Source organism: Thiomonas sp. DCM-2, from assembly GCF_056820905.1.
Genome location: NZ_CM165962.1, coordinates 3,017,713 through 3,073,690, shown reverse-complemented (window position 1 = coordinate 3,073,690; position 55,978 = coordinate 3,017,713). Strand labels below are relative to the sequence as shown.

The 55,978-nt window shown below is 65.4% G+C and carries 54 protein-coding genes (2 of these 54 running past the window's edge); 37 read left to right on the top strand and 17 right to left on the bottom strand.

All coding sequences use genetic code 11. The features are described from left to right. From AC1ZQA_RS14950 to AC1ZQA_RS14920, 7 genes are all read left to right on the top strand, one after another. Positions 1-868, top strand: the 3' portion of a protein-coding gene (locus tag AC1ZQA_RS14950; RefSeq protein ID WP_482677631.1) for a rod shape-determining protein. It extends 176 nt beyond the left edge of the window; 868 of the gene's 1,044 nt are visible here — the last part of the coding sequence; the start codon falls outside the window, past its left edge; the stop codon is at positions 866-868. 78 nt (positions 869-946) lie between these two features. Then, a complete protein-coding gene (gene mreC, locus AC1ZQA_RS14945; protein WP_482677630.1) occupies positions 947-1,897 on the top strand; it encodes a rod shape-determining protein MreC in 951 nt (316 codons plus the stop codon). 54 nt (positions 1,898-1,951) lie between these two features. Beyond that, a complete protein-coding gene (gene mreD, locus AC1ZQA_RS14940) occupies positions 1,952-2,488 on the top strand; it encodes a rod shape-determining protein MreD (RefSeq protein ID WP_482679343.1) in 537 nt (178 codons plus the stop codon). A 62-nt stretch (positions 2,489-2,550) separates the two neighbouring features. Then, a complete protein-coding gene (gene mrdA / locus AC1ZQA_RS14935; protein ID WP_482677629.1) occupies positions 2,551-4,749 on the top strand; it encodes a penicillin-binding protein 2 in 2,199 nt (732 codons plus the stop codon). Then, the gene (gene rodA / locus AC1ZQA_RS14930; RefSeq protein WP_482677628.1) at positions 4,746-5,864 is read left to right on the top strand and encodes a rod shape-determining protein RodA; all 1,119 of its coding nucleotides are present in this window, start codon (positions 4,746-4,748) and stop codon (positions 5,862-5,864) included. The genes mrdA and rodA overlap by 4 nt, the downstream gene beginning before the upstream one ends. Before the next feature lie 128 nt (positions 5,865-5,992). Beyond that, positions 5,993-6,988, top strand: coding sequence for a sulfurtransferase (locus tag AC1ZQA_RS14925; RefSeq protein WP_482677627.1), 996 nt, complete (start codon positions 5,993-5,995; stop codon positions 6,986-6,988). A gap of 114 nt (positions 6,989-7,102) precedes the next feature. Continuing rightward, the gene (locus AC1ZQA_RS14920; RefSeq protein ID WP_482677626.1) at positions 7,103-7,618 is read left to right on the top strand and encodes a DsrE family protein; all 516 of its coding nucleotides are present in this window, start codon (positions 7,103-7,105) and stop codon (positions 7,616-7,618) included. 4 nt (positions 7,619-7,622) lie between these two features. Here the strand turns inward: AC1ZQA_RS14920 and AC1ZQA_RS14915 are convergent, their stop codons facing one another. Continuing rightward, the gene (locus AC1ZQA_RS14915) at positions 7,623-8,987 is read right to left on the bottom strand and encodes an aspartate aminotransferase family protein (protein ID WP_482677625.1); all 1,365 of its coding nucleotides are present in this window, start codon (positions 8,985-8,987) and stop codon (positions 7,623-7,625) included. 211 nt (positions 8,988-9,198) lie between these two features. Between AC1ZQA_RS14915 and speB the strand changes: the two genes are divergently transcribed. The 7 genes from speB (at position 9,199) to AC1ZQA_RS14880 (ending at position 16,406) form a co-directional block, all read left to right on the top strand. Continuing rightward, complete coding sequence (gene speB / locus AC1ZQA_RS14910; protein ID WP_482677624.1) at positions 9,199-10,152, top strand: agmatinase; 954 nt, start codon at positions 9,199-9,201, stop codon at positions 10,150-10,152. A 17-nt stretch (positions 10,153-10,169) separates the two neighbouring features. After that, on the top strand, positions 10,170-11,483 hold the full coding sequence (locus AC1ZQA_RS14905; RefSeq protein ID WP_482679342.1) for an NAD(P)/FAD-dependent oxidoreductase: 1,314 nt from the start codon (positions 10,170-10,172) through the stop codon (positions 11,481-11,483). A 244-nt stretch (positions 11,484-11,727) separates the two neighbouring features. Beyond that, a complete protein-coding gene (locus AC1ZQA_RS14900; RefSeq protein WP_482677623.1) occupies positions 11,728-12,990 on the top strand; it encodes an ABC transporter substrate-binding protein in 1,263 nt (420 codons plus the stop codon). Between the two features lie 78 nt (positions 12,991-13,068). Then, positions 13,069-13,938, top strand: a complete 870-nt coding sequence (locus AC1ZQA_RS14895) for a branched-chain amino acid ABC transporter permease (RefSeq protein ID WP_482677622.1) — start codon at positions 13,069-13,071, stop codon at positions 13,936-13,938. Between the two features lie 38 nt (positions 13,939-13,976). Beyond that, positions 13,977-14,930, top strand: coding sequence for a branched-chain amino acid ABC transporter permease (locus AC1ZQA_RS14890; protein WP_482677621.1), 954 nt, complete (start codon positions 13,977-13,979; stop codon positions 14,928-14,930). Beyond that, positions 14,927-15,676 carry an ABC transporter ATP-binding protein gene (locus tag AC1ZQA_RS14885; protein ID WP_482677620.1) on the top strand — a complete coding sequence of 250 codons (750 nt, stop codon included), beginning with the start codon at positions 14,927-14,929 and terminating at the stop codon, positions 15,674-15,676. Before AC1ZQA_RS14890 ends, AC1ZQA_RS14885 begins: the two co-directional genes overlap by 4 nt. A 19-nt stretch (positions 15,677-15,695) precedes the next feature. Beyond that, a complete protein-coding gene (locus AC1ZQA_RS14880; RefSeq protein WP_482677619.1) occupies positions 15,696-16,406 on the top strand; it encodes an ABC transporter ATP-binding protein in 711 nt (236 codons plus the stop codon). Positions 16,407-16,414: 8 nt separating this feature from the next. On the opposite strand, the gene pdxR is transcribed toward AC1ZQA_RS14880, so the two are convergent. Then, on the bottom strand, positions 16,415-17,935 hold the full coding sequence (gene pdxR, locus AC1ZQA_RS14875) for a MocR-like pyridoxine biosynthesis transcription factor PdxR (RefSeq protein WP_482677618.1): 1,521 nt from the start codon (positions 17,933-17,935) through the stop codon (positions 16,415-16,417). Between the two features lie 296 nt (positions 17,936-18,231). Here pdxR and AC1ZQA_RS14870 point away from each other — a divergent pair, with 296 nt between their 5' ends. The 10 genes from AC1ZQA_RS14870 to gabT all read left to right on the top strand — a co-directional run bounded on the left by AC1ZQA_RS14870 (position 18,232) and on the right by gabT (position 30,800). Next, complete coding sequence (locus AC1ZQA_RS14870; protein ID WP_482677617.1) at positions 18,232-19,032, top strand: gamma-glutamyl-gamma-aminobutyrate hydrolase family protein; 801 nt, start codon at positions 18,232-18,234, stop codon at positions 19,030-19,032. 81 nt (positions 19,033-19,113) lie between these two features. Beyond that, the gene (locus AC1ZQA_RS14865) at positions 19,114-20,493 is read left to right on the top strand and encodes a glutamine synthetase family protein (protein ID WP_482677616.1); all 1,380 of its coding nucleotides are present in this window, start codon (positions 19,114-19,116) and stop codon (positions 20,491-20,493) included. A 46-nt stretch (positions 20,494-20,539) separates the two neighbouring features. Next, the gene (locus AC1ZQA_RS14860) at positions 20,540-21,940 is read left to right on the top strand and encodes an aspartate aminotransferase family protein (protein ID WP_482677615.1); all 1,401 of its coding nucleotides are present in this window, start codon (positions 20,540-20,542) and stop codon (positions 21,938-21,940) included. A 108-nt stretch (positions 21,941-22,048) separates the two neighbouring features. After that, a complete protein-coding gene (locus AC1ZQA_RS14855; protein WP_482677614.1) occupies positions 22,049-23,182 on the top strand; it encodes an extracellular solute-binding protein in 1,134 nt (377 codons plus the stop codon). A 105-nt stretch (positions 23,183-23,287) separates the two neighbouring features. Further along, complete coding sequence (locus tag AC1ZQA_RS14850; RefSeq protein ID WP_482677613.1) at positions 23,288-24,388, top strand: ABC transporter ATP-binding protein; 1,101 nt, start codon at positions 23,288-23,290, stop codon at positions 24,386-24,388. 35 nt (positions 24,389-24,423) lie between these two features. Then, positions 24,424-25,353, top strand: a complete 930-nt coding sequence (locus AC1ZQA_RS14845) for an ABC transporter permease subunit (RefSeq protein ID WP_482677612.1) — start codon at positions 24,424-24,426, stop codon at positions 25,351-25,353. Beyond that, positions 25,350-26,240 (top strand): ABC transporter permease, encoded by an 891-nt coding sequence (locus tag AC1ZQA_RS14840; RefSeq protein ID WP_482677611.1) that lies wholly within the window; start codon positions 25,350-25,352, stop codon positions 26,238-26,240. The genes AC1ZQA_RS14845 and AC1ZQA_RS14840 overlap by 4 nt, the downstream gene beginning before the upstream one ends. A gap of 75 nt (positions 26,241-26,315) precedes the next feature. Continuing rightward, positions 26,316-27,806: a DUF3138 family protein gene (locus tag AC1ZQA_RS14835; protein WP_482677610.1), complete on the top strand. Its 1,491-nt coding sequence runs from the start codon at positions 26,316-26,318 to the stop codon at positions 27,804-27,806. Positions 27,807-27,873: 67 nt separating this feature from the next. Then, complete coding sequence (locus tag AC1ZQA_RS14830; protein ID WP_482677609.1) at positions 27,874-29,388, top strand: aldehyde dehydrogenase; 1,515 nt, start codon at positions 27,874-27,876, stop codon at positions 29,386-29,388. A gap of 119 nt (positions 29,389-29,507) precedes the next feature. Then, positions 29,508-30,800: a 4-aminobutyrate--2-oxoglutarate transaminase gene (gabT, locus tag AC1ZQA_RS14825; protein WP_482677608.1), complete on the top strand. Its 1,293-nt coding sequence runs from the start codon at positions 29,508-29,510 to the stop codon at positions 30,798-30,800. Positions 30,801-30,812: 12 nt separating this feature from the next. Here gabT and AC1ZQA_RS14820 read toward each other — a convergent pair whose 3' ends face one another. Genes AC1ZQA_RS14820 through AC1ZQA_RS14795 form a run of 6 tightly spaced genes read right to left on the bottom strand, consistent with a single transcriptional unit; the run spans position 30,813 to position 35,780 of the window. Beyond that, on the bottom strand, positions 30,813-31,667 hold the full coding sequence (locus AC1ZQA_RS14820) for an SDR family oxidoreductase (protein ID WP_482677607.1): 855 nt from the start codon (positions 31,665-31,667) through the stop codon (positions 30,813-30,815). Then, a complete protein-coding gene (lptC, locus tag AC1ZQA_RS14815) occupies positions 31,664-32,284 on the bottom strand; it encodes an LPS export ABC transporter periplasmic protein LptC (RefSeq protein ID WP_482677606.1) in 621 nt (206 codons plus the stop codon). Before lptC ends, AC1ZQA_RS14820 begins: the two co-directional genes overlap by 4 nt. Before the next feature lie 13 nt (positions 32,285-32,297). After that, positions 32,298-32,954: a KdsC family phosphatase gene (locus AC1ZQA_RS14810; protein WP_482677605.1), complete on the bottom strand. Its 657-nt coding sequence runs from the start codon at positions 32,952-32,954 to the stop codon at positions 32,298-32,300. Positions 32,955-32,972: 18 nt separating this feature from the next. Continuing rightward, complete coding sequence (locus AC1ZQA_RS14805; protein WP_482677604.1) at positions 32,973-33,971, bottom strand: KpsF/GutQ family sugar-phosphate isomerase; 999 nt, start codon at positions 33,969-33,971, stop codon at positions 32,973-32,975. Between the two features lie 41 nt (positions 33,972-34,012). Then, complete coding sequence (locus tag AC1ZQA_RS14800) at positions 34,013-34,648, bottom strand: response regulator (RefSeq protein ID WP_482677603.1); 636 nt, start codon at positions 34,646-34,648, stop codon at positions 34,013-34,015. Beyond that, positions 34,641-35,780 (bottom strand): PAS domain-containing sensor histidine kinase, encoded by a 1,140-nt coding sequence (locus AC1ZQA_RS14795; RefSeq protein WP_482677602.1) that lies wholly within the window; start codon positions 35,778-35,780, stop codon positions 34,641-34,643. Before AC1ZQA_RS14795 ends, AC1ZQA_RS14800 begins: the two co-directional genes overlap by 8 nt. A 1,076-nt stretch (positions 35,781-36,856) precedes the next feature. Between AC1ZQA_RS14795 and AC1ZQA_RS14790 the strand changes: the two genes are divergently transcribed. From AC1ZQA_RS14790 to AC1ZQA_RS14780, 3 genes are all read left to right on the top strand, one after another. Further along, the gene (locus AC1ZQA_RS14790; protein WP_482677601.1) at positions 36,857-38,077 is read left to right on the top strand and encodes a hypothetical protein; all 1,221 of its coding nucleotides are present in this window, start codon (positions 36,857-36,859) and stop codon (positions 38,075-38,077) included. A 203-nt stretch (positions 38,078-38,280) separates the two neighbouring features. Beyond that, positions 38,281-39,411: an acyltransferase family protein gene (locus AC1ZQA_RS14785; protein WP_482677600.1), complete on the top strand. Its 1,131-nt coding sequence runs from the start codon at positions 38,281-38,283 to the stop codon at positions 39,409-39,411. 77 nt (positions 39,412-39,488) lie between these two features. After that, positions 39,489-41,000, top strand: coding sequence for a hypothetical protein (locus AC1ZQA_RS14780; RefSeq protein ID WP_482677599.1), 1,512 nt, complete (start codon positions 39,489-39,491; stop codon positions 40,998-41,000). Positions 41,001-41,031: 31 nt separating this feature from the next. Here the strand turns inward: AC1ZQA_RS14780 and metW are convergent, their stop codons facing one another. The 7 genes from metW to AC1ZQA_RS14745 all read right to left on the bottom strand — a co-directional run bounded on the left by metW (position 41,032) and on the right by AC1ZQA_RS14745 (position 47,923). Then, entirely contained in the window at positions 41,032-41,610 is a 579-nt protein-coding gene (metW, locus tag AC1ZQA_RS14775; protein WP_482677598.1) for a methionine biosynthesis protein MetW, read from the bottom strand. After that, positions 41,607-42,749, bottom strand: a complete 1,143-nt coding sequence (gene metX / locus AC1ZQA_RS14770) for a homoserine O-succinyltransferase MetX (RefSeq protein WP_482677597.1) — start codon at positions 42,747-42,749, stop codon at positions 41,607-41,609. The genes metW and metX overlap by 4 nt, the downstream gene beginning before the upstream one ends. A 147-nt stretch (positions 42,750-42,896) precedes the next feature. Continuing rightward, entirely contained in the window at positions 42,897-43,664 is a 768-nt protein-coding gene (locus AC1ZQA_RS14765) for an ABC transporter ATP-binding protein (RefSeq protein WP_482677596.1), read from the bottom strand. A gap of 10 nt (positions 43,665-43,674) precedes the next feature. Continuing rightward, the gene (locus AC1ZQA_RS14760; RefSeq protein ID WP_482677595.1) at positions 43,675-44,661 is read right to left on the bottom strand and encodes a FecCD family ABC transporter permease; all 987 of its coding nucleotides are present in this window, start codon (positions 44,659-44,661) and stop codon (positions 43,675-43,677) included. Beyond that, positions 44,658-45,686: an LLM class flavin-dependent oxidoreductase gene (locus AC1ZQA_RS14755; RefSeq protein ID WP_482677594.1), complete on the bottom strand. Its 1,029-nt coding sequence runs from the start codon at positions 45,684-45,686 to the stop codon at positions 44,658-44,660. Before AC1ZQA_RS14755 ends, AC1ZQA_RS14760 begins: the two co-directional genes overlap by 4 nt. A 106-nt stretch (positions 45,687-45,792) precedes the next feature. Next, positions 45,793-46,743 carry an IS110 family RNA-guided transposase gene (locus tag AC1ZQA_RS14750; protein WP_482679341.1) on the bottom strand — a complete coding sequence of 317 codons (951 nt, stop codon included), beginning with the start codon at positions 46,741-46,743 and terminating at the stop codon, positions 45,793-45,795. 190 nt (positions 46,744-46,933) lie between these two features. Beyond that, positions 46,934-47,923, bottom strand: coding sequence for a TonB-dependent receptor plug domain-containing protein (locus tag AC1ZQA_RS14745; protein WP_482677593.1), 990 nt, complete (start codon positions 47,921-47,923; stop codon positions 46,934-46,936). Between the two features lie 79 nt (positions 47,924-48,002). Here AC1ZQA_RS14745 and AC1ZQA_RS14740 point away from each other — a divergent pair, with 79 nt between their 5' ends. Further along, positions 48,003-48,908: a hypothetical protein gene (locus AC1ZQA_RS14740; RefSeq protein WP_482677592.1), complete on the top strand. Its 906-nt coding sequence runs from the start codon at positions 48,003-48,005 to the stop codon at positions 48,906-48,908. A gap of 21 nt (positions 48,909-48,929) precedes the next feature. Here AC1ZQA_RS14740 and AC1ZQA_RS14735 read toward each other — a convergent pair whose 3' ends face one another. Then, on the bottom strand, positions 48,930-49,055 hold the full coding sequence (locus AC1ZQA_RS14735; RefSeq protein WP_482677591.1) for a hypothetical protein: 126 nt from the start codon (positions 49,053-49,055) through the stop codon (positions 48,930-48,932). Between the two features lie 3 nt (positions 49,056-49,058). Beyond that, positions 49,059-49,442 carry a DUF302 domain-containing protein gene (locus AC1ZQA_RS14730; RefSeq protein ID WP_482677590.1) on the bottom strand — a complete coding sequence of 128 codons (384 nt, stop codon included), beginning with the start codon at positions 49,440-49,442 and terminating at the stop codon, positions 49,059-49,061. 259 nt (positions 49,443-49,701) lie between these two features. Here AC1ZQA_RS14730 and AC1ZQA_RS14725 point away from each other — a divergent pair, with 259 nt between their 5' ends. From AC1ZQA_RS14725 to modD, 9 genes are all read left to right on the top strand, one after another. Next, entirely contained in the window at positions 49,702-50,124 is a 423-nt protein-coding gene (locus AC1ZQA_RS14725; protein WP_482677589.1) for a TOBE domain-containing protein, read from the top strand. Between the two features lie 104 nt (positions 50,125-50,228). After that, entirely contained in the window at positions 50,229-50,372 is a 144-nt protein-coding gene (locus AC1ZQA_RS14720; RefSeq protein WP_482677588.1) for a hypothetical protein, read from the top strand. A 39-nt stretch (positions 50,373-50,411) separates the two neighbouring features. Then, a complete protein-coding gene (gene modA / locus AC1ZQA_RS14715; protein ID WP_482677587.1) occupies positions 50,412-51,182 on the top strand; it encodes a molybdate ABC transporter substrate-binding protein in 771 nt (256 codons plus the stop codon). 9 nt (positions 51,183-51,191) lie between these two features. Then, positions 51,192-51,869: a molybdate ABC transporter permease subunit gene (gene modB / locus AC1ZQA_RS14710; RefSeq protein ID WP_482679340.1), complete on the top strand. Its 678-nt coding sequence runs from the start codon at positions 51,192-51,194 to the stop codon at positions 51,867-51,869. 2 nt (positions 51,870-51,871) lie between these two features. Continuing rightward, entirely contained in the window at positions 51,872-52,957 is a 1,086-nt protein-coding gene (gene modC, locus AC1ZQA_RS14705; protein ID WP_482677586.1) for a molybdenum ABC transporter ATP-binding protein, read from the top strand. A gap of 19 nt (positions 52,958-52,976) precedes the next feature. Further along, on the top strand, positions 52,977-53,813 hold the full coding sequence (locus tag AC1ZQA_RS14700) for a TSUP family transporter (protein ID WP_482677585.1): 837 nt from the start codon (positions 52,977-52,979) through the stop codon (positions 53,811-53,813). Positions 53,814-53,831: 18 nt separating this feature from the next. Further along, on the top strand, positions 53,832-54,617 hold the full coding sequence (modA, locus tag AC1ZQA_RS14695) for a molybdate ABC transporter substrate-binding protein (protein ID WP_482677584.1): 786 nt from the start codon (positions 53,832-53,834) through the stop codon (positions 54,615-54,617). A gap of 10 nt (positions 54,618-54,627) precedes the next feature. After that, positions 54,628-55,323 carry a molybdate ABC transporter permease subunit gene (locus AC1ZQA_RS14690; RefSeq protein ID WP_482677583.1) on the top strand — a complete coding sequence of 232 codons (696 nt, stop codon included), beginning with the start codon at positions 54,628-54,630 and terminating at the stop codon, positions 55,321-55,323. After that, positions 55,301-55,978 carry the 5' portion of a ModD protein gene (gene modD, locus AC1ZQA_RS14685; protein ID WP_482677582.1) on the top strand. It continues 165 nt past the right edge of the window, so 678 of the gene's 843 nt are visible here — the first part of the coding sequence; its start codon is at positions 55,301-55,303; its stop codon lies beyond the right edge, outside the window. Before AC1ZQA_RS14690 ends, modD begins: the two co-directional genes overlap by 23 nt.

Below are 55,978 nucleotides of genomic sequence, written 5' to 3'. Positions count from 1 at the left end.
AGCCAAGCAGATGCTGGGCAAGGTGCCCGGCAACATCGAAGCCATCCGCCCGATGAAGGACGGCGTGATCGCCGACTTCACCGTCACCGAGCAGATGCTCAAGCAGTTCATCAAGATGGCGCATGACACCCGGATGTTCCGGCCCAGTCCGCGCATCATCATCTGCGTGCCCTGCGGCAGCACGCAGGTCGAGCGCCGCGCCATCCGCGAGTCGGCGCTGGGCGCGGGCGCCAGCGAGGTCTATCTGATCGAGGAGCCCATGGCTGCGGCCATCGGCGCCGGGCTGCCGGTGTCGGAAGCCACCGGGTCGATGATCGTGGACATCGGCGGCGGCACCACTGAAGTGGGCGTCATTTCGCTGGGCGGCACCGTCTACAAGGGCAGCGTGCGCGTGGGGGGCGACAAGTTCGACGAGGCCATCATCAACTACATCCGCCGCAACTACGGCATGCTGATCGGCGAGCCCACGGCCGAGGCCATCAAGAAGCAGATCGGCTCGGCCTTCCCCGGCAGCGAGGTCAAGGAAATGGAAGTCAAGGGCCGCAACCTCAGCGAAGGCGTGCCGCGCAGCTTCACCATTTCCAGCAACGAAATTCTCGAAGCGCTGACCGATCCGCTCAACCAGATCGTCTCGGCTGTGAAAAACGCGCTGGAGCAGACCCCGCCCGAACTCGGCGCCGACATTGCCGAGCGCGGCATGATGCTTACCGGCGGCGGCGCGCTGCTGCGCGATCTCGACCGCCTGCTGGCCGAGGAAACCGGCCTGCCCGTACTGGTGGCCGAAGAGCCGCTGACCTGTGTGGCCCGTGGCAGCGGCATGGCGCTGGAGCGCATGGACCGGCTGGGCACCATTTTCACTTCCGAATAATCAGCCTGTCCGCGCGGGGCTGGCCGTTCGGGCTGGGCTCCGGTTCGGGCATTCGGCCCAGCGTGTCATCTCCTTCCCATGGCCTACGGCACTCTTGAGCGCTCTCCTCCGCCGTTTTTCCGGCAGGGGCCGTCTGCGCTGACGCGGCTGCTGCTGTTCTCCGCGCTGGCCGTGCTGCTGATGGCGCTGGACGCGCGCTTCAAGGTGACTCCGCTGCTGCGGCAGGGCTTGTCGGTGGCGGTCTATCCCCTGCAGCGCTTGGCGCAGGCGCCGGTGGACTGGTCGCAGCAGCTTGGCCGCTATCTCGAATCGCCGGTGCAGTCGCAGCAGGAGATCGTCCGCCTGAAGCGGGCCAATGTGGCGCTGTCGCTGCAGGCCCAGATGGAGGCGCAGTTGCGGCTGGAGAACAACCGCCTGCGCACCCTGCTCCACCTGCAGCAAAGCATGCCGCCCACCTCGGTGGCGGCACAGATCAGCGCGCAGGCCAGCGATCCGTTCAATCGCACCGTGGTCATCGACCGCGGCAGTCTGCAGGGAGTCGCGCTGGGGTCGCCGGTGATCGACGAAACCGGGCTGCTCGGGCAGGTCACGCGCGACTATCCCTGGAGTGCCGAGGTCACCCTCATCACCGATCGTGACGCCGTGGTGCCGGTGCAGAACCAGCGCACCGGCGAGCGCGGCGTGCTGTATGGCGAGCCCGGACTCGGCCAGGGCGGGCTGGAACTGCGCTGGATGCCGGCCGCTGCGGATGTGCGCGTGGGCGACCTGCTGGTGACCAGCGGGGTGGACGGCATCTACACCCCTGGGTTGCGCGTGGCGCGGGTCACCGCCGTGGTGCGCCAGCGCGACACGGCGTTTGCCCGGGTGATGTGCGCGCCGCTGGCCGATGTGGAAGGCGGTCGGCATGTGCTGGTGCTCAAGCCGCTCACACCGCTGGTGCCCGCGCCGCCTGCCGATGCGGGCAAGGCGAAGTCGGCTGCGCAAAAGGTGCGTGCCGCGTCGGCTCCGGCAGATGGTCGTGTGCGCTGAAGTCGGGTTGCCGTGAACCTTCTGCCGCGCCGCCGCCGTCCAGCCATTGCGCCCATGCCCACGGCGCGCGCGCCTGCCGGGGGCGCGCGCGAAGTGCTGCTGCTGCCGGTCAAGCCCTGGTTCATCGCGCTCACCCTGCTGCTCGCGCTGTTGTTCGATTTTCTGCCGCTGGGACGTCTGGCCTGGATGCCGGACGCTGTGGCGCTCACCCTGGTGTTCTGGAATGTGCATCAACCGCGCCGCGTGGGCATGGCCGTGGCCTTTGTGCTGGGCTTGATGGTGGATGTGCAGCAGGGCGCGGTGCTGGGCCAGCATGCACTGATCTACACCGTGCTGAGCTATTTCGCCATCAGCCTGCACCGGCGCCTGCTGTGGTTCCCGGCGCTGCAGCAGGCGCTGCATGTGCTGCCGCTGTTCATTGCCGCGCAGGTGATGCTGCTGCTGGTGGGCATGTGGTCGGGCGGCAGCTTTCCCGGCTGGACGTTCTTTCTGGCGCCGCTGTTGCAGGCTGCATTGTGGGCGCCGCTGTCCTGGCTGCTGCTGGCGCCGCAACGGCGCGCGCCCGACTCTGACCGCAACCGCCCGCTGTGATGGTGCTGTTGCTGAACCTTGCGGGTGCCGCCCGCTCAGAACATGCCTGAGTTGCCCTTGCGATGAACGAACTGCGCAATATCGAACGCGAGCTGTTCCGTTTTCGCCGCCGCCTCATTCTGGCTGCTGGCGTGGTGGTGCTGAGCTTCGCGTTGCTGATCGGGCGCTGGCTGTGGCTGCAGGTGGTGCGGCACCGGCAGTTCTCCACGCAGGCGCAGGACAACCGCATCGCGCTGGTGCCCATTCCGCCGCAGCGCGGGTTGATTCTCGACCGCAATGGCATCATCCTGGCGAGCAATTACGCCGCGTACACCCTGGAGATCACGGCGTCGAAGGTCAAGGGCACGCTGCAGCAGACCATCGACGCGCTCAAGGCCATCGTGCCGATCACGCCATTCGACGAGCGGCGGTTCAACAATCTGCTGGCGCAGTCGCGGCGCTTCGAGTCGCTGCCCATCCTCAACAAGCTCACCGACGATCAGGTGGCGCGCTTCGTGGCGCAGCGCTTTCGCTTTCCCGGCGTGAATGTGCGGGCGCGGCTGTTCCGCAGCTATCCGCTCGGTGCGCTGGGCTGCCATCTGCTGGGCTATATCGGTCGCATCAACCAGGCCGAGCAGCAGCGCATCGACGACAGCGACGACGCCAGCAACTACCTCGGCACCGACCACATCGGCAAGCTCGGCGTGGAGCAGGCCTATGAGAAGGAGCTGCATGGCGTCACCGGCTATGAGGAGGTGGAGGTCAACGCCACGGGCCGTCCGGTGCGCAAGATCAAGACCGTGCCGGCCACGCCGGGGCAGAACCTGGTGCTGGGCGTGGACATCCGGCTGCAGAAGCTCATCGAAGACCTGTATGGCAAGCGGCGCGGCGCCTGCGTGGCCATCGACCCGCGCAATGGCGAGGTGCTGACCTTCGTGTCGATGCCCACCTTCGACCCCAATCTGTTCGTCGATGGCATCGACCAGGCGAACTGGGACGCGCTGAACACCTCGCCCGACCGTCCGCTGCTCAACCGCGTGCTGCGCGGCACCTTTCCGCCGGGCTCCACCTACAAGCCGTATCTGGCCATGGGCGCGCTGACCGACGGCATCCGCACGGCGCAGTGGAGTTTCCGCGATCCCGGGTTTTTCATGTTTGCCGGGCACCGCTTTCGCGACGATGTGCCGGGTGGGCATGGCGTCGTGGACATGCACAAGGCCATTGCAGTGTCGTGCGACGTGTACTTCTACATGGTGGCCCACGACTGGGGCGTGGACGGCATGGCCAACTACACCACCAAATACAGCTTCGGTCAGGCCACCGGCATCGACCTGAAAGGCGAGGCCAAGGGCGTGCTGCCGTCCAAGGCCTGGAAGCGCAAGGCATTTCGCAGCCCGGCGCAGAAAGTCTGGTATCCCGGCGACACCATCAGCCTGGGCATCGGCCAGGGCTACAACACCTTCACCCCGCTGCAGATGGCCACCGCGCTGTCCACGCTGGCCAATCAGGGCACGCGCTATGCCCCGCGCGTGGTTCGCGCAATCGAGGACATGGAGTCGCGCCGCTTCACCCCGGTGCAGGCGCCGGTGGCCGAGCGCATCGACATGAATCCGGCCTACTGGCAGGTGGTACATGGCGGCATGATGGCGGTCAACCAGCCCGGCGGCACCGGCGCGGACGCGTTCAAGGGCGCGCCCTACACCAGCGCGGGCAAGACCGGCACCGCGCAGGTATTCACTGTGGGCCAGAACCAGACCTACGACGTCAAGGACGTGGCGCACCATCTGCGCGATCATGCGCTGTACGTGGTGTACGCCCCGGCCGAAAACCCGGTCATTGCGCTGGCGATGATCGTGGAGAACGCCGGTTTTGGTGGTGCGGCAGCCGCGCCGATTGCGCGCAAGGCCCTCGACTATCACCTGCTCGGGCTCTACCCCACCGACGAGGAGATCGAAAAAATCAGCGGCACCCGGCCGCAGCCGGTGCAGTTCGTCTATGCCGGAGAGCGCGAGGGCGTGCCGCCCATTCCGGGAGCCAAGCCGCCGCCTGCGCCCGCGGCATCCGCGCCACAAGGCGCAGCCTCTGCAGCGGCGGCCGCCGCCCCTGGTCCCTCCGCCCCTGCGGCATCGACCCCGGCGAAAGCCAGTCCCACCGCCTTCGACGCCGATGCGCTGGGCAATGCCCTGCGCGTGGCCTGCACTGCCGGACTGCGCGCGCCGCTGTTCACCCGCTTTGGCGCGCGGCCCGATGTGACCGACGAATCGGAAGGAGTCCGGCTATGAGTGCAACCTTCGGACGTCCACCGCTGTGGCAGCGCCTGCGACCCTACATCAGCGGTTTCGACGCGCCGCTGCTGGCCGGTCTGCTCTGGCTGGTGGCCATCGGCTGCATCGTGCTGTTTTCCGCGCTGCAGGACGCGCATGTGCCGTTTGGCGATCATCTGCGCAATCTGGCCATCGGCTTTCTGGTGCTGTTTGTCACCGCGCAGGTGCCGCCGCAGCGGCTGATGCAGCTCGCCGTGCCGGTCTATACCTTCGGCATGGCGCTGCTCATCGCCACCGCAGCGTTCGGCCTGGTGCGCAAGGGCGCGCGGCGCTGGCTCGATCTGGGCGTGACCGTGGTGCAGCCCTCCGAGGTGATGAAAATTGCGGTGCCGCTGATGCTGGCGTGGTATTTCCAGAAGCGCGAAGGCCAGATCCGGGTGAAGGATTTCGCCATTGCCGCAGCCATTCTGCTGCTGCCGGTGGGCCTCATCGCCAAGCAACCCGACCTGGGCACCGCGTTGCTGGTGCTGTTCACCGGCGCCTTTGTCATCTTTTTTGCCGGGCTGTCGTGGCGGGTCATCGCCCTGCTGCTGGCGCTGGCGGCGGCGGGCGCCCCGGTCCTGTGGCATTTCATGCACGACTACCAGCGCCAGCGGCTGATGATGCTGCTCGACCCGCAGAGCGACCCGCTGGGCAAGGGCTTCAACATCATCCAGAGCATGATCGCCATCGGCTCGGGCGGGGTATTCGGCCAGGGCTACCTGCACGGCACGCAGGCGCATCTGAATTTCGTGCCCGAGTCGCACACCGACTTCGTGTTCTCGGTGCTGGCCGAGGAATGGGGGCTGGCCGGCAATCTGGTGTTGCTGGCGGCCTACACCTTCTTCATTCTGCGCGGGCTGATGATCGCCTCCAACGCGCCGACCCTGTTCTCCCGCCTGCTCGCCGCGTCCATCACCCTGATCTTTTTCATCTATGCCTTTGTCAACATGGGCATGGTGTCGGGCATCCTGCCCGTGGTGGGCGTGCCGCTGCCCTTCGTCAGCTACGGCGGCACCGCGCTGATCACCCTGATGCTGGGTGCGGGCATGCTGTTTTCGATCGCCAAGTCCAAGCGGCTGGTGCAGAGCTGACCGCCTGCGCAGAATTCCGCGCAGGTTCATCCATAAATTCGATATCCGTCAACCAAACAAATCCCTGTTTTTGTTGAGGGCCTTCGCGTCATAATCGCCCACCCGAATATCAAAACAGGAGGAGTTCGATGACAAAGCAAGACAGGGGTTCGATCAAGGGCTGGCTGGGGGCGCTGCTGTTCGCGCTTGCGGCGGGTGTGAGTGCGGCGCAGGCGGCGGTGCTGCCTGGCCCGCTAGTCACGCCGCCGTGGCTGCACGACCATGCCAAGGAGGTGCAGATTGTCGACATCCGCGACAGCCTGAATTCGCTGACCAATGATCCCAAGTTCAGCACGGTCAAGGGACAAAAGGTGCTCGAGGAAGTGGGCGGGCACATCACGGACGCGCTGTCGGTCAACTTCTGGGGCTTGCGCCAGAAGCATGTGATCAATGGCAAGACGATCGACTTCCTGCTGCCGACGGCCAAGGAATTCGAGGAGAGCATGCAGGCGGTGCAGTTGCAGCCGGGCAAGCCCATCGTCATCGTGCCCACGGGGGACGATGCCACCTCGCTGCAGGAGGCGGCGTTCTTCGCCTGGGAGCTGCAGGTTTTTGGCGTTCCGCCCGAGCAAATCGCGATTCTCAACGGCGGCATGCATGCCTGGATTTCCGCCGGGTATGACGTGGACACCGATGCCATCGCGCCGATGAGTTCGAGCAAGTGGAAAGCCAAGGAACCCAACCCGGCGCTGCTGGCCACGACCGCCGACGTGCAGGCGGCGCAACGCGGGCACAGGCTGCTGCTCGATGCCCGCCCGCTGGCGCAGTTCGCCGGGCTGGAACGCACGCCGGTGATTCCGGTCGGTGGCCGTCTTGCCGGCAGCACCGCGCTGCCGGCCGAACTGCTCTACCGCAATGCGGACGACGGCTCCTGGCGCTTTCTGTCGGCGCATGTGTATCGCAAGGTCTTGGCTGGCGCGGGCGTGCACCGGATTGCTCCTGGCATTGTGTACTGCAACACCGGACAGTACGCGGCGGGCACCTGGTTCGTGATCGATCGCATCATGGGCGAAAAAGGCCTGCGCGAATATCCGGGCGGCCTGAACGAATGGGTGCAGCGCGGCCTGCCCATCGTCAACTTCTGACCGTCCGCCTGGCTGCACATTGACCGGCGCGTGGAGCGCAAGCCTGCGTGCCGGTCGATCCATCCTGCAGCATGCCGCGATAAAAGAGAACCACCCAAAACCGAGGAGACAACCATGCATTCCCAAACCCGTCATGTCCTTTTATTCCGTCTGCCCGGCATGGCTCTGGCCGTGCTGCTCGGCCTGCTGGGCAGCGGCCTGGCGCAGGCCGCCAACCCGTCGATGCTGGGCGACTTCAACTTCGACAAGCCGACCTTCATTCATGACCTGCCGTTTGTCGAACACAAGGTGGTGCTGCAGGTCAGCGAGAACAATCTCGAGCGCTGGCAACTGGTGCTCAACAACGCGCAGAACCTGCTCGACTACTTCGGTCAGGAAAAGGTGCGCGTGGTGGTCGTGGCCTACGGCCCCGGGCTGCTCATGCTGCTGAAGGACAGCCCCGTGGCGCAGCGCATTTCTTCCGAGAATGCCGAGGGCGTGGAATTCGACGCCTGCCACAACACCATGGAGGGGATGGCCAAGAAGCTCGGCCATCTGCCGGTGCTCGTGCCCTCGGCCGTGGTCGTTCCCGCCGGCGTGGTGCGCATCATGCAACTGGAAAAAGCCGGCTTCGCCTACATCAAGCCCTGAAGGCTCACGCCGCGCGCAATGCGGCCAGCGCGGCGTCGAAAGCCTGGATCAGCGTGTCGGCGTCCGCTGCCGCATGCGCCGGGCTGGCCAGCAGCATGTTGTGAAACGGCGTGAGCAGCACGCCGCGGTTGAGCAGGGCCAGTTGCAGCGCGGGCTCCAGCGCGTCATCGAACGCGGCGCGGGCTTCGGTGCCGTTGCGCGGGCGGCGTGACGCAAACTGCACCTCGCAGCGCGCGCCGATGCGGGTGACGGTCCATGGCAGGCCGTGGCGCGCGATGATGCCTTCGAGCCCGGCGGCCACGCGCTCTGCGATCGCGAACATCTGCGCATAGGCGGCGTCGGTCATCACCTCGGCGAGCATGGTGCGCATCAGCCGCAGGGTCAACAGCCCGGCAGACAAGGTGGTGCCGATGCCCGAATGTCCGGGCGGCGCGGCGCTCTTTGCCGCCTGCATCCGCGCGCCGACCTCGGCGGTGAAGCCGTACGCGGCGCCGGGCGTGCCACCAGCGATCGGCTTGCCCAGAATCAGCGCATCGGGCTGCAGCCCATGTTCGCGGCAATAGCCGCCGGGGCCGCAGGAGATGGTGTGCGTCTCGTCGATCAGCAGCAGCGCGCCGTGTTCGCGGGTGAGCGCCCGCACGGCGTCGAGAAAGCCGGGCTCGGGCAGCACCATGCCGATATTGGTGAGCACCGGCTCGGTGAGCACGCAGGCCACATCGCCCGCAGCCAGCGCGGCGCGCAGCGCGTCCAGATCGTTGAACTCGACCACGCGGGTGAAAGCGGTGAGATCGTGCACCTGCCCGAGCAGGCTCGGGCGGGTGTGCGTGCTGCCGTCTGCGTCCAGATCGACGAACACGTCATCGACCGTGCCGTGATAGCAGCCGTTGAACACCACGATGAGCTTGCGCCCGGTGATCGCCCGCGCCCAGCGCAGCAGGAAGCGGTTGGCATCGCTGGCGCTGGCGGTGAACTGCCACATCGGCAGACCGAAGCGCTGCTCGAGCAGCTGCGCCACGTCGAGCGCCACGGTGGACGGCAGCATGGTGGTTGCGCCATCGCCGCCATGCTGCGCCAGCGCGCGCGCGATCGGCCCCGGGCTGTGCCCGAACATCGCGCCGGTGTCGCCCAGGCAGAAATCGATGATCTCGTGACCATCGACATCGAACAGCCGCGCGCCCTGGGCCCGGTCCACATACAGCGGTACCGGCGACGGCGCATCGGCCATCCAGTGCAGCGGCACGCCGAACAGGAAATGGCGTTGTGCCTGTGCGTGCAGCGCGACGCAGCGCGGGTGGTCGGCGAGAAAGCGGGCCGCTTCAGCCGCATGAAAACGGGCGATGCGATCGGCGGAAATCAGGGTCTGGGGCATGGCTAGGCGGTGCGACGAATGTGCGTTGGCAAACAGTATGCGCAAGACCATCACTGCATGGCAAGGGGCGGCCAAAACAATGAAATGGCCCCGCGCGAGGGCGGCAAAGTGGCTCTATCGTCCCTGCAATTTTCCGGATAGGCTGCAGTCCGCTTGCAAGGCTTCATCGGTGTTCGCTGAACTTCGCAGTCCGTTCACATCATCCAAAAACATGGTTCAGCACGCTTTTGCCTATCTGTCACAGCAACGGTTTCTCGGCGCATCCGCGTGCGGCGAGAATGCGTCGGCTGCCCGCTTTGGCGTGGCAGGCGTGGCCTGGGATGGGGCGGTGACCAACCGCCCCGGCGCCCGCTTCGGCCCGAACGCCATGCGTCAGGCCAGCCAGATGCTGTGCGACGCCACGCATCCGCTGTTCGACCTCTCGCCCACGGCACAGCTCTGCGATCACGGCGATCTTTTCCTGCCCAACACCAGCCTGGAGACGATGCGCGCGGCGCTCGAACCCCAGGCGAGGGCACTGCTTGCACGGCAGCACATGGTGTGGCTGGGCGGCGATCATTCCATCACCCTGTCCTTGCTGCGGGCGCTGCGCGCCGTGCATGGGCAGCCGCTGGCCGTGCTGCATTTCGACGCCCATTGCGACACCTGGACCGACCATTTCGGCGAGCCCTCTGGCCACGGCACCTGGGTGCATGAGGCGGTGCAGGAAGGGCTGGTGGTGCCGCAGGGCATGGTGCAGGTGGGCATTCGCTCGGCAGCCGAGCGCGCGGCGCGCGAGTACGTCAACACCATCGGCGGCCGGGTGATCACCGCGCGGGAATTGCGCGGCCTGGAGAGCCCGTCGCAAGTCGCGCCTGTCACTGCCGACATCCGCGCCCGGCTGGCAGCGAGCGGCGCGCCGGTCTATGTCACGCTCGACATCGACTGTCTCGATCCCGCCTTTGCTCCCGGCACCGGCACGCCCGAGCCCGGCGGCCTGAGCAGCGCGCAACTGCTCTCTCTGCTGGAGGAACTGTGCGCGATGCAACTTCCCTTTGTCGGCATGGACTGCGTGGAAGTGTCACCGCCCTACGACCATGCCGAACTGACCTCCAACATCGGTGCGCTGTGCGTCTGGACGTATCTGTGCGCGCGGCTCGCGGCGGATCGATCCGCTACAACCTGACCCTGGAGGCACCGCGCATGATGCGGCTGGAGGAACAGGCGCAACGCCTGATCGAGAACTCGTTCTACATCGACACCGCCCACGCTGCGCCCCGCCATGCGGCGCTGCAGGGCGAGGTGCACACCGATGTCTGCATCGTCGGCGGTGGGCTGGCGGGCCTGTCGGCTGCCATCGAGCTGCGCAAGCGTGGCATGCAGGTGGTGCTGCTCGAAGGCCGTCACATCGGCTGGGGCGCCTCGGGGCGCAATGGCGGTCAGGCGCTGGCAGGCTATGCCAGCGAGATGGAACCGTTCGAGCGCCAGCTCGGCGCAAAGAGTGCGCATTTCGCCTGGGAGATGTCGCTCGACGCCATTCGCCTGCTGCGCAGCCGCATCACGCAATACGCCATCGACTGCGACTGGACGCCCGGCGCGATGAGCGTGGCCGTCACGCCCAAAAAGGCGCGCGCCCTGCATGCCTGGGCCGAGCACATGCGGCGCGCATACGGCTACACCCATCTGCAGAGTTTCGATGCCGAACAGACCCGCAGCCTGATTGCCAGCAAGCGCTATTGCGCTGGTGTGCTCGACGATCTGGGTGGCCACCTGCACCCCCTCAACTACACCCTGGGTCTGGGCCGGGCCGCGCTGGACGCGGGAGCCGTGCTGCATGAGCAGTCGCCCGTTGTCAGCGTCGCGCCCGCTGTGCAGGCCGGAGGCGGCAAGGCGCTGGTGCGCACCGCGCGGGGCAGCGTGCGTGCCAGCCATGTGCTGCTCGCGGGCAATGTGCAACTGGGCGATGTGGTGCCGCGTCTTGCACGGCGCATCATGCCCGTGGGCACCTACATCATCGCCACCGAACCGCTGGGCGCGCAGCGCGCCCGCTCGCTGGTGCGCAACCGCGCGTGCGTGTGCGACACCCAGTTCGTGCTCGATTACTACCGTCTCACCGGCGACGACCGGCTGCTGTTCGGCGGGCGGGTGAGCTATTCCACCGCGACCCCGCGCGACCTGGCCGCCACCATGCGCCGCAGCATGCTGGCGGTCTATCCGCAACTCAGCGATGTGAGAATCACCCATGCCTGGGGCGGCTTTGTCGACATCACCATGAATCGCGCGCCCGACTTCGGCCGCCTCGCGCCCGACGTGCTGTATCTGCAGGGCTTTTCCGGCCACGGTCTGGCACTCACCGGCCTGGCCGGGCTGCTGGCGGCCGAGACCATTGCCGGTCAGGCCGAGCGCTTCGACCTGTTCACCCGCCTGCGGCACAAGCCCTTTCCCGGCGGAGATTTGCTGCGCACCCCGGCGCTGGTGCTGGGCATGCTGTGGTACCGGCTGCGCGACCTGCTGTAGCCCTTGCACGGTGTTGCCTGCATTGCTGCACGGGCGTGCAAAACAGCTTGAACCCCGGTGTGAGTCTTGCGGGTAGACCCTGAGCCTTGCGCGGTGTTTTGCGGGGGAATCTGACGCGCTGTCACGATCATTACATCGCGTTGCAAATGCCCCGGTGTCGCCCTCTATCTCTTTTGATGCCTGCTGCCTATAGTCGCCCTGCATCACAAAAAACGTCAATTCAATGACACCACAGGAGACAGGCATGAACAAGGATGACACGCGAGAGCAGGTTCAGATGGACCGTCGCACGCTGATCAAGGCGGGCGGCGCTGCGGGGCTGGCCGCGCTGCTGGGCACGCAGGTGCAAAGCTGGGGAGCAAGCGAAACGCCGGTGAAGATCGGTCTGATCGACCCGATCACCAGCACCTTCGCCGCACTGGGCCAGAGCGAGATCAAGGGCGCGCAGTTCGCCGAGGCCGAGATCAACAAGGCCGGTGGCGTGATGGGGCGGCCGTTGCAGATCTTCGTGGAAGACAGCGCAGGCAACCCGGGTACCGCGGTGGACAAGGCCTCGCGGCTGCTGAGCCAGAACAAGGTGGACTTCCTCATGGGCACGGTGAATTCCGCGGCCTCGCTGGCGGTGTCGCAATTCGCCAATCGTCATGACAAGCTGTTCGTCTGCACCGGCGGCCACGTCGACAGCCTGACCGGCAAGGAGTGCAAGACCACGACCTTCCGCACCTGCTCGACCACCTGGATGCTCACCGCCGGTGACTTCGAGACCCTCTACAAGAAGTTCGGCAAGAAGTGGTACTTCCTGACCACCGACTATGCCTTCGGCCAGTCCGAACAGGCCGACTACACCACCCAGCTCAAGAAGGCGGGCGGCACCGTGGTGGGCGGCGCGCTGGTGCCGGTGGGGGCGACCGATTTCTCGTCCTACCTGATCGACGTGAAGGCCAAGTCGCCCGATGTGCTGTGCCTGCTGCTGGCCGGCAATGACCAGGTCAACTGCATGAAGCAGATCGCGCAGTTCGGCATCAACAAGGACATCGCCGTGGGCGGCGCGCTCTTCGAGCTGGAGCAGGCGCAAGCCCTGCCGGAGGCTGCGCGCTATGGCTGGTGGACCATGGAGTGGTACTGGAACCAGCCGAACAATCCGCATGTGGTCGACTTCGTCAAGCGCTACACCGCCGCGCACAAGGGCGAGTACCCCACGGCGCGGGTGTGGTTCGGCTTTGCCACCACGCATGCCATCCGCCTCGCGGTGGAAAAGGCCAAGTCGCTCGAAACCGCCAAGGTGGTCAAGGCGATGGAGGGGCTGGCGCTGCCACCGGAGATTGCACTGCAGCCGGGCAATGTGTTCTACCGGCCGCAGGATCACCAGCTCATGCTGGGCATGTTCCCCGGCCATGTGAACCAGACCGGCAAGTACCCCAATCTGTTCGAGGTCAGTTCCATCGTGCCGGGCGAGAAGATCGCGCTGCCGCCGTCGGAAACCGGCTGCGTGCTGCCGCGCGCCTGAAGCGCCACCGCGCGTTTTGGCGGGCTCGCGCGTGCGCGGGTCCGCCGCCAGTCCATCTGCTGCTGCGGAGGCATCGCCTTGAATCTCGTCCTCATCTTCAACACCTTCAACGGCCTGATCACCGGCGCGTTCTATGCGCTGCTGGCGCTGGGCCTTGCACTCATTCTCGGCCTGAACAACACCATCAATTTCGCCCAGGGCGCGTTCATGGCGCTGGCGGCCTACTTCGCCTACACCCTGGAGCCGAGCCTGGGTTTCTGGGGCGCACTGGCGGTGGCGCCGCTGCTGGCCGGGGTGCTGGGTCTGGTGGTGGAAGTGCTGCTCATCCGCCGTCTGTACAAGCGCGATCCGCTGTATTCGCTGTTGCTGACCTTCGGTCTGGCGCTGATCATGCAGGACATGATCCGCACCATCTGGGGCGCCAATGGCGTGCCGCTGTCCATTCCTGAATCGCTCGGTCATCCGCTGAGCCAGACCTATTTCTTCCTCACCGGCTACCGGCTGTTCGTCGTCGCGGTGGCGCTGGTGGGCACGGCGGTGCTGTTCGGCGTGCTGCGCTATACGCGTCTGGGCATCCGCATCCGCGCGGGCAATGCCGACCTGGAAACGGTCTCGGCGCTTGGAGTGAACATCTATCTGCTGCGCACCGCCAACTTTGTGATTGGCATCGTGTTCGCCGGCGTGGCCGGCATTCTGGCCGCAGGCCAGCTTGGCCTGGAGCCGACCATGGGCGACGGGCTGCTGATGCCGGCCTTCGTGGCCATCGTGGTGGGGGGCGTGGGCTCGCTGCTCGGTTCGCTGCTGGGCGGGCTGCTCATCGGCGTGGCGTCGGGCATCACCACGGCGTACTTTCCCGCGGCCAGTGAGGCGGTGATCTATCTCATCATGGGGCTGATGCTGGTGGTGCGGCCGCGCGGGTTGATGGGACAGGAGGGATTGTTCGAATGAGCACGCCTGCGCAGACCCTCCCCACACCCAAGACCGCCATGCAAACCTCCTCATTCAAGCAGCACCTTGGCAACGGCATTTTGGCGCTGGTGCTGCTCAGCGCTCCGGCCTGGCTGCACTCTGTCGGCGGCTACAACGACATCGCCTCGCGCGTGCTGATCTACGGCCTGGCCGCCATGGGGCTGAACCTGCTGCTGGGCTACACCGGCGGCCTGTCGTTCGGCCATGCCGCGTACTTCGGTCTGGGTGCATACGGCGTCGGGCTGATGCTCAAGTACCAGACGCACAACGTGCTGCTGGCCTTGCTGGGTGGCACCCTGCTGGGCGGACTTGTCGCCACGGTGCTCGCGCCCATCGCGGTGCGGCGGCGCGGCATCTACTTTGCGATGATCACCATTGCCATCGGCCAGATGTTCTATTTCATCGCCATTCGCTGGCAGGCAGTGACCGGAGGCTATGACGGACTCACCGGCTTTTCACGCCACACCCTGCACCTGCCCGGGTTCGACTGGACCATGGGCTCGCTGGGTTTCTATTACCTGGTGGTCGCCTGCTTCGCGCTTGGCGCGCTGGTGCTGTGGATCGTGCTGAACTCGCCGCTGGGCCACACGTTTGTCGCGATCCGCGAGAACCAGAAGCGCCTGACCTTCCTCGGGGTGCCGGTGCAGCGCTATGCGGCGATCTCGTTTGCGCTGTCGGGCTTCATCGTCGCTCTGGCAGGTGGCCTCAACGCGCTGCTGGACAACTTCACCTCACCCAACACGCTGAACTACACCTTCTCGGGCGATCTGGTGGTGATTGCGGTACTGGGCGGGATGCGCAACTTCTGGGGGCCGCTGGTGGGCGCGGCGATTTTTGTGCTGGTGCGCGACTACGCCAGCTCCGTCACCGACAACTGGATGTCGGTCATCGGCCTGATCTTCGTGCTCTCGGTGCTGTTCTTCCCGCTGGGCATCATGGGCTTTCTGCAGCGCAAGAGGGCATCGAAATGAGCCTGCTCAAGCTGCACAACGTGTCGCGCCGCTTTGGCGCGCTCAAGGCGCTGACCGATATTTCCATGGACGTGAAACCCGGCGAGCTGCGCGCGGTCATCGGCCCCAATGGCGCGGGCAAGACCACGCTGTTCAATCTGATCAGTGGCTTCTTTCCGCCCAGCGACGGCCAGATCGTGTTCGACGGCCAGCCGATCCACACCGTCAATCCCGGAGAACTGGTCAAGCGCGGCATCATCCGCACCTTCCAGATCACCGAAATCTTCCGGTCGCTGACGGTGTATGAAAACCTGCGCATCGCAGTCGAAGTCGCGCAGGGCGTGAACCTGCGCCCGTGGATGAGCCGCGCGCTGCGCAAGCGCATCGACGACCAGGTCGAGGAACTGATGCATCTGGTGAAAATCAGTGGCAAGGCGGGCCGCGTGACCGGTGAGTTGTCGCACGGCGACCAGCGGGTGGTCGAGGTCGGCATTGCGCTGTCGCGCAGTCCCAAGCTGCTGCTGCTCGACGAGCCGACCGCGGGCATGGGGGATGAGGAAACGCACCACATGACCGCGCTGATCCGCGACCTCAACAAGAACCGGGGCATCACCACCCTGTTCGTCGAGCACGATATGGAGATTGTGTTCGGCATCGCTGATCGCATCACCGTGCTGGACAACGGCAGCCTGCTGGCCGAAGGCACTGCCGACGATATTTCCAGCAACCCCAGGGTGCAGGCCGCCTATCTCGGGCAGGCCGCCTGATGCACAGGACACACCAGCCATGACCGCCGTTCTCGAACTCGACGCCATTCACACCTATTACGACAAGAGTCACATTCTCAAGGGCGTGTCGATGACCGTGGGCGAAGGCGAACTCGTGGCCCTGCTGGGCCGCAACGGCGCGGGCAAGACCACGACCATGCGCTCGGTCATGGGGCTGACGCCGCCGCGCCAGGGCCGCATCAAGTTTTTCGGCAAGGACATGACCGGCGCGTCGCCCCACCGCATCGCCTCTTTGGGGGTGGGCTATGTGCCCGAAGGCCGCAAGATTTTTGGCCACCTCACGGTGCATGAAAACCTGCTGGTGGTGCATGAAACCCCGGGGCGCTGGAACATCGACGCGGTGTACAAGCTGTTTCCCCGCCTGTTTGAACGTCGCACCAGCAAGGGCGGGCGGCTTTCCGGCGGCGAGCAGGAGATGCTGGCCATTGCGCGCGCGCTGCTGCTCAACCCCAGGCTGCTCATCCTGGATGAGCCGTCGCAGGGTCTGGCGCCGGTGATCGTGCAGGAGGTCATGCGCACGGTGGGCCGCATGAAGGAGGAGGGCATTTCCGTGCTGCTGGTCGAGCAGAACGCATTCCTCGCGTTGCAACTGGCCGACCGCGCCTATGTGTTGTCCGAGGGCGAAATGGTGTTTTCGGGCGATGCGGCCACCCTGCGCGATGACAAGGCCCGCATGGAGCACCTTGCCGGCGTGGCGCACGCGGCCTGAGCGATCGGTCAATCCGGCAGCTGGCTGCGGATGAGCTGGCACAGTTTCTGCGCCCACGGCGGCACGCGCTCGGTGGGCACGTAGGCGTAGCCCAGAATCAACCCGCGCTGCCGGGGTTCACTCAGGTAGTACCGTGACAGCGGCCGCACCGTCATGCCCTGCGCATCGGCAGTGCGGGCGATGGCTTCATCGTCCACATCCGGTGTGTTGAACAGCAAGCACAGGTGCAAGCCAGACTCCTGCCCCGAGATCTGCACCCGATCTCCCAGACAACGCTGGATGCGCCGCGCCAGTTCGTCGCGCCGCGCCTGGTAGGCCACGCGCAGGCGGCGGATCAGGGTGTTGAGATGGCCCTCGGTGATGAAGTCGGTCAGTGCCGCCTGCAGCATGAGCTGGCCCGGGCGGTACAGGTCGTACAGCCCCGTGTTGAACGCGGGCAGCAGGTCGGTGGGCACCACCAGATAGCCCAGGCGGATGCCGGGGTACATCACCTTGGAAAACGTGCCCGAGTACAGCACCTGCGCATGCTCGTCGAGCCCCTGCAGGCTGGCGAAGGGGCGGCCGCCGAAGCGGAATTCGCTGTCGTAGTCGTCCTCGAAAATCCAGCAGCGCTGCTGCGCGGCAAACTGCAGCAGCGCGCGGCGGCGCTGCAGACTCATCACATGGCCGAGCGGATATTGATGCGAGGGCGTGACATAGATCAGCCGCGGCCTTCCCTGCTGCCAGTCGGTCGCGGACGGCGCGATGCCCTCAACGTCCACATCGATGGGCTTGAGCCTCAGCCCGGCGGCCTGCAATGCGCGGCGGGCACCCCAGTAGCAGGGGTTTTCCACCCAGGCTTCATCGCCATGATCGGTGAGCAGGCGTGCGGCCAGATCGAGCGACTGCTGCGTGCCCGAGGTGATGAGCACCTGCTCGGGCGTGACCCGGACCGAGCGGGACAGGCTCAGATATTGCGCGATCGCCGCGCGCAGCGGCATGTAGCCGCCTTCCTGCCCGTAATCAAGCAGGTCGCGGTCGAGGCTGCGCCAATACTTGGCCTGCAGCTTTTGCCAGAGCTGGATGGGAAACTCGGCAAACTCGATTTCGCCCGGCGCGAAGGGCTGCACCTCGAAGTCGGCCGAGCCCGATTGCGCCGTGAGCAGATTGCCGCGCTGCGACAGCTCGCGCGGCGATTCACTGGCCGCGCGGCCGACCGGCGCCGGCTTGCGCCCGCGCACCGCCGGGCTCAGCGGCCCGAGCTCCGGCAGGGTGTCCGAGACGAATGTGCCGCTGCCCTGGCGTGCGGTGAGGTAGCCTTCGGCGGTGAGCTGGTTGATGGCCGACATCACCGTGTTGCGCGACAGGTTCAGGTCGCGCGCCAGATCGCGGGTGGAGGGCAGTTGCAGGCCCGCCGTGATGCGGCCAGACAGGACGGCGCCGCGCAATGACAGATACAGCCGCCGGTTGAGCGGCGGGGCCATGGCGGCGTCACTTCCATCACGCTGGAGTTCGGTCAGAAGGAGTTCGGACAGGGCAAGCGGTCGCATGAGTGGGCGCAGCGGGCAGAAACTGGCTCCATGACAAAAGCAGGGAGTGGCACTTCCGAGAGTACCAGTCGGCAGGTAAATTGAGGCTATCGAATCAGGCTAAGTCATGGAAAACCCTAGTGTTTTTTGTTTTCGAGGCCAGCTCAAGCTGGTGCATCGGCATCTTGCATCGCACCAAAAAGGAGCGTCGAATGGTGCGTCTGCAGGGCATGCGCTGCGTGCTGCAATGCACCAAGGCAGTGAACAGGCTTCTGTGCATGCCTTGCCATCCAATGGCTTTTGATCCCGTGTTCACCATGTCCCCTTCCGCCGCATTGCCGCGCGTTGCCGTCACCACCGATCTGAAGCTGATCGGCGGGCATGCCACCTATGCCGTCACGCAAAAATATGTCGATCCCTTGCTGCCGCTGTCCGGAGTGATGCCCTGGCTGCTGCCGTCCATGGGCGCGAGCCTGCCGCTGGAGGCGGTACTGGATGCCGTGGACGGCCTGGTGTTCACCGGTTCGCCATCGAACATCGAGCCGCACCATTATGGGCAGGCGCTGAGCAACCCCGACTCTCCGGCAGACCCCGCGCGCGATGCCACCACGCTGCCGCTGATCCGTGCCGCCGTGGCGCGCGGCATTCCAGTGCTCGGCATCTGCCGCGGCTTTCAGGAAATCAATGTCGCGCTGGGCGGCACGCTGCTGCAGGAGGTGCACAACACCGCGGGCCACTTTGATCACCGCGAGGACGATGCGCTGGACGTGGCCGGGCAGTATGGCCCGGCACACCGCGTGCACGCGGTGCCCGGCGGTGCGCTCGCGACCATCGTCGGCACCGACGCGTGGGAGGTCAACAGCCTGCACGGACAGGGCATTCAGACCCTCGCCCCCGATCTGCTGGCCCAGGCGCATGCGCCCGACGGCCTGATCGAGGCCTATACCTATCAACCCGCTCACCGCACCGATGTTGGCTTTTTGCTGGCCGTGCAGTGGCATCCCGAATGGCAGGCCGCGCAAAACCCCGTGTCGCGCGCGATCTATGCCGCTTTTGGCAACGCCTGTCGGCAGTTCGCCGCGCGCCCGCGCGACGGCACGCTGGCGCACGCTGCCTGAGCAAACCGCGCCTGCGCCTCTGGCGTTCAAAGTGCAGGCGGTGGATGGAGTCACCCTTGAAACGCAAACTGGAATCACATCATGAGTAGCGACAACCGCAAGCAATGGACCTTCAACGATCTTGAAGGCTGGCTCAACGCCCAGCGCATCACCGAAATCGAATGCCTCGTGCCCGACCTGACCGGAGTGGCACGGGGCAAGATCCTGCCACGCAGCAAGTTCACCGAAGACCGCGGCATGCGTCTGCCGGAGAGCATCATCGGCCTGACCGTCACCGGCAACTGGCCCGAAGACAGCAACCTCGAAACCCTGATTGCCGACACCGATCGCGACATGAACCTGGTGCCCGATCCGAGCACTGCGCGGGTCGTGCCCTGGGCCACCGACCCCACCGCGCAGGTCATCCACGACTGCTATTTCAAGGATGGCCAGCCCGTGGATTACGCCCCGCGCACCGTGCTGAAGAACATGATCAGGCTCTATGCCGACAAGGGCTGGGCGCCGGTGGTGGCGCCCGAGCTGGAGTTCTATCTGGTGGACAAGAACACCGACCCCGACCAGCCGCTGCGCCCGCCCATCGGCCGCTCGGGTCGCGCCGAAACCTCGCGCCAGCACTACAGCATCGACGCGGTCAACGAGTTCGATCCGCTGTTCGAGGACATCTACGACTACTGCGAAGCGATGGACCTCGATGTGGACACGCTGATTCACGAAGTGGGCGCCGGACAGATGGAAATCAACTTCCTGCACGGCGATCCGCTCGACCTGGCCGACAAGGTGTTCTTCTTCAAGCGCACCCTGCGCGAAGCGGCGCTGCGCCACAACATGTTCGCCACCTTCATGGCCAAGCCCATGGCGGGCGAGCCGGGCAGCGCCATGCATGTGCACCAGAGCATCGTCGACCGCAAGACCGGGCAGAACATTTTCAGCAACGCCGACGGCAGCGCGTCCGAGCTGTTCCTGCACTACATCGGTGGCCTGCAGAAATACATCCCGCATGTCATGTCGCTGTTTGCGCCCTACGTCAATTCCTACCGCCGTCTGGTGAGCAATACCGCCGCGCCGACCAATGTGGAGTGGGGTGCGGACAACCGCACCGTGGGCATCCGGGTGCCCTTCTCCAGCGCGGAAAACCGCCGCATGGAAAACCGCGTCATCGGCGCGGATGCCAATCCCTATGTCGCGCTGGCGGCCAGCCTGGCCTGCGGGTATCTGGGCATGGTCAACAAGATCAGCCCGCTGCCCGAGATGAAGACCAATGCCTATGCGGCGCCCAACGCCATTCCGCTGCCGCAAAGCCTGTCGGAGTCGGTGCGCCTGCTCGACGACGTGCCCGAGCTCGAAGCCATTCTGGGCAAGCGTTTCTGCGGCATCTACAAGGCGGTGAAGATGAGCGAGTACGCCGAGTTCATGAAGGTCATCAGCCCCTGGGAGCGCGAGCACCTGCTGCTGCACGTCTGATGCACCGCTTCGCACACACAACAGACCCCCCGATACGGAGATTCGCATGAAGCCCAATGATCTTCCCGCTTTCGACACCGCCGCGCTGCGCGCCAAGGACGCGGCGCATCACCTGCATCCCTTCACCGACACCAAGAGCCTGAACGCTGCGGGCAGCCGCGTGATCGTGCGCGGCGAAGGCGTGCGCATCTGGGACTCGGACGGCAACGAGATCATCGACGGCATGTCCGGCTTGTGGTGCGTCAACCTCGGCTACGGGCGGCAGGATCTGGTGGACGCCGCCACCCGCCAGATGCAGACCCTGCCGTTCTACAACGCCTTTTTCAAGACCACCACGGCGCCTGCTGCGGAGCTTGCCGCGCTGCTGCCGCAGGTGGCGCCGCCCGGCTTCAATCATGTGTTCTTCACCAACTCCGGCTCGGAAGGCAACGACACCATCATCCGTCTGGTGCGGCGCTACTGGGACCTGATGGGCCAGCCGCAGCGCAAGACCCTCATCAGCCGCCACAACGCCTACCACGGCAGCACCCTGGGCGGCGCGTCGCTGGGCGGCATGAGCGGCATGCACGAGCAGGGCGATCTGCCGCTGCCGGGCATCACCCACATCGACCAGCCCTACCAGCTGCAGCACGGCAAGCCGGGCGAAAGCGCGCACGACTTCGGCCTGCGCGCCGCCAGCTGGCTGGAGGCCAAGATTCTGGAACTGGGCGCCGACAAGGTGGCGGCTTTCATCGGCGAGCCGGTGCAGGGCGCGGGCGGGGTCATCATTCCCCCGGCGAGCTACTGGCCCGAAATCCAGCGCATCTGCGACAAGTACGGCATCCTGCTGGTGTCCGACGAGGTGATCTGCGGCTTTGGTCGCCTGGGGCACTGGTTCGGCTGCCAGCATCCGCACATCAATTCCCGGCCCGATCTCATCACCTTCGCCAAGGGCGTGACCTCGGGCTACCTGCCGCTGGGCGGTGTGCTGGTGGGCGACCGCGTGGCCAAGGTGCTGATCGAGCAGGGCGGCGACTTCAACCACGGCTTCACCTACTCCGGCCATCCCACCTGCTGCGCCGTGGCGATTGCCAATGTCAGCGCGCTGCGCGACGAGGGCGTGGTCGAGCGCGTGGCGACCGATACCGGGCCGTATCTGCAGCAGCAGTTCGCCACCCTGGCCGACCACCCGCTGGTGGGCGATGTGGACAGCCTGGGCATGGTGGCCGGGCTGGTGCTCTACAAGGACAAGGCCAGCCGCACTCTGTTCGACGCCGATCTGGGTGTGGGCTATCTCTGCCGCGACCATTGCTTCAGGAACGGCGTGGTGATGCGCGCGGTGGAGGAGCGCATGATCATCGCCCCCCCGCTGGTGATGACGCATGCCGAGATCGACGAGATGATCCGTCGCATCCGCCGTAGCCTGGATGACACGCTGTCTGGTCTGCGTGCCAGGGGCTTGGTATAAATCGCCATTCTCGTCACCAACCGGACCGACTGGTACGGGAATTGCAAAGCCTTACCCGCTGCACCTGGTGTTTTTCAAACGGCTTCACACACACTTGAGAGGTTCTTCATGTCACACAAACTTCAAACCAAGTCAGTCCGCCGCAAGCTGCTGGCGGCCTGTCTGGCCGGCGCTGCGGCGCTGACCTTTGGCGCCACTGCCCCGGCGCGCGCCGCCGAAGTGCTCAACATCTACAACTGGTCGGACTACATCGCCCCGACCACGGTGCCGGATTTCGAGAAGGACACCGGCATCAAGGTGCGCTACGACACCTTCGATTCCAACGAAACCCTGTTCGCCAAGATGGTGGCGGGTGACACTGGTTACGACATCGTCGTGCCCTCGTCCAACTGGGCGGCCATCGACATCAAGGGCGGTCTGCTGCACCCGCTCGACAAGGCCAAGATCCCCAACTACAAGAACCTCGATCCGGGCCTGATGAAGCAGCTCGCTGCGGTCGATCCGGGCAACAAATACCTCATTCCCTGGATGTGGGGCTACACCACGGTCGGCATCAACGTTGCCCAGGTCAAAAAGGCGCTGGGCTCCACACCCATGCCGGCCAATCCCTGGGATCTGGTGTTCAACCCGACCTATGCCGACAAGATCAAGTCCTGCGGCATTTCCATGCTCGACTCGGGTGGCGACATCATGGAGGCCGCGTTCAACTACCTGGGCATTCCGCAGAACACCCAGAGCCCGGCAGATTTCGAAAAAGCCTGGGCGATGGTGCAAAAGGTGCGCAAGGATGTGAGCATCTTCTCGTCCTCCGGCTACATCAACGACCTGGCCGGTGGCTCCATCTGCATGTCGCTGGGCTGGTCGGGTGACATGGGCATTGCCGCAGCGCGCGCCAAGGCCGCCAAGAACAAGCAGGACATCGAAGTGTTCCCGCCCACGCATGGCGCCGTGATCTTCATCGACACCATGGCCATTCCGGCTGACGCCAAGAACATCGACAACGCCTACAAGTGGATGAACTACGTGCTCGAGCCCAAGGTGGCCGCGGCCGACACCAACACGGTGACCTACGCCAACCCGGTGCCGTCCTCGCTGCCGTTTGTCGATGCCAAGGTCAAGGACAACGACTTCGTGTTCCTCAAGCCCGACATGGTCGCCAAGCTGATTCCGCCCAAGGTCTACACCCCGGAACAGCGCCGTCTGGTGACCCGCCTGTACACCAAGTTCAAGACCGGCCTGTGATGTGAGCCTGGTTGCCATGCCCCGTGCCCTCGCCGGGCGGAGCGTGGCAACCCTTCCTGTCGACCTCACTGAAGACCCTGCCTGACCGATGATGGAGCCTGCGCTGTGACGCCCCCTTCCCCGAGTGCAAAACCCTTCCTGCGAATTGACGGGATCACCCGCCGCTTCGATGAAGTCGTCGCGGTCAATGACATTCATCTCGACATCCAGCAGGGCGAAATCTTTGCCCTGCTCGGATCGAGCGGCTGTGGCAAGTCCACGCTGCTGCGCATGCTGGGCGGCTTCGAGACGCCCACCTCCGGCCGCATCTTTCTGGAAGGCGAAGACATTACCGACCTGCCACCCTACGAGCGCCCGATCAACATGATGTTCCAGTCGTACGCGCTGTTCCCGCACCTCACCGTGTTCGACAACATCGCCTTCGGACTGAAGCGCGACGGCATGCCCAAGGCCGACATTGCCGCACGCGTCGCGCAGATGCTCGACCTGGTGCAGCTCAAGCCTTACGGCAAGCGCAAGCCCCATCAGCTCTCCGGCGGTCAGCAGCAGCGCGTGGCGCTGGCGCGCAGCCTGGCCAAGCGGCCCAAGCTGCTGTTGCTCGACGAGCCGCTCGCCGCACTCGACAAGAAGCTGCGCGAGCGCACCCAGCTCGAGCTGGTCAACATCCTGCGCAAGGTGGGCGTGACCTGCGTGATGGTCACCCACGATCAGGAAGAGGCCATGACCATGGCCGACCGCATCGCGGTGATGAAGGACGGCGAGTTTCTGCAACTGGGCACGCCCATCGAAATCTACGAACACCCGCAAACCCGGTTCATCGCCGATTTCATCGGCAACGTCAACCTGTTCGACGGCACGCTGGTCACCGACGAGCCGGACCACTGCGAGGTGCAGACCGCCGACGCGCTGTTCCATATCGGCCACGGCATCAGCGGCACGCTGAACATGGAGCTGGGTGTTGCGCTGCGGCCTGAAAAGATGACCCTGACCGAAGGCCATCAAAGCCATCCCTACAACGCCCTGCAGGGGACGGTGTCCGGGCGCTCGTACATGGGCAGCTATACCGCCTACGAGTTGCAGTTGCCCAGCCAGCGGCGCATCCGCGTCACGGTGTCGAACGCCGACCGCCATGCAGACCCGTTCGATGTCGGCGCGGCCGTGACCGCGCATTGGGCGCCGAACGCACCGGTCGTCATCGTCGATTGAGGCCGATCGAGACCCAAACCCATCCCGAGCGCATCATGCCCAGCAGCATCGACACCCCCTCCCCACGTCCAGTGCGCAAGCCCATCAACTGGGGCCGCAAGGTGGTCATCGGCATTCCGCAGATCTGGCTGCTGGCCTTTCTGCTGGCGCCGTTCTTCATTCTGCTCAAGATCAGCGTGTCGGAAACCGACGCGCTGGGCATTGGCTTCAATCCGCTCGTCACCTATGTGAACGATGCGCTGCAAGTCAACATCCGCTTCTCGGCGTATCTGGCGCTGCTGCGCGACAGCCTCTACATCATCACCTATCTGTCGTCGCTGTGGTACGCGCTGCTGACCACGGTGCTGTGTCTGGTGATCGGCTATCCGTTCTCCTACTTCATCGCCCGCGCCAGGCCCACGGTGCGTCCGGCGTTGCTGATGCTGGTGATGCTGCCGTTCTGGACCTCGTTTCTCATCCGCATCTACGCCTGGAAGAACCTGCTCGACGTCAACGGCCTGGTCAACCAGTTTCTGCTGTGGGTCGGCATCATCCACAGCCCGCTGCGCATGATGTTCACCGAGTTCTCGTTCATGGTGGGCATGGTGTACGGCTACATCCCCTTCATGATCCTGCCGCTCTATGCCACCCTGGTGAAAATGGATCACCGCCTGGTCGAGGCTGCGGCCGATCTGGGCTCCACGCCATTCAAGACCTTCTGGCTGGTCACCGTGCCGTTGTCCAAGTCGGGCATCATCGCCGGCAGCCTGCTGGTGTTCATTCCGGCGGTGGGGGAATACGTCATCCCCGAACTGCTCTCCGGCCCGTCGACGCTGAACATCGGCCGGGTGATGTGGAACGAGTTCTTCCTCAACCTCGACTGGCAGCGCGCCTCGGCGGTGGCCATCGTGATGATCGTGCTGATTTTGCTGCCCATCGCGGTGTTCAACCGGTACCAGACCAAGAGCCTGGAGGGCACGCGATGAAAAAGAATGCGGTGCTGCCGCTGACCTGGATGATCCTGGTCTATCTGTTCCTCTACCTGCCCATCGTGGTGCTGGTGGTGTATTCGTTCAACGATTCGCGCATGGTCACCATCTGGGGCGGCTGGACCTTCAAGTGGTACGGCGCCGTGGTGCATGACCAGGAGGTCATCAGCGGCCTGATCCTGTCGCTCAAGGTGGCACTGGCCACGGCCACCACGTCGGTGCTGCTGGGCACGCTGGCGGCCTTCGCGCTGGTGCGCTACCGGCACTTTGTCGGCAAGAGCCTGCTCAACTTCATGATCAACATCCCGCTGGTCATGCCCACCGTGGTCATTGCGCTGGCGCTGCTGCTGTTCTTCGTGACCGTGCAGAAGGCCATGGGATTTCCGCAGAAGGGCTTTTTCACCATTTTCATCGGCCACACCGTCATGGCCATTTCCTACGCTGCGGTGGTCATCCAGTCGCGGCTGAAGGAAATGGATCGTTCCATCGAAGAGGCGGCGATGGATCTGGGCGCACGGCCTTTCCAGGTGTTCATGCTGGTCACCCTGCCGTCCATTTCGCAGGCGCTGGTGTCCGCCTGGCTGCTGGCCTTCTCGCTGTCGCTCGACGAGGTGGTGATCTCTGCCTTCCTCTCAGGGCCGGGCAGCACCACCCTGCCGGTGGTGATTTTCTCTCGGGCCCGGCTGGGCCTGAGCCCGACCATCAACGTCGTGGGCGCGATCACGGTCTATCTGGTCATCATCGCCGTGGCGGTGAGCAGCCTGCTGATGGCGCGGCGCGAGCGTCTGCGTGCGAAACAGGCTGCGCAAGCCCTGCGGCTGGACGGCGAGCAGCAGCCAACCAAGGAATTCGGCGTCGGCTTGTTGACGGCCGAGGGGCGATGAACCGTCGCCATCGATGCGGTTTTTCCGAGCAAGTGCAGCACCCTGTCAACACCAATGAAAACCTGGAGGATCATCATGATGAACAAGTTCAAACTCACCGTGCTGGCGGCCAGCCTGGGGCTGGCCCCGCTGGCGCACGCCGACACCAATGCCGACATCCTGAACGAGCTGCAGGCGCTCAAGGCCAAGGTGCAGCAACTCGAGGCGCAGGTCAAGGAACAGCAGGCCCAGATCACCGAGAACCAGAAAGCCACAGACGAGGCTTCGAAAGTGGCCAACCACGCCGACGTGCAGGTGTCGGGCATCAAGGAGCAAACGGAGTCGTCGGGTTTCAAGGGCCTGAAGATCAGCGGCATGATCGCGCCGGCCTATGTGTACAACCAGGATCAGCAGGCCAGTTCGTTCGTGTTCCTGAACCGATCCAACGGCGATCCCAGTGCCTACTCGCTCTACAACTACGACAACTCCTACTTCGGTGGCGCCTATATCCAGTTCCAGAAAGAAACCGCAGGCGGGGTGCAGTGGAACCTGACCCTGGCGCCCGACCGGGGCGCCGGAGTGAACATGAACGGCAACTCCATCGTGCACGAAGCGTCGGTGGCGATTCCGATGGGCAGCGGCACCAAGCTGATCGCCGGGCAGATCCCGGATTGGGAGGGCTATGAATCGACCTGGGACAATCAGACCAAGGCCATCACCCACAACCTGCTGTTCGACTTCACCGAACTCACCGCCTATACCGGTGTTGGCCTCGACCAGACCGTGGGCAACTGGGAATGGAAGGCCATGCTGGCGAACATGAACTCGCCGCGCTATTACTACGGCGGCAATGGCGGGCGGGCGCCGGCGCTGGTGTTCCGCGCCGACTACAGCGTGCCCGGCTACGACAACGCCGACATCGGCTTCTGGGGCATGGTGGGCAAGCTGCCGAACTCCAATGTGGTGCTTGATCCGAACAATCCTGGGTCTGGCCTGTTGGTCAGCGCACAAGACCCGACAAATCCAAGTTTGATGATGACTGTCCCTATCGCAGCCACTGGCACCTCCACTGCGCAGATGTTCGAGGTCGACGGCTACATGACCCAGGGCGACTGGGGCTATTACGGCCAGATCGGCTACGGCCAGCAGACGGGCGCGGCCTACAACGGCGGCAAGGCCAAGTGGTGGGGCGCCTCGGGCATGCTGACCTATAACTTCACCCCGCGCTTGCTCGGCTTCGCACGGGTCGATTACCTCAACAACAGCAGCAACGGCGGCGGTCTGCCCGGCGGTTACATGAACCCGACCTCCGGCGGACCCGGGGCGACATTCAACGGCATCAACGGTTTCGGCCCCGGCTATGTCTATGACCCGGTGGCTGGCGCCTGGAGCATCACCGATCCCAACAAGGGCGCCAATCGCTTCGCCCTCTCGCTTGGCTGGAACTACCTGCTGACCGAATCGACCACGCTGAAGATGGAATACCGCTACGACCGCGCCAATCTCGCCACTTTCTACAACGTGTCGGATGGCAGCTACAAGAAGAGCAACAATCTTCTCGCCGCTTCGGTGGTCGTGAGCTTCTGACCTTCTGCCGTTCCAGATCGACACGCAGGCCGGCGCAGACCGGCCTTTTTTTCTCACGGAGATTCGCATGACTGAAAACTTCAACCGCATCTGGCATCAACACGCCGCAGACCTGATCCAGCGCGGCATCGACGGCCGCATGGTCATCGACGGTCGGCGCTGGAACGCGACAGATGGCAGCCTGTTCGATTGCATTTCTCCGATCGACGGCAAGGTGATCGCCCGCGTGGCGCGTGGCAAGGCGTCCGACATCGATCGTGCGGTCGCCAGCGCTCGCGCCGCGTTTGCCGACCGCCGCTGGGCCGGGCAGCCGCCGGCCGCGCGCAAGAAGGTGATGGTGGCATTTGCCGAACAAGTGCGCGCCGCGCGCGACGAGCTGGCCCTGCTCGAAACCCTGGACATGGGCAAGCCCATCAAGAACAGCCTGTCCACCGACGTGCCGGCTGCGGCGCGCTGCCTGCAATGGTTCGGCGAAGCGGTGGACAAGATCTACGACGAAATCGCCCCGACCGGTGACAGTGCGCTGGCGCTGATCACCCGTCAGCCCATCGGCGTGGTCGGCGCCATCGTGCCGTGGAACTACCCGATGCTGATGGCCGCGTGGAAGCTCGGCCCGGCGCTGGCCGCAGGCAACAGCGTGGTGCTCAAGCCGTCGGAAAAGTCGCCGCTGACCGCGCTGCGCCTGGCCGAGCTGGCGCTGGAGGCCGGGCTGCCCGAGGGCGTGTTCAACGTCGTGCCGGGCTATGGACATGAGGCGGGCGAGGCCTTGGCGCTGCACATGGATGTGGATGCGATCGGCTTCACCGGCTCCACCCGCACCGGGCGGCGCATGCTCGAATATGCCAGCCGCAGCAACTTGAAGCGCGTGTACAACGAGCTCGGCGGCAAGTCGGCCAATATCGTGTTCGCCGACTTCGACGACCTCGATCGCGCAGCCGCCACGGCGATTGGCAGCATGTTCTACAACCAGGGCGAGAGCTGCAACGCGCCGTCGCGTCTGCTGGTGCAGGACAGCATCGCCGATGCCTTCGTGGAAAAACTCGCTGCGCTCACGCCGCAATACCACCCCGCCGACCCGCTGGACGCCAGCACCGTGCTCGGCGCGCTGGTGGACGAAACCCAGACGCAGACCGTGCTCGGCTACATCCAGGCCGGGGTGGACGAGGGCGCGCGCTGCGTGACCGGGGGCTGCCGCGCGCTGCAGGAGACCGGCGGGCAGTATGTCGCGCCCACGGTGTTCGACGGCGTGCGCAACAGCATGAAAATCGCGCAGGAAGAAATCTTCGGCCCCGTGCTGTCGGTCATCCGCTTCAAGACCGAGGCCGAGGCTGTGGCCATTGCCAACGACAGCGCCTATGGCCTGCACGCCGGGGTGTGGTCGCGCAACATCGACCGCGCGGTGCGCGTCTCGCGCGCGCTGCAGGCGGGCACGGTGCATGTCAACCAGTACGACGAGGACGACATCACCGTGCCTTTTGGCGGCGTGAAGCAGTCGGGCAACGGCCGCGACAAGTCGCTGCATGCCTTCGACAAATACACCGAACTCAAGACCACCTGGATGCGCATCGACGGCGCGAACTGACCCCACGCTATCCCCCTTCCAACCTCCCCCACGGTGTGGTGGTGGAGCAAGGTTCTGCTCCCTGCCCACGCGTGGGGAGGATTGGGATGGGGAGATTGTGAACCCCACGGAGACTCACCATGAACCACGCACTCAACGAACAACTGCAAGCCCGCCGCGCTGCCGCCACCCCGCGGGGCGTGGGCGTGATGGCCAGCTTCTATGCCGACCGCGCCGAGGGCGCCGAACTCTGGGATGTGCAAGGCCAGCGCTACATCGACTTTGCCGGTGGCATTGCGGTGATGAACGTCGGCCACCGCCATCCCAAGATCGTCGCCGCGCTGCAGGCGCAGTTGCAGCGCTTCACCCACACCTGCTATCAGGTCGTGCCCTACGAGAGCTATGTCAGCCTGGCCGAAAAGCTCAACGCGCTGACCCCGGGCAGCCACGCCAAGAAGACCGCGCTGTTCTCCACCGGCGCCGAGGCGGTGGAAAACGCCATCAAGATTGCCCGCGCCTACACCGGGCGTCCGGGGGTGATCGCCTTCGGCGGCGCGTTTCACGGCCGCAGCCTGTTTGCCGTGTCGCTCACCGGCAAGGTGCAGCCGTACAAGGCGGGGTTCGGCCCCTTCCCACCCGAGATCTACCACGCCCCGTTCCCCTGCCACTGCGCCAGCCTCGACGAAACCAGGAAGGCCGTGGACCGGTTGTTCAAGGCCGACATCGAGCCGTCGCGCGTGGCCGCGATCATCTTCGAGCCGATCCAGGGCGAGGGCGGGTTCAACGTGATTCAGGCCGAGGCGGTGAAGTGGCTGCGCGCGCTGTGCGACCAGCATGGCATCGTGCTCATCGCCGACGAGGTGCAGACCGGCTTTGGCCGCACCGGGCGGATGTTCGCGATGGAGCATTTTTTCGAACAGACCGGCGCGCTGCCCGACCTGATGACCATCGCCAAATCGCTGGCCGCGGGACTGCCGCTGTCGGCCGTGACCGGTCGCGCCGAGATCATGGATGCGCCTGCGCCCGGCGGGCTGGGCGGCACCTACGCCGGCAACCCCATGGCCGTGGCCGCGGCGCTTGCCGTGATCGACGTGATGCACGATGAGCAGCTCCCGGCACGCGGCCAGAAGCTGGGCGACGCGCTCAAGGCGCGGCTCACTGCACTGCGCGCGCAGGTGCCGCAGATCAGCGATGTGCGCGGCCTGGGCGCGATGGTCGCGGTGCAGTTCAACGACCCGGCCACGGGCCAGCCTGACGCGGCGTTCACCAAGGCCGTGCAGGCCGAGGCGCTCAAGCGCCATCTCATCCTGCTGACCTGCGGCGTGGATTACAACGTGATCCGCTTTTTGTTCCCGCTGACCATCGCCGATGCGCTGTTCGCCGAGGGTCTGGACATCCTGGAAGCCGCGCTGCGGCAAGCGGCCGCGGCCTGAGCGCGGCGTTGTTCAGCGAGGCCCGCCGCGACGGATGCGGTTGCGCCGCGTCATGGGCTTGCACGGCTCGCAGTCCTCTTTGCGCGGCTTGCGGCCGTAGCGTCCGGCGTAGCGGTCGAACACGGCGCGCGGCACGACGTGCAGAAACTTGCTCAGCACCGCCATCTGCCAGGGAATGGTGGCGTAGGCGCGGCCCGAGTCGATCGCACGCAGCGCACGGTCGGCAAAGACCGCCGGGGTGATGAGAAAGGGCATGCGAAAGCGGTTGCTTGCGGTCATCGGGGTCTCGATATAGCCGGGGCTGATGGTGACCACCTTCACGCCGCTGGGACGCAGTTCCACCCGCAGGCTCTCGAGCGAGCGGATCAGCGCGGCCTTGCTGGCGCAGTAAGCCGCATGACAGGGCAGGCCGCGCACCCCGGCCACGCTGGCAATCCCCACCAGCGCGCCGCTGCCGCGCGCACGCATCGGCGCAATGAACGGGGCCAGGGTGGCCAGCGCGGCCGCCCAGTTGATGTCCATGATGTCGAGGGCCACATCGAGGTCGTCGGCCTGCGACAGATCGACGCCGTGGCTGATGCCGGCGTTGGCAATGACCACCTGCGGGCAACCCCATTCACGCAGCAGGGTGTCGGCCTCGGTGCGCAGGCGATCGGTGTCGCGCACGTCGAGCGCGATCAGCCGCAGCCGGGCGGTGTCGTCCGGTGCCAGGGCGCAATCGCGCGCGACCTGCTGCAGCAGCTCGGCGCGGCGGGCGATCAGCACCAGCCGCCAGCCGCGCGCGGCATAGGCCGCAGCCAGCGCAGCGCCAATGCCGCTGGAGGCACCGGTGATCAGCACGGTGGGCGCGCTGGCTGCGTCTGTCATGGCTTGCCTGCGGGTGTGGGGCTGGCGGGAACAATGACCGCTTTCACCCGGCCCTGCAAGGTCGCGGTGCCGTCAATGCCGTTGAAGTCGAGGCTGTTGCCGGAAAACTGTGTCTGCCCCTGCTGCACCACGGTGGGACGGTTGGACTGCACGATCTGCTGATTGGGGAAGATGTTGAGAAAGTCGCTGCGCACGATCACGGGCGGCTGGTTTGCCGTACCGCTGCGCTCCACCACGGCGTTGCCCAGCAGTTGCACATTGCTGCCGTCCTTGTTGGACAGGCCGCGCAGCGCGGTGGCCGTGGTGACCAGGCCTTGCGGGTTGACCGCGCGCAGCTGGGGCGCGGTGATGACGAAGGTGTCGGTGGCGGGCAGATGCGCCATCTGCGCGCCGCGCAGCACGGCGCTGAGCTGGCCTTGGGCGTTGTAGGTCGCGGCGGAAAAGTCGTGCAGCAGATAGTCGGGCAACGTGGATTGCGCCGGACTGAGCCTGGGGTGCTGCTCGGCCTGCATGACCACCTGCGCCACCCACCAGCTGAATGCGGCGGCGATGGCCAGCAGCAGCACAGGCGTCCAGGCGCTCAGCCGGAGCCAGAATTGACGCAGATTCAGTCGCATGGCCGGGTGCGTCTCAACGGGTGCTGGGTTTGACCGCGCCGGGCTCGGCCAGGGTGCCACTGACCGGGTTCGACGGCGGGGACGCCGATGCGCCATTCCTGGGCGGGGTATGCGGCTTGCCGTCGAGCGCGTCCTGCAGCAGGGCGGCGTAGGCGCCGCGTGCGGTCAGCAGCAGATCGCAGACCTCCCGCACCGCGCCCAGGCCGGCGGGGGCACGGGTGACATGGCGTACCCGGGCGAGGACCTCGGCATGGCTGCTCGGCGGCGCGGCGCTGAACGCAGCGCGATGGATCAGCGCCAGATCGGGCCAGTCGTCGCCGATGACGGCCACCTGCGTCCAGCGCAGTTGCAGGCGGTCGAGCAGGGCTTGCGCTGCAGGCAGCTTGGCGCCGCTGCCCAGGATGCTGTGCTGCAGACCCAGCTCGGCGATGCGCGCGCGCAGCGCGGGGCTGTCGCGGCCGGAGACGATGACGGGTTCGACCCCCGCGCTCATCAGCAGCTTCAGGCCGTGGCCGTCGAGGGTGGAAAAGCGCTTGAGTTCCTCCCCCTGCGCGCCGTAGAGCAGGTCACCAGGAGTGAGCACGCCGTCCACGTCGAGCAGCAGCAGGCGCACGTCGAGCGCAGCGAGCACCAGCGCGGGGTCGAAGGCGAGGCGGGGCGTGGCGTCCATGGCGGCAGAGTTCCTGTGTCAGATGACCTTGGCGGCAAACAGATCGTGGGTGTTGAGCGCACCAACGGGCCTGCCCTGCGGATCGACGACCAGCAGTTGATTGATGCGGAATTGCTCCATGAGTTGCACCGCTTCGACCGCCAGCGCGTCCGGGCCGATGGTGCGCGGCTGCGGATGCATGGCCTGCTGTGCCTGCAGGGTGTTGAGATTGGCGCCCTTTTCGATCAGGCGGCGCAGGTCGCCGTCGGTGATGATGCCCTGCAGCACGCTCTGTGCATCGACCACCGCAGTCATGCCCAGGCCCTTGCGGGTGATTTCCATCAGCGCCGCGGTGAACGGCGCGTCGCCCGGCACCCTGGGCACGGCTTCGCCGCTGCGCATCACGTCGCGCACATGGGTGAGCAGCTTGCGCCCCAGGCTGCCGCCGGGATGGGTGCGGGCGAAGTCTTCCGGGCCGAAGCCGCGGGCATCGAGCAGCGCCACCGCCAGCGCGTCGCCCAGCGCGAGCTGCGCCGTGGTGCTGGCCGTGGGCGCGAGGTTGAGCGGGCAGGCTTCTTGTTCCACCGCGCAGTCCAGCAGGATGTCGGCGTGCCGCGCCAGCGTGGAGTCGGTACGGCCGGTCATGCTGATGAGCGTGGCCCCCAGGCGCTTGACCTGCGGCACGATGCGAGTGAGCTCCTCGGTCTCGCCAGAGTTGGACAGGGCGAGGAACACATCGTTTTTGGTCACCATGCCGAGGTCGCCGTGGCTGGCTTCGGCGGGATGCACAAAATACGCCGGGGTGCCGGTGGAGGCCAGGGTGGCAGCGATCTTGCGCCCGACATGGCCCGATTTGCCCATGCCCGACACCACGACGCGCCCGGTGCTTTGCAGCATGCATTGCACCGCCTGCGCAAACGCTGCGGCGAGTGGCGGTGCAAGCAATCGCTCGCGCAACGCCAGCAGGGCGCGGGCTTCGATGTCGAGGGTGTCGCGCGCAAGCTGCGTGGCCCGGTCAGACGAGAATGGAATGTGCATTGCGGCAGTATAAAAACCGCCGCAGCTGCGCGTGCGCCGCGTCAGCGCACGATGCCCTGATGCATGGCGTAGCGCACCAGATCGGCGTCGTTGTCGAGGGCGAGTTTGTGCATCAGGCGGGTCTTGTGCGTGCTCACGGTCTTGCAGCTGATGTGCAGTTCCTCCGCCACCTGATTGACCGATTTGCCCTCCACCAGCCGCATGAACACCTGCATTTCCCGGTCGGACAGGCGGGCGTGCGGCTCTTCTGCCGCGTCACCCTCGTTCATGTAATTGGCCAGTTGCTCGGCCACGCCGGGAGTGAGGTAGCGCCCGCCCTGCACCACCTTGTGAATCGCCTCGACCAGCACGTCCGGGCTGCAGCCCTTGGTGAGATAGCCCGCCGCGCCGCCGCGCAGCGCGCGCAGGGCAAATTGCTGTTCCGGGTGCATGCTCAGAATCAGCACGGGCATTTCTGGATGCACGAGCTTGATGCGCTTGAGCAGATCGAGGCCGTTGCCTTCGGGCATGGACAGGTCGAGCAGTACCACGTTCCAGACCTGTTCGCGGATGGATTGCATGGCTCGGGCGATGTCGCCGCACCAGACCGCCTCCATGCCATTGGAGCCGAGAAAACGCGCCAGGCTCTCGCCCAGCAGCGCGTGGTCGTCAATGATGAGCACGCGCTGCTCATCCATGCTGCACCGCCTCGGTGATGGGCATGCACACCCGCACCCGTACCCCGCCATGAGGCGACGTGTCGAGCTGGAAGTCGCCGCCAAAGACCGCCGCCCGCTCGCGCATGCCGCGCAGCCCCAGGTGGGGGCGGCTGGCAGGCTGCGTCTGCCGGGTGTCGCCGATGCCGTCGTCCTCCACCGAAATGCAGATCAGCCCTCCCTCGGCATCGACGCAGCGTACCCAGGCTTGGCGCGCGTGGGCATGCCGCACCACATTGGTCAGGCCCTCCTGGGCAATGCGAAACAACTCGGTCGCAATCAGTTCGCCGACCTCGCCCTGGTAGTTGAGTTCGGTATGGATGCGAATGCCATAGCGCTTGGCGTATTGCTCGGCCATCCAGCGCAGGCCCGCCTTGAGGCCCAAGTCGAGCACGCTGGGCCGCAACTCGGCAGCCACCCGCCGCCCGGCCTCGGCGGCGGCGTGGATGAGCTTGTCGATATTGGCAAACAACTCGGGCGCCTGGCTCGCGCCGAATTGCCTGCGCAGCAAGGCCACATCCATTTGCAGCGCCGTGAGCACCTGCCCCAGATCGTCATGCAGATCACGCGCCATGCGGGCGCGCTCGGCCTCGCGCACCGATTCGAGGTGGGAGGCGATCTGCCGCAGATCGGTGGACAGGTTGCGCAATTGAGATTCGCGCAGATGCGTCTGGGTGATATTGAGCATGACACCGGTCGATTCCGTCGTCACGGCGTCGACCGTGCGGGAGCGCGCGCGCACATTCACCCACTTCAAGCCATGCGGGGTTTGCAGGCGGCCTTCCCAGTTCCACGACCCCGCCGCAGCGCTGGCCTGCAGGCTGGCTTGAAACGCAGCGAGGTCCTGCGCATCGATCATGGCAAGGAATCGTTGCGCCGAGGACAGCAGATCGTCTGCCCGCAGGCCGCAGACCGCCAGGCAACTGGCGCTGGCAAAGTCAAAACGCAGCTGCGTGCCGTCGTGGCGCACGCGGAAGACGAAGCCCGGGAGTTGGTCGATCAGCGCATGCAGATCGACTGCCGGGTCAGACGCGCACGCGTCCTGCGGGCGAACCAACGGCACGCTAGAGGAGGTTGCTGCCGCAGCGCAGCGTTCCGGGGGAGCAGCAGACAAGGCAACCTCCATGAGCAGGGAAATCCCTAAATGGTCGCATCACAAGAACTGCATGGCAAAATGACAATAAAATTCGCAATAAAACGCCATTTCCTGTAAGTTCAACACGTTTTTTGTCAATGCGCAAAGACGGTCAGAAAATTCTGACAGAGAAACCAGCAATTTCCGACGCGGCAATTCAGCGGGCGCTGATCGACTTGTTGTCGGGAAGAGTCCACAATTCACTACCTCAAATCGGCATTATTGGCAGTCGCGACGGCTGCAACCGGGCTCAATGGATTAGAGCTCTGGTTTCTTGGGCGCGCATTACCAGACCTTGTCGATCACTTGTAACAAAAAGTCCATTTGTTATCGATATGTTGTGGCGTTTCAGGGCACTTGCCCATGAAATTCGCCGAATTTTGATGGTGTGCTTCAGTGTGAACCAAAAGCGTCCGCTGGTGGAGCGCCCAAATCAGGGAGTTGTCATGAATTCATCCATTTGGAAGGCGACAGCCGCTGCGCTGATGGTTTCGGTCCTTCTTTCGTCATGTGGCGGGGGCGGAACAACCGATGTCGCTGCGGCCAACACGGCAACAGCGGGCACGGGAACCGCTGCAATCGCCAGCCCGCAGCCCACGATCACTGGCGGCACCGCGCCGAGCAATCCGGCTCCGACGCCTGCACCGACGCCGACTCCGACTCCGACTCCGACGCCGACGCCGACGCCGACGCCGACGCCGACGCCGACGCCGACGCCGACTCCGACTCCGACTCCGACTCCGACTCCGACTCCGACTCCGACTCCGACTCCGACTCCGACTCCGACTCCGACTCCGACTCCGACTCCGACTCCGACTCCGGTTCCGGTTCCGGTTCCGGTTCCGGCTCCGACTCCGACTCCGGCTCCGGCTCCGGCTCCGGCTCCGGCTCCGGCACCCGCTCCGACACCGGTATCTTCAACCTGCGCAACGCCGACCGCCAATCTCACGGCGGGTCTAGTCGACTATGGCAAGAACCTGCGTCCGTTCTCCCCGCTTGCCAAGCCTGCCAAGGGACAGCGGGTTGCCGATCCGGATTTTCCCGGCACCTCGATCGTGCGGATCACCGATACCTTGGCTGATTTCAACGCCAATGTGGCGATACCGGCATACCCCACGACGCAAGGCTGGAACTGCAACGAATCGCGCTTTGTGCTGTATGTCACCGGCGCGAAGACGGGGGGTAAGCAAGGCTGGGCGATGTTCGACGGCAAGACTTACGCCTTCATCAAGTTCCTGCCCATCAATCCACCCGACATCGAGCAGTTCTACTGGAGCCACTCCGATCCGACCAAGCTGGTCTATATCGACAACCGCGAGAACGGTGGCACCATCATCATGCGCATGATGGAAATCAACGTCGAGACCGGTGCGCAGACCGTGTTGCACGATTTCATGCCCGACATCAAGGCGCAGGGCTGGCCCACCACCGGCCCGGTGCGCGCAGGCTATCCGTTCTACGCGGGCGGCGATCTCGAATTGTGGGGGCTCGGCGCAGGCGGCATCCCGAACGTGAGCGGCCAGCTCGGGCTCAACGCCTTCGGGTTCAACGCCAAGACCGGCAAGATCACCCGCTACAACGGCATTCCACTGGCGCAGGCACGGGGCACCACGCCTTTCCCGCTCAAGAGTGGCAAGGGCTGGGCCTGGCCCGATTGGGCAAACCACACCACGGTGGTGTTCGACCTGAACGGCAACATTGTGCGGACCGTGCAGTTCGATGCCATCGAGCACCTGGACAGCTCGGTCAACGCCAAGGGCGAAGACCTGCTGGTCGGCACGCAGTACGACGGCCCGTCCGGGAGCGGCAATCTGATGGTGGCCAATCTCAACACGGGCGTGGTGTCCACCGTCATTGGCGTGGCCAAGGGCGACGGCTATCCACGCACCAGCACCCTCATCAGCTCGGGCGCGTGGAAGATGCCGGGCTGGGTTGCCATGGGCGTCACGGGCTCGCCGTATGGCAGCACCGCGGACAATGGCAGCAATAACGCCCCGGTGGCCAACCCGCAGACTTACATTGACCAGGAGGTGTCCATTGCCAATGTGGATACGGGCGCAGTGTTCCGCGTGGCGCATCACCGCAGCACGGGGCACTACAGCAATGCCCCGGTGAACAACTACTGGGCGCAGACCAATGTCACCCCAAGCCCGAGTGGCACACGCATTCTGGTGCAGAGCGACTGGGGTAACGCCAACCCGAAGGCGCCGGTCATCAATCCGAATGCACCTGTGGATACCTATGTGATCGAGTTGCCGGGGTACAAGGCCAACTGATCAACCGATGCCAGCCCGCAGGAAGCGGGAAAATCCGCCGCCCATCTTGCACACACCCCTGCTTCGAGGGGTGTGTGCGTTTGTGCAGGGCGGAGATGGCTGGATCAGGGGGGTGTGCAATCGCCGCAGGCTGTCATAATTTTCAGCCTCACCTCATGGGAACCACGAGTGGCGCAAGTGCACCGCGCCACTTTCCGTCAAAAATGGACGATCACCATCGCCTCCAGGTCTTGGACGGCTTACGCGCAATTGCCATCGTTCTGGTGATTGGTTACCACTATTTTGTGCGCTGGACACCGCCACTCGCGCCAGATAATTTTTATCCCTACGGTGATTTTGCTGCCGAATTCTGGTTGTTCAGATACGGAGACCTGGGTGTCGAGTTGTTTTTCATCATCTCCGGCTTTGTGATCAGTATGACGCTGTTTCGCAGTCGTACGATCGGTCAATTTTTCTGGAAAAGATTCTCCCGATTGTTTCCAACGATGCTGCTGTGTTCAGCATTGACCTACCTGATTTTGACGCTCATTCCGAATAGCCCATTCCATCCCGACTTGCGCGATTTTATTCCGAGCCTTACTTTCACTGAGCCATTGCTCTGGAGCAAGATTTTCGGGGTGCCGTTCAAGGCGGTGGATGGCGCTTATTGGTCGCTGTTTGTCGAGGTCAAGTTTTATTTCTGGATCAGCGTCCTTTATTTTTCAACAGGCGCAGCGCGATTCTTCAGGGTGGTTGCCTGGGCGTTTGGCATTCTGGTATTGATGGACCTCCTGGTGCGGGCACTGAATTTTCCGCATCTTTGGGCAATTGATTTCATTTTTGCGCTCAGTGCCTTGCCATGGTTTCTTGCTGGTATTGGGTTTTATGCACTTTTTGTCGACGCGAAAAGCCGAATTGGCTGGATATTGCTGTTGGAGGCGATTGCTGGATTGGCCTTTCTGCACATGGGAACACATGCCGGCACGCCCGCTCCTTTCATCGCAATGGGCTGCGGATATGCGGTGTTTCTGGCGCTGCTGATGCGACCGAAATGGGTTGCCTGGCTGGCCTATCCGCCTCTGGCTGCAATCGGCGTGGCAAGTTACAGCCTCTATTTGTTGCATCAATCCATTGGCGTGGCGCTTCTCGATCTGTTGCGGCGCTCAATCGGCGGCGCTGGATCTGAGTTTTATGCGCTTGTCGTACCGCTTTTGACGGGCGCGCTCATTGTGGCCTCACTGCTCGTCTATCGCTATTGGGAGGCTCCTGCAAAGGAATTTTTGCTCTCCTGGCGCAAAGCCCTGCCCGCGCCGCTGGCCGAAGTGGCTGCGGAGCGTTCTGATCAATCGATGTGATGGGTTGATCGCCTATCCGTCACGACAGCCATGGAGCATGAGAACCAAGTTCGTCATGGTGTTTCAGGAGACTCAAGATGATCCCTTCCCGACGCAAATTCATCCAACGCTCGCTGTTGACGCTCCCGGCAATGGGGGCGCTGTCTGCCTGCGGTGGAGGCGGCGCATCGAGCCCTGCGGCCTCATCGGGAGCAACGACAACATCAGCCGCCGTGCCAGTCGTCGCCGGTGTTGACCTGTCTGTCGGTCTGCAGAACTACGGGCTGAAGGCCATGCCCTACAGCAAGCTTGCCAAGCCGACAAAGGGGCAGACGGTGACCGATCCGGATTTCGGCACCCGAATCACCCGAATCACGGACTGTGTGGCCGATTTCAAGAATCTGTGCGCGGCGCCCGCCTATCCAACGGCCATGGCGTGGAACTGTGATGAGACGCGCTTCATCCTGTACGCCCCGGGGTCCACCATGCAGTCGGGCGGGCAGCAGGGCTGGGCTCTGTACAACGGCACCACCTATGCCTTCATCAAGTTCATTGACATCAATCCGGGCGATATCGAGCAGTTCTACTGGGATCATCAAGACCCGGCAACGCTCTACTACATCGACAACCATTCGGTGGGCAGCAGCGTGGTGGCCGATCTCACCGCCCTCAATGTGGAAACCGGCGTCAAGACCATTGAGTACAGTTTCATGCCCAATCTGCCCGCAGGCTGGCCGCGCACGGGGCCGGTGCGCTGTGGCTACCCCTTTGCGCTGGGCATCAACGCCAAGGGGGAGCGCATCTGGGGTCTGGGTGCGGGTGGCATTCCCAATGTGAATGGTCAGTTGGGCTTGAATGTGTTCGGTTTCAATCAGTCGACCAAGCAAATGGTGTTCTACGACACCAACTATGTCGCCCAGGCGCAGGCGCGCGGCACCACGCCGTTTCCGCTGCTGTCCGGCCAGGGTTGGGTGGCGCCCGACCCGGCCTCGCAGAACAGTACGACGGGACGCGTGTTCATTCTGGACATCAACGGCAAATATGTGCGTACCGTCAACTTCGACGCCTACGAGCACTGCGACACGGCCATGAATGCCGCAGGGCATGACATGCTGGTGGGTTCACAGTTCAACCGCGCCACGGGTGGAAACGGCAATGTCATCGCTGCCGATCTGAACACAGGGGTCGTGCAGAATCTGGTGGGTGAATCCAGCACACCGGTGTATGGCTATCCTGCCACCGGCAGCCTGACCGGATCGACTGCCTGGAAAAACCCGATGTGGATTGCCACCGGCATGACCGGAGACATTTACGGCACGGGCAACAACGGCCCCACTCCCAACCCGACCACGCTGCTCGATCAGGAAATCATGCTGACCAGCCTGACCACGGGCGCGACATACCGCTTCGCTCATCACCGCAGTACCGGCAATTACAGCAATGCGCCGCAGAGCAATTACTGGGCGCAGACCAATGTGACCCTGAGCACCAGCGGCACGCGCATCCTGTTCCAGAGCGACTGGGGCAACGGCGATCCGAGCAATCCGGTCCTCGATCCGAACGCCGCGGTGGATACCTACGTCATCGAGCTGCCGAGCTACAAGGCTTAGGGCAACACGGATTCAGTGTCGCCCAGCCGCTTCACGCGCCCTGCACGCAGAACACTGCCTCGGTGGCCAGCAATCCAGGTGCAAAGTTGATGCGGCGGCCGTTGCGCACACCGAAGGCGTCGACCAGGCGCAGACCGCAATGCGCGGCCAGGCGTTCGAAATCGGCGTAAGTCGCCACGCGCAGGTTCGGGGTGTTGTACCACTCGTAGGGCAGTTCGGGCGTCACCGGCAGGCGGCCGGTGAGGATCTGCAGGCGGATGCTCCAGTGGGCGAAATTGGCGAAGCTCAGAATGCCCAGCCGTCCCACGCGCGCGGTTTCGCGCAGCGCGTTTTCGGTATGGCGGATATTGGGCAGGGTGTCGATCTGCAGCACCACGTCGAAGCTGCGGTCGCCAAACAGCGACAGCCCCTGTTCCAGGTCGTACTGCAGCACGTCCACCCCCCGGGCGGCTGCGGCGATCAGGTTTTGCGGATCGATTTCCACGCCCAGTCCGGTGCAGCCGCGGGTGTCGCGCAGGTGCGCGAGCATGCGGCCGTCGCCGCAGCCCAGGTCGAGCACCCGGCTGCCATGCGGCACCAGGTCGGCAATGACGGATAGCGGCGTGCTCATCGCGCAACCTCCTGGGCAATGCGGTCGAACCAGGCGCGCACCACGCCGTGGTAGTGCGGGTGATCCATCAGAAAGGCGTCATGGCCCTGCGGCGCGTCGACCTCGGCGTAGGTCACCGCGCGGCGGTTGGAAATGAGCGCCTGGACGATCTCGCGCGAGCGCTGCGGCGAAAAACGCCAGTCGGTGGTGAAGCTCACCAGCAGGAAGCGTGCGGTGGCCGGTGCCAGCGCTGCGGCGAGGTCGCCGCCGGTGGTGCGCGCCGGGTCGAAATAGTCGAGCGCGCGGGTGATGAGCAGATACGAATTGGCGTCGAAATAGCCGCTGAACTTGTCGCCCTGATAGCGCAGATAGCTCTCGATCTCGAAGTCCACGCCGAAGCCATAGCCCAGCGCGCCGTTGCGCAGCGCACGGCCGAACTTGGTCGCCATCGCATCGTCGCTCAGATAGGTGATGTGGCCGATCATCCGCGCAACCGCAAGCCCCTGCCGGGGAACCACGCCGTGGGCGTAGAAGTCGCCGCCGTGAAAGTCGGGGTCGGTGATGATCGCGCGGCGCGCCACCTCGTTGAACGCGATGTTCTGCGCCGAAAGACTGGGCGCGGTGGCGATCGCCGCGCAGTGCGCCACACGCTCGGGGTAGCGCAGCGTCCACGACAGCGCCTGCATCCCGCCCAGGCTGCCGCCGATCACTGCCGCCAGCCGGGCGATGCCCAGGCGGTCGAGCAGCCGCGCCTGCGCATCGACCCAGTCTTCCACCGTGACCACGGGAAATCGGCTGCCCCACGGCTTGCCGCTGGTTGGCTCGATGCTCATCGGCCCGGTCGAGCCAAAGCACGATCCAGGGTTGTTGATGCAGATGACGAAAAATCGCTCGGTGTCGAGCGGTTTGCCCGGGCCGATGAGGTTGTCCCACCAGCCCACGCTCTTGGGATCGCTGCCATGGGTGCCGGCGGCATGGTGGCTGGCGTTGAGCGCATGGCACACCAGCACCGCATTGCTGCGCGCGGCGTTGAGCGTGCCATAGGTCTCGTAGACCAGCTCATAGGCAGGCAGCTGCGCGCCGCTTTGCAGCGGCAGCGGCTGCGCGAAGGACATGCGCTGCGGTGTGACATCTCCGAGCGCGGAGGGCGAGGCACTCATGCGTGTTCCCGAAAAACAAAACCGGCGGCGCTGGCAATGCAGCGAAAACCGCCGGTGGTCTGCGCTGTTTTAGCTGGATTTGTTACGCGCCCGCAAGCCCAGGGCAAATCGGCGCGAAGCCAAGTATAGGCGCTGTGCCGCTGCGCTTCAGCCGGCCTGTTGTGCCCAGCGCTGCGCGCTCGCGGCCTGCGCCAGCCGCGCCTCGGGAACGGCGTACAACCGCGCCAGTTGCGCGCGGTGCATGCACTGCGCCGGCGTGCCCTCGGCGATGAAGCGGCCCTGCTGCATCAGCACCACGCGGGTGGCGACGACGAAGGCATGGTCGGGGTGATGGGTGGTGAACAGCACCCCGCGCCCGGAGTCGCGCAGCTGGCCGAGCAGTTCGAGCAGCCGCAGCTGGTTGCCGTAGTCCAGGCTGCTCGCGGGTTCGTCGAGCAGCAGATACGGTGCGTCCTGCGCCAGCGCGCGGGCGATCAGCACCTGCTGGCGCTGGCCGCCGGAGAGCGCGGTATAGCTGCGCGCAGCCAGATCCTGCAGCCCCAGCCGGGCGAGCACCGCATGCACCGCGGCGCGGTCGGCGGGCGTGGGGCGCGCGATCAGCCCGCGCCCGGCCAGCCACCCCATCATCACCACGTCGGCCACGCTGTAGGCGAACACCAGGCGGTGCTGTTGCGGCACGTAGGCGATGCGCCGCGCGCGCTCGGGCGCGGACAGCGTGGACAGGTCGCGGCCATCGACCTGCAGCGTGCCGCCATGCGCCGGGTGGATGCCGCACAGCGTCTTGAGCAGCGTGGTCTTGCCGCAGCCGTTGGGCCCGAGCAGCGCGACCGTCTCGCCCAGGCCAAGGCGCAGGCTCACGCCGCTGACCACGTCGGGCCCGCCGTAGCCGATGTGCAGCTCGCGCGCTTCGATCATCGCTTTCCCCTCAATCCGACCAGCCCACGGCCACCCGTCGCAGCACCAGCGCGAACACCGGCAGCCCGACCAGCGCGGTGAGCACGCCCAGCGGCAGCTCGACGGTGAACGCGGTGCGCGCGACGTCGTCGAGCAGCAGCACATAGAGCGCGCCGAGCAGCGCCGAGGCGGGCAGCACCCGGCGGTTGTCCGCGCCCCAGACCAGCCGCGCGATCTGCGGAATCAGCAGCCCGACCCAGGCGACCATTCCGGCGAGCACCACCGACAGCGTGCCCAGCAGCGTGGCCAGCGCGATGACCAGCGCGCGCACCTGCCGCACCGGCATGCCCAGCGCTGCCGCCTCTTCGTCGCCCATGCTCAGCACATTGAGCGCATGGCCCAGCAGCGCCAGCGCCAAGGTCGCCGCGGCCATCGGCGGCAGGCTCCACCACACGTCGTGCGCGCGCACCGCCGACAGCGTGCCCATCAGCCAGTAGGTGATCGCCGGCAGCTTGTCGTACGGGTCGGCCACATACTTGGCCGCCGACAGCAGCGCGGTGAAAAACGCGCCGGTGATCATCCCGGCGAGCAACAGCACGACGATGCCGCTTTGCCCGACCAGGCGCGCCAGCAGCAGCGTCAGCGCCACTGCGAGCAGCCCGAAGGCAAAGCTCGCCAGCTGCACCTGCCACAGCGCCGTGCCGAGCAGGATGCCCAGCGCCGCGCCGAACGCTGCGCCCGCCAACCCGCCGAGTACCTCGGGCGAAGCCAGCGGGTTGCGAAACAGCGCCTGGTACGCCGCGCCGGAAGTCGCCAGCGCCGCGCCGATGCCTACTGCGGCCAGCACCCGCGGCAGGCGCAGCGCGACGATCACCGTCCACAGCTCCGAGGGCTGACCCGTGATCCCCTGCCACAGCCGCAGCGCGGCTTCCAGCGGCGAGGGCTGATAGCGGCCCAGCAGCAACGAACCCAGCGTCGAAAGCGCCAGCAGCGCGGCGAGCAGCCACAGGGTTCTCATGCGCTTTGCGCTACCCGCGCGGGCGCAACGGGCTGCGGCAGCAGCGGCAGCACCTCGTGCAGCAAGCGCTGCATCTGCGTCAACTGCGCGTCGGGGTGTGCATGCATCGGGTTGAACGCCAGACGCGGCACCTGCCGCTGCCGCAATAGCGCTTCGAGTTGCGCGGCGCAGTCCTGCGGCGTGCCGACGATCATGCGCGTCAGGCTTTCGCTCTCGTCCAGGTCGAGCGGGCCGCGAAACCCCACCTTCCACTGCGCCTGCTTGCTGCGGCGGAAGTCGGCCAGCCACGCCAGCGCGTGGCGGCGCGCGGCAGTGGCGTCGTCGTCGATCCACAGCCCGCGCACCAGCAGCGCGTCGGCCGGCTGGCTTGCGGCAACGCTCCAGTCGACCGCTTGCGCGTCGTACATGTCCAGCGGCCAGAACTGCGCGCTCATCCAACCTAGCCCACGGCGCGCGGCCCACGCCAGCGTGTCGGGGTCGCGGCTGGCGACGAACATCGGCAAGCTGCCATGCAACGGCGGCTGCAACGCGGCGTCGGGCGCTGCGGTCTGCGCCGCGGTCGGCTGCGGGTGCAGCAGGTCGAGCACGGCATCGACCACGGTGCGCATGTCGGCGCGCGCCTGCTCGCTGCCCCAGCCGAACGCGCGTTTTTGCGCCTCGAACGGCCCGCCCTTGGCAAAGCCCAGCGCGATGCGTCCCGGAGCGAGCTGGGACAACAGCGCGATCTCCTCGGCCAGCAGCGCCGGGCTGCGTCCTGCGGCCAGCACCGCGGCCACCCCGAGCTGGATGCGCTGCGTGCGCGCGGCCCAGTGCGCGAGCAGCAACAGCGGCGAGGCGCTCAGGCTCATCGGGTCGAAGTGATGCTCGGTGACCCACACCGACGACACGCCGACCTCCTCCAGCGCCGCCACCAGATCGGCGCGGCTGGCCAGAAACCCCGGGATCGACTCGCCCGGCGCGGGCTGCATGTGCAGCATCATGCCGATTTGCGGCAGCGCAGCGGCCTGCGCGCAGTTCGCGTCCATGGCGTTCAGTACTTGGTCGGGTAGTCCGCGGGGTTGGGGTGCACGATGGCCTGCGCCTGCGCGGCGGACAGCGGATGTTGCAGATACAAGTAAACCGTGTTGAAAGTCAAGCGGTGAGAGGGTGATGTTGAGCGTTCAGGTGGTTCCGGGCGATGGCATTGAGGTGGGTGATCAGCTTGCGCATGCAGGCGATCAAGGCCACCTTCTTGAGTTTGCCCGCGGCCAACAGGCGCTCGTAAAAGGCGCGGATGGCAGGGTTGCATCGTGTGGCGGCAAGCGTGGCCATGTACAGGGCGCGCCGCACCTCGAAGCGCCCGCCGATGATGCGCCTTCGGCCCCGGCTGGAGCCCGAATCGTTGGCGTAAGGGGCCACGCCGACCAGCGCGCAGATCTGGCGGCGGTTGAGCCGCCCCAGTTCCGGAAGCTCGGCAATCAGCGTGGCAGCGGCGATGCGACCGATGCCCGCCACGCTTTGCAGCAGCTTGGCCATTGCGGCGTGGTGCTGCTCGACATGGCTGAGCATCTGGGCATCGACGTCGTCGAGCTGGCGAGCAATGACCTCGAGCAAGGCCTCGATGCTCGGGTGGGCAACCGGGCGCGCCAAGCGCAGGCGCTGGCGTTCGGACAACTGCATGGCCACGAGCTGGCGCCTGCGGGTCACCAGGGCGGCGAGATCCTGCTGCTCGGGCTCACTGAGCGGGCACACGAAGCGCTCGCAGTCAGGACGCTGGGCCAGCACGGCCGCGAACTCGGCCAGGGTCGCCGCGTCGATGCGGTCGGTCTTGGCCAGGCGCTGCATCGCGCGGGCGAAGTCACGCGCCATGCGCGGATTGATGACCGCCACGCGCAGTCCCGCCGCCTGCAGCGCGCACGCCAGCGCCGCCTCGTAGCCGCCAGTGGCTTCCATGAGTACCAGCGCGGGTTGCAGCTTGACCAAGGCGTCGGCCAGCGCACAATGCCCCTCGGCATCGTTGGGGACATGGGCCAACTCAACTGGCAAAGCCGCTCCCAAGCACGCCACATCGACGTGCGCACTGGCAACGTCGATCCCCACCATCACGGATGATCCAGACATGGTCTTCATCTCCCTTCCTTGTGCATGCGAGCAGGCCAAACGCCGCTCGGCTAACCGTTCGGGCACCAGAAAGACCAGCACGGGGTCCGTGCGCAATCGACTCAAAAACGAGCTGGCGAGCACGCTCGTCGACTCGAGGAGGCTACAGGCTGCACGGTCCGGTCTGGTCACCTCAGCGATGATTGGACTGTACCGCGCTGGTCTGGTTTGAACATACAAGGTAGCCGCTGGCGACTGCGGTGTTGCCGATGAAATAGACGCTTTGCTTGTTCCACTGCGGCCAGCGCCAGTAGCGCACCGGCTGGCCGGTGCGCTTGGTGTTGCCGGTGTAGGGCGGCGAGTCCTTGTCGGAATCGACGGTGTAGATCCCCAGCGCGTAGTCGTCGGTCGCGTTGGGGGTGAAGCCGACTTTGAGGTTGGCGTTGATGTCGTGGCTGGCTGCGTTCAAGCGGTTGCCGCCCGGCTGCGCCGGCACCGGCTGGAAGTCGCCAGACAGCGGAAAACCGTTGCGGTTCGCCACCGCCACGCCGCCCTGCACGTACCAGCGGTTGTCGATGCGGCTGCCGAGTTGCACGGAAAAATCGTTGCCATAGACCTTGTGCTGGTTGGCGGTGACACCGCCGGTGATGCTGCCCTCGAGTTTTTTGCTCGGCGCCTGGGTGACGATGTTGATCGACCCGCCCATATTGTTCGGCCCGTACATCAGCGACCCCAGGCCCTTGGTCACGACGATTTCGGCAATGCCCGGGGTGAGCAGCCGGCTCAAGTCCACGTTGCCGTCGTACGGCACGTAAATCGGGATGCCGTCGATGTTGAGCGTGATTTGGCGCGAGTCGAAACCGCGGATGTTGACCTGCGTCTCGCCGCGCTGCCCCAGCGTCACCGGGGTCACGCCGGGCAGATCGGCCAGCGCCTCGCCGACATCGAGCGCGCCGCGGTCGAGCATTTGCTGCTGCGTGACCACGCTGCTGCTCGTGCCGCCAGGCGGCGGCTTGGCCACCGCCGTGGTCTGCACGTCCACCTCGCCGAGCTGGAACACCGGCTGCGACGCGGTGGTCTGCGCGGCGACGCCTGCGGCGTGCAGCGCGGCGATCAGGGGCAGCCACATCGGGCGTGCAAGGGGGCTGCGTCTCTGGCGGCGGGTGCGGTGTGGTGCAGGCATCGAAAGGCTCCAATAAATATATTTCGTAATATTCCACAGAATATACTGATGACTGCCCTTTCCCACACATTGCGCCGCGATGACTGCACCGGAATTGCCCACCATCAAGCGTTTTCCCGGCGCTCACGCTGCGCCGTTGGCCGTCGTTGCCGTGCTGGGCGCCGGGGACGTGGGCTCTGCGGTGGCGCATGCCCTGTTCCAGAGCGGACACGACGTGTTGCTGATCGAGGCCGAGCACCCCACCGCGCCGCGCCGCGGCATGTGCTGGGTCGATGCGGTCTTCGACGGCAAGGCCACCCTTCTGGGTTTGAGCGCGGTGCGGGTGTTCCAGCCGGAAGACGCGCTGCAGGCGCTGGGCAGTCGGCGCTGGCTGCCGCTGGTGGTTGCTCCCGATCTGCCGCGCTGGATCGATGCCCTGGGCATTGCCGTGGTGGTTGACGCGCGCCTGCGCAAGCATGCCGCCGAGCAGCCCAATCTGCGGCTGCTCGCTGCTCATTCGGTCGGCATCGGCCCAGGATATACGGCTGGCTACAACGCAAGCCTGGTGGTGGAATCCGCTTGGGGCGATGAGCTGGGGCGGGTGATCCGCAACGGCCCCACGCGCGCACTGGCCGGTGAGCCACGGCCGATTCTCGGCGCCGGTCGCGAGCGCCTGGTGTACGCACCGGCTGCCGGCACGTTTCATTCGCCGCTGCAGATCGGTGCCGTGGTGCAGGCAGGCGAGGAGGTCGGGCTGGTGCGCACAGCGCAGGGCCGCAGCGTGAGCCTGCACGCGCCGCTTTCCGGTGTGCTGCGCGGGCTCACGCGCTCCGGCGTCCCGGTGCAGCCCAAGACCAAGTTGATCGAGGTCGATCCGCGTGGCGATCCGGCGCTGTGCTTCGGCCTGGGCGAACGCCCGGTGCGCATTGCGCAGGGCGTGCTGCAGGCCGTTGTCGAGCTGCAAGCGGCTGCACGGCTGCAGTGCAGACAGCCGCATGCGGCATGATGGCCTGTAGGCCAGACCGATTTACAAAGACCCCTTGGCGCCCGCCTGCATGATCTGCATCAGCTTTGCACCCACCGTCTCGGCCTTTTTGCGCAGCGGCGAACCGGGCGGCACGCTGTCGATCAGCGGCCTGAGATTCATCATCACCAGTCAGGGCTTGCCGCGCTCGTCCTCGGCCAAGGTGATGCGGCACGGCAGATAGGCGGCAAAGTCGATGCTGCCCGCCACCATTTGCACCGCAGTCGGCAGATCGCAGAACAGAAACACCCGGATCAGGCGCTGCGGCTTGCCGCTCATGGCCTGCACCTGCTCGGACAGCGGCAGGTCGCCAACCTGTTTCATGTTCAGCAAGTTTGCGCGCAGCTGCATCGACTGCACACAGTCGTGCGCGCTCAGCCCCTTGGCCAGCGGCACCCTGATCACCGCCGCGTTGGACGGGGCTGGATCAACGCCAGCCCCTGCGAATGCACTGCCCTGCGTCACTGCACCGCCCGCCCAAACCGCCGCAAGCCGCAGTGCTGCCCTTCTCTGCATGGTGTTTCTCCTCGTCGGTGAAGCTGTCGCGCTTTTTCGCTTGACAGCAAAAGCCTCCTCTCACTATATTTATTTAGATACAACGTATCTGACAGTATGGGTAATCAAAATGCGATGTCCATGCCATTGATGCGAGACAACACGCTGTTTTTCCATATGATTTTTGTAAGATGGCGGTTGCGTGCAGGTTCCATGCGCGTTCTGGAATGTTTGAACAAATACATCGAAACCCGCTTTCATCCCATCTGGAGAATCCCCCATGCAAACCAGCGCCCGTAACCATCTCAAAGGCCATGTCCATGCCGTCCACGACGGCGCGGTCAACACCGAGGTCGTGCTCGATCTGGGTGACGGCCAACATCTGGTGGCCATCGTCACCAAGGACAGCGCGCATCGCTTGGGGCTGGCTGCAGGTAAACCCGCCTGGGCGCTGGTCAAGGCGTCTTGGCCCATCTTGGTCAAAGGTGCGGCTCCGGCAACCTCGGCGCGCAACACCCTGTGCGGCACGGTGAAGTCGATCACCACCGGCGCGGTGAACACCGAAGTGGTGCTCGGCCTCAAGGGCGGCACCGAGCTGGTGGTGATGATCACCACCGGCAGCGAAAAGACACTCGACCTGAAAGCGGGCGACGCCGCGTGCGCGCTCATCAAGGCGACCCACGTCATCCTCGGGGTGGACTAAGCGTCCCATCTCGCTTGGCGGCCCGCAGCAGGCGTTGCGGGCCGCGTTTTTCTGGCTGTTTTCCGTTCTGATGTAAGCAAAGACTGCAAATGTTGCGGAAAGTCATGCAAAACCTGTTGCGCCCACGCGCGTCCGTTGCCGCCTCGTCGTGGAGCGCAGCGCCGATGGCCGCGCGCGCCCGCCACATCACATCACTGACGCAGCTGCTCGTTCGTGAATCCGGCTATGCCGATTGCGCGGCGCACTGAGGCGCTGCTTTGTTCCATTTCAAAACCTGGAAGGTTGTCATGATCAAGTCTTGGAAAAACCTGTTGGTCGCGCTGGGGCTGTCGTTTGGCATGGCCGCCGCGCATGCGCAGAAGGTCACCGTCGCTGCGGCTGCCGACCTGAAATTTGCGATGGCCGACATCGTGCAGTCGTTCGAAAAAGCGCACCCGAATGACAAGGTCGAAGTGGTCTATGGTTCATCGGGCAAGTTCTTCACCCAGATCCAGCAGGGCGCGCCGTACGACCTGTACCTCTCTGCCGACATCCAGTACCCGCGCGACCTGGAAAAGGCGGGGCTGAGCGCGAGCAAGGTCACGCCGTACGCGTTTGGCCGCATCGTTCTGTGGAGCCCCACCCTGGATGCAAGCAAGATGACGCTGCAAAGCCTGACCAGCCCGGAGATCGCGCACATCGCGATCGCCAACCCCAAGCATGCGCCGTACGGCAAGCGCGCGGAAGAAGCGCTCAAGGCCGCCAAGGTGTGGGACAAGGTCGAGCCCAAGCTGGTGTTTGGCGAAAACATTTCGCACACCGCGCAACTGGTCGAGACCGGTAATGCGCAGGTCGGCGTGATTGCGCTGTCTCTCGCGCTCAACCCGCAACTGGCGAGCAAGGGCAAGTACTACCTCATCCCTGACAATCTGCACGAACCGCTGGAGCAAGGCTTCATCCTCACCAAGCGCGGAGAAAACAACGCCGCGGCCAAGGCGTTTGCCGCGTACATGAATACGCCCGAGGCGCGCGCAGTCATGACGCGCTACGGCTTCGTTCTGCCCGGTGAGATCAAGTAAGCGATGAGTCTGCTGCTGACTGCCGAGGACTGGCAGACCATCGGTCTGACGGTCAAGCTGGCGATCACCGTCACCGCCTGTCTATTCGTCATCGGCACCCCGATCGCCTGGTGGCTCGGGCGCACCCGCTCGCGGCTCAGGGGAGTGATTGGCGCGGTGGTCGCGCTGCCTCTGGTGCTGCCGCCTTCGGTGCTGGGGTTCTATCTGCTGCTGGCGATGGGGCCGTTTGGCTTCATCGGCCATTTCACCAACTGGCTGGGGGTACATCCCCTGCCGTTCACCTTCTGGGGGTTGGTCGTCGCCTCGGTGTTTTATTCGCTGCCGTTCATGGTGCAGCCGCTGCAAAACGCCTTCGAGGCGATCGGCGACAAGCCGCTCGAAGCCGCTGCCACCTTGCGCGCCTCGCCATGGGATGCCTTCTTTACCGTGGCGCTGCCGATGGCGCTGCCCGGGTTTTTGACTGGCGGCATCCTCACCTTTGCGCACACCGTGGGTGAATTCGGCGTGGTGCTGATGATCGGCGGCAACCTGCCGGGCGAGACCCGCGTGGCCTCGGTGCAGATCTACGACCATGTCGAGGCGATGGAATACGCCGGGGCGCACCGGCTTTCGGCGGTGATGCTGGTGTTCTCCTTCCTCGTGCTGCTGTCGCTCCATGCCTGGCGACCCAACCCCAAGAAGGCGTGACCATGGCCGAGACCATCGACATCGACCTCACGCTGCGCTGGCCCGATTTCACGTTGCGGGTGCAGCAAAGCCTGCCAGGCCGCGGGGTGACCGCGCTGTTCGGCCACTCGGGTTCGGGTAAGACCACACTGCTGCGTTGTGTGGCCGGGCTGGAGCGCCCCAGCGGCACGCTGCACTTCAAGGGCCAGGTGTGGCAGGATGCCCAGAGCTTCCTGCCGCCGCACCGCCGCCCCCTGGGCTATGTGTTCCAGGACGCCAATCTGTTTCCGCATCTGTCGGTGCTGGGCAATCTGCGCTATGGCTTGAAGCGCGCCGGGCGCGGCGATGCCGACATCACGCCGATCGTCGAACTGCTGGGAATCGACCACCTGCTGCAGCGCCGCCCGCACCTGCTCTCCGGTGGCGAGCGTCAGCGCGTGGGCATTGCGCGCGCGCTGGCGTTGCAGCCGCAGCTGCTGCTGATGGACGAGCCGCTGTCGGCGCTGGACATCAAGCGCAAGCAGGAAATCCTGCCGTACCTGGAGCGACTGCACAACGAGCTCGACATCCCGGTGCTCTACGTCACCCATGCCCCGGCCGAAGTGCTGCGGCTGGCCGACCATGTGGTGATGATGCAGGGCGGACAGGTGCTGGACAGCCTACCGCTGGCACAGGCGGTGGCGCTGCCGGGCTCGCCGCTGTTTGCCGGGCACAGCCATGTCGCCGTGCTGCAATGCCGCGCCGACAGCGCCGCGCAAGGCTTGCGCGCGCTCGAAGTCGCCGGGCAGCTGCTTCGCGTGCCCGAGGAGGCGTGCAGCGGCTGCGCGCCCGGGCGGGTGATGCGGCTGCAGGTCAGCGCGCGCGATGTGAGCATCTCGCTGCTGCACCTGCCCGAAGTGTCGATCAACAACCAGTTGCAGGCGCGCGTGGTCGACATCGCCGACGCCGCGCATCCGGTCAACGTGCTGGTCCGGCTCGAACTCGGCGACGGCCAGCTGCTGTTTGCCGAAATCACCCGCGCCTCGCGCGAACGGCTGGAGCTGCGCCCCGGGATGCTCGTGTGGGCATTGGTCAAGGCGGTTGCGCTGGCGGGTGACCTGACGCAATGAACCCCAGGCGGACAGACCGATGGACGGCCAAGGTGTGACCCCGCGCATCGCCCGCACAAGCCCGCTCTGGGGCTTTGCCGCTGCACTGGCCATCGGCCTGCTCGGCGGCCTGGTCGGACTCGGCGGCGCGGAATTCCGTCTGCCGGTTCTCGTCGGGCTGTTCGGTCTGGCCACGCTGCAGGCGGTGATCGCCAACAAGGCGCTGTCTCTTCTGGTGGTGACCATCGCCATCGTCGCCCGGCTGCACGCAGTGCCGCTCGATGCGCTGCTGCCGCACTGGCCGGTGGTCGTCAACCTGCTCGCCGGCAGCCTGCTCGGCGCGTGGTGGGCGGCAGGCTGGGCGATGCGCCTGCCGCGCAAGACCCTCGACACCGTGCTGTTCGTGCTGCTGGTGCTGCTGGCGGCGAGCATGGCCGCCGAGCAGGTGTTCGGGCTGCGCGCGCTGCCGGATCTGCACGCGGCGCTGCCTGCGTGGGGGCATGCGTTGCTGGGCATCGCCGCCGGTCTGGTGATCGGCATGTTCGCCGCGGTGATGGGCGTGGCCGGGGGAGAACTGCTGATCCCGACCATCGTGCTGCTGTGGGGCGTGGACCTCAAGCTCGCGGGCAGCCTGTCGCTGCTCATTTCGCTGCCGACCATGGTCGTCGGCTTTGCGCGCTACCGCGAGAGCGCGGCGTTCGCCGTGCTGCGCACCCATCGCGCGCTCTTGCTCGGCATGGCCGCGGGCTCCTTGCTCGGTTCCCTGCTGGGCGGCCTGCTGCTCGGCGTGGTGCCGACCGACGGACTCGGCTTGTTGCTCGCGCTGATTCTGGCGATCTCGGCGTGGAAAGTGTTCCGTCATCGCCGCTGCGACTGATCACGACAAAAGTTTGTCATGCAACCTTCATACCTTTCACGACGTCATTTCGTTCTGGCGGCACTGGCCGCCGCCTTGCCTGCGGCGCGCGCCGCGGCCGCCGATCCGGTGCCCCTGCTCGTCATGGCCGGCGCGGGCTACAAGCGCCCGGTCGAGGCGCTGTGCGCCGAGTTCACGCGGCAGACCGGCGTTGCCGTGGAGCGCAGTTACGGCAATCTGCAGCAACTCTTCGCGCAGGCGCGCGCCAGCGGTCGGGTGGATGTGTTGATCGGCGACGCCGACTTCATCGACCACGCCAAAGACCTCGACCTGCCGCTGCGCATTCCGCTCGGCCAGGGCAAGCTCGCGCTGGCCTGGCGGCGCAAGCTGATGGGACGGCGCAGCCCCGACCCCATCACCGACCCGGTGCGCGATCTGCCCCAGATGCAGTCCATCACCCTGCCCAATCCGCAGCAGGCCATCTACGGCCGCGCTGCCGAGCAGTGGCTCAAGGCCAAGGGGCTGTGGGAACCTTTGCAGGACAAGCTCAAGATCGTGCAGACCATGCCGCAGATCAGCGCGTATCTCACTTCGGGTCAGATCGACGCCGGGTTTTTCAACTTGACCGAGGCGCTGGCCGTCAAGGGCCAGCTCGGTGGTTATCTGGAGCTGCAGCCGGGGCCAGAGAGCTATGCACCGATCGACATCGTTGCCGCGTTCCCGGCAGATGGCGCGCAACCCGCAACCGCCGCCAGCCGCGCACAGTTTGCGCAGTTCCTGCAAGGCAAGGCGGCGCAGGACATCCTGCGCAAGGCCGGGCTCTGACACTTGGCAGATGCCCGCGCTCACGCCGGATGCCTGGGCAGCCCTGTGGCTCAGCACCCAGATCGCCGTGCTTGTGTTGCCCGCCTACGCGCTGGCGGCGGTGCTGCTGTGCTACGCCCTGCAATTCGGTTTGAGGCGCTCCGCCTGGCTGGACGCGGTGGTGACCATCCCGCTGGTGTTTCCGCCAGTGGTCATCGGCTTCGGCCTGCTGTGGCTGCTGGGCCGCGAAAGTTTGCTGGGGCGATGGCTGCAGACCCTGGGCATCAACTTCATTTTCACTTTTCCGGGTCTGCTGCTGGCCGCGTTCATCGCCGGGTTGCCGCTGGCAGTCAAGACCCTGCAGACCGCGCTGCAGACCCACCCCAGGGTGTGGCACGAAGTGGCGCTGACCCTCGGCCGTGGGCCGCGCAATGCATACCTCACCATGCACCTGCCCATCGCCCTGCCTGCGTTGCTCGGAGGGCTGCTGCTGGCGCTGGCCCGCGGCATGGGCGAAGTGGGCATTTCGCTGATGCTCGGCGGCAACATCCTCGGCCGCACCGAAACCCTGTCACTTGCCATTTTCAACACCGTGACCACGGGCGACTACGCCCAGGCCGGGCTGCTCAGCGCGCTGCTGGGGGCGTTCAGCCTGGTGCTGTTCGTTGCCGTGCGCATGCTGCAAAACAAGGAGCTTGCCAAACATGATGTACTTCACCCAGGCTGACATCGATCAGCTCATCATCGAAGACCAGCCGCTGCACGACGAAACCACCCGCGCGCTCGGCCTGCCCGATGTTGCGGGCAGCCTCACCTACACCGCGCGGCAGCATGGTGTGCTCGCCGGCATGGCACCGCTGCGGCGTCTGGCGCAGGCGCTGGATCTGCGCGCCGAGCCATTGGCCGCCGATGGCGACACCACCGCATTCGGACAGGCCGTGCTGCGACTGCACGGCAATGCCCACGCCCTGCACATTGCCTGGAAGCAGGGCATGAACCTGCTCGAATACTTGGGCGGCATCGCCAGCGCGACGCGGCAGATGGTCGATGCTGCGAGGGCGGGCAACCCGCGCATCCAGGTGGCCGGCACGCGCAAGGCGCACCCCGGCGCGCGCAAGCTGCAGCACTACGCCGTGCTGTGCGGCGGCGGCATGGTGCACCGCGCAGGGTTGTCAGAGACCATTCTGATCTTTGCCCAGCACCGTGCGTTCCTCCCCGGGCTGGACGCGGCGCAGCTGGTGGCGCGGGCCAAGGCGCACAGCCCGGAAAAGTTCGTGCTGATCGAGGCCGAAAGCGAGGACGACGCGCTGGCCGCCGCACGCGCCGGTGCCGACGGCGTGCAGCTCGACAAAATGACTGCGGAGCAGCTCGCCGCGCTGGTG

Bases quoted from the DNA above. Each gene is read 5' to 3' on its own strand.
- AC1ZQA_RS14855 (WP_482677614.1), top strand. From the start codon at position 22,049: ATGTCACACAAACTTCAAACCAAGTCAGTCCGCCGCAAGCTGCTGGCG.
- AC1ZQA_RS14745 (WP_482677593.1), bottom strand. From the start codon at position 47,923: ATGCCTGCACCACACCGCACCCGCCGCCAGAGACGCAGCCCCCTTGCA.
- AC1ZQA_RS14915 (WP_482677625.1), bottom strand. From the start codon at position 8,987: ATGCCCCAGACCCTGATTTCCGCCGATCGCATCGCCCGTTTTCATGCG.
- AC1ZQA_RS14840 (WP_482677611.1), top strand. From the start codon at position 25,350: ATGAAAAAGAATGCGGTGCTGCCGCTGACCTGGATGATCCTGGTCTAT.
- AC1ZQA_RS14765 (WP_482677596.1), bottom strand. From the start codon at position 43,664: ATGATCGAAGCGCGCGAGCTGCACATCGGCTACGGCGGGCCCGACGTG.
- modA (WP_482677584.1), top strand. From the start codon at position 53,832: ATGCAACCTTCATACCTTTCACGACGTCATTTCGTTCTGGCGGCACTG.
- AC1ZQA_RS14830 (WP_482677609.1), top strand. From the start codon at position 27,874: ATGACTGAAAACTTCAACCGCATCTGGCATCAACACGCCGCAGACCTG.
- lptC (WP_482677606.1), bottom strand. From the start codon at position 32,284: ATGCGACTGAATCTGCGTCAATTCTGGCTCCGGCTGAGCGCCTGGACG.
- speB (WP_482677624.1), top strand. From the start codon at position 9,199: ATGGTTCAGCACGCTTTTGCCTATCTGTCACAGCAACGGTTTCTCGGC.
- pdxR (WP_482677618.1), bottom strand. From the start codon at position 17,935: ATGCGACCGCTTGCCCTGTCCGAACTCCTTCTGACCGAACTCCAGCGT.
- mrdA (WP_482677629.1), top strand. From the start codon at position 2,551: ATGAACGAACTGCGCAATATCGAACGCGAGCTGTTCCGTTTTCGCCGC.
- AC1ZQA_RS14800 (WP_482677603.1), bottom strand. From the start codon at position 34,648: ATGGATGAGCAGCGCGTGCTCATCATTGACGACCACGCGCTGCTGGGC.
- AC1ZQA_RS14885 (WP_482677620.1), top strand. From the start codon at position 14,927: ATGAGCCTGCTCAAGCTGCACAACGTGTCGCGCCGCTTTGGCGCGCTC.
- rodA (WP_482677628.1), top strand. From the start codon at position 4,746: ATGAGTGCAACCTTCGGACGTCCACCGCTGTGGCAGCGCCTGCGACCC.
- AC1ZQA_RS14870 (WP_482677617.1), top strand. From the start codon at position 18,232: ATGTCCCCTTCCGCCGCATTGCCGCGCGTTGCCGTCACCACCGATCTG.
- AC1ZQA_RS14785 (WP_482677600.1), top strand. From the start codon at position 38,281: ATGGACGATCACCATCGCCTCCAGGTCTTGGACGGCTTACGCGCAATT.
- AC1ZQA_RS14720 (WP_482677588.1), top strand. From the start codon at position 50,229: ATGCAAAACCTGTTGCGCCCACGCGCGTCCGTTGCCGCCTCGTCGTGG.
- AC1ZQA_RS14845 (WP_482677612.1), top strand. From the start codon at position 24,424: ATGCCCAGCAGCATCGACACCCCCTCCCCACGTCCAGTGCGCAAGCCC.
- AC1ZQA_RS14920 (WP_482677626.1), top strand. From the start codon at position 7,103: ATGCATTCCCAAACCCGTCATGTCCTTTTATTCCGTCTGCCCGGCATG.
- AC1ZQA_RS14835 (WP_482677610.1), top strand. From the start codon at position 26,316: ATGATGAACAAGTTCAAACTCACCGTGCTGGCGGCCAGCCTGGGGCTG.
- AC1ZQA_RS14750 (WP_482679341.1), bottom strand. From the start codon at position 46,743: ATGGTGGGGATCGACGTTGCCAGTGCGCACGTCGATGTGGCGTGCTTG.
- modC (WP_482677586.1), top strand. From the start codon at position 51,872: ATGGCCGAGACCATCGACATCGACCTCACGCTGCGCTGGCCCGATTTC.
- AC1ZQA_RS14700 (WP_482677585.1), top strand. From the start codon at position 52,977: ATGGACGGCCAAGGTGTGACCCCGCGCATCGCCCGCACAAGCCCGCTC.
- AC1ZQA_RS14900 (WP_482677623.1), top strand. From the start codon at position 11,728: ATGAACAAGGATGACACGCGAGAGCAGGTTCAGATGGACCGTCGCACG.
- AC1ZQA_RS14805 (WP_482677604.1), bottom strand. From the start codon at position 33,971: ATGCACATTCCATTCTCGTCTGACCGGGCCACGCAGCTTGCGCGCGAC.
- AC1ZQA_RS14905 (WP_482679342.1), top strand. From the start codon at position 10,170: ATGATGCGGCTGGAGGAACAGGCGCAACGCCTGATCGAGAACTCGTTC.
- AC1ZQA_RS14890 (WP_482677621.1), top strand. From the start codon at position 13,977: ATGCAAACCTCCTCATTCAAGCAGCACCTTGGCAACGGCATTTTGGCG.
- AC1ZQA_RS14925 (WP_482677627.1), top strand. From the start codon at position 5,993: ATGACAAAGCAAGACAGGGGTTCGATCAAGGGCTGGCTGGGGGCGCTG.
- AC1ZQA_RS14690 (WP_482677583.1), top strand. From the start codon at position 54,628: ATGCCCGCGCTCACGCCGGATGCCTGGGCAGCCCTGTGGCTCAGCACC.
- AC1ZQA_RS14740 (WP_482677592.1), top strand. From the start codon at position 48,003: ATGACTGCACCGGAATTGCCCACCATCAAGCGTTTTCCCGGCGCTCAC.
- AC1ZQA_RS14865 (WP_482677616.1), top strand. From the start codon at position 19,114: ATGAGTAGCGACAACCGCAAGCAATGGACCTTCAACGATCTTGAAGGC.
- metW (WP_482677598.1), bottom strand. From the start codon at position 41,610: ATGAGCACGCCGCTATCCGTCATTGCCGACCTGGTGCCGCATGGCAGC.
- AC1ZQA_RS14760 (WP_482677595.1), bottom strand. From the start codon at position 44,661: ATGAGAACCCTGTGGCTGCTCGCCGCGCTGCTGGCGCTTTCGACGCTG.
- metX (WP_482677597.1), bottom strand. From the start codon at position 42,749: ATGAGTGCCTCGCCCTCCGCGCTCGGAGATGTCACACCGCAGCGCATG.
- AC1ZQA_RS14820 (WP_482677607.1), bottom strand. From the start codon at position 31,667: ATGACAGACGCAGCCAGCGCGCCCACCGTGCTGATCACCGGTGCCTCC.
- AC1ZQA_RS14880 (WP_482677619.1), top strand. From the start codon at position 15,696: ATGACCGCCGTTCTCGAACTCGACGCCATTCACACCTATTACGACAAG.
- AC1ZQA_RS14810 (WP_482677605.1), bottom strand. From the start codon at position 32,954: ATGGACGCCACGCCCCGCCTCGCCTTCGACCCCGCGCTGGTGCTCGCT.
- mreD (WP_482679343.1), top strand. From the start codon at position 1,952: ATGCCCACGGCGCGCGCGCCTGCCGGGGGCGCGCGCGAAGTGCTGCTG.
- AC1ZQA_RS14725 (WP_482677589.1), top strand. From the start codon at position 49,702: ATGCAAACCAGCGCCCGTAACCATCTCAAAGGCCATGTCCATGCCGTC.
- AC1ZQA_RS14860 (WP_482677615.1), top strand. From the start codon at position 20,540: ATGAAGCCCAATGATCTTCCCGCTTTCGACACCGCCGCGCTGCGCGCC.
- AC1ZQA_RS14755 (WP_482677594.1), bottom strand. From the start codon at position 45,686: ATGGACGCGAACTGCGCGCAGGCCGCTGCGCTGCCGCAAATCGGCATG.
- modA (WP_482677587.1), top strand. From the start codon at position 50,412: ATGATCAAGTCTTGGAAAAACCTGTTGGTCGCGCTGGGGCTGTCGTTT.
- gabT (WP_482677608.1), top strand. From the start codon at position 29,508: ATGAACCACGCACTCAACGAACAACTGCAAGCCCGCCGCGCTGCCGCC.
- AC1ZQA_RS14780 (WP_482677599.1), top strand. From the start codon at position 39,489: ATGATCCCTTCCCGACGCAAATTCATCCAACGCTCGCTGTTGACGCTC.
- AC1ZQA_RS14730 (WP_482677590.1), bottom strand. From the start codon at position 49,442: ATGCAGAGAAGGGCAGCACTGCGGCTTGCGGCGGTTTGGGCGGGCGGT.
- mreC (WP_482677630.1), top strand. From the start codon at position 947: ATGGCCTACGGCACTCTTGAGCGCTCTCCTCCGCCGTTTTTCCGGCAG.